At 58.7% G+C, this 50,594-nt stretch carries 47 protein-coding genes, 1 tRNA gene and 3 pseudogenes (1 of these 51 only partly in view); 7 read left to right on the top strand and 44 right to left on the bottom strand.

Annotation, left to right across the window (positions count from 1 at the left end):
* Positions 1 to 2,840, top strand: a 2,840-nt coding sequence (locus tag HMPREF9081_RS03560) for an efflux RND transporter permease subunit (protein WP_006305621.1), incomplete at its 5' end; no start/stop codon positions are given.
* 70 nt (positions 2,841 to 2,910) lie between these two features.
* On the opposite strand, the gene HMPREF9081_RS03555 is transcribed toward HMPREF9081_RS03560, so the two are convergent.
* The 3 genes from HMPREF9081_RS03555 to HMPREF9081_RS03545 form a co-directional block, all read right to left on the bottom strand.
* Positions 2,911 to 3,798: an Rpn family recombination-promoting nuclease/putative transposase gene (locus HMPREF9081_RS03555; RefSeq protein ID WP_154647285.1), complete on the bottom strand. Its 888-nt coding sequence runs from the start codon at positions 3,796 to 3,798 to the stop codon at positions 2,911 to 2,913.
* 371 nt (positions 3,799 to 4,169) lie between these two features.
* Positions 4,170 to 4,805 (bottom strand): DUF421 domain-containing protein, encoded by a 636-nt coding sequence (locus HMPREF9081_RS03550; protein WP_006305618.1) that lies wholly within the window; start codon positions 4,803 to 4,805, stop codon positions 4,170 to 4,172.
* A gap of 1 nt (position 4,806) precedes the next feature.
* The gene (locus HMPREF9081_RS03545) at positions 4,807 to 5,259 is read right to left on the bottom strand and encodes a DUF3290 domain-containing protein (RefSeq protein ID WP_006305617.1); all 453 of its coding nucleotides are present in this window, start codon (positions 5,257 to 5,259) and stop codon (positions 4,807 to 4,809) included.
* 228 nt (positions 5,260 to 5,487) lie between these two features.
* Here HMPREF9081_RS03545 and HMPREF9081_RS03540 point away from each other — a divergent pair, with 228 nt between their 5' ends.
* The 5 genes and pseudogenes from HMPREF9081_RS03540 to HMPREF9081_RS14740 all read left to right on the top strand — a co-directional run.
* Positions 5,488 to 5,688, top strand: a complete 201-nt coding sequence (locus HMPREF9081_RS03540; protein ID WP_006305616.1) for a 4Fe-4S binding protein — start codon at positions 5,488 to 5,490, stop codon at positions 5,686 to 5,688.
* Positions 5,685 to 6,836 (top strand): 2-oxoacid:acceptor oxidoreductase subunit alpha, encoded by a 1,152-nt coding sequence (locus HMPREF9081_RS03535; RefSeq protein ID WP_006305615.1) that lies wholly within the window; start codon positions 5,685 to 5,687, stop codon positions 6,834 to 6,836. The genes HMPREF9081_RS03540 and HMPREF9081_RS03535 overlap by 4 nt, the downstream gene beginning before the upstream one ends.
* The gene (locus HMPREF9081_RS03530; RefSeq protein WP_006305614.1) at positions 6,833 to 7,681 is read left to right on the top strand and encodes a thiamine pyrophosphate-dependent enzyme; all 849 of its coding nucleotides are present in this window, start codon (positions 6,833 to 6,835) and stop codon (positions 7,679 to 7,681) included. The genes HMPREF9081_RS03535 and HMPREF9081_RS03530 overlap by 4 nt, the downstream gene beginning before the upstream one ends.
* Position 7,682: 1 nt before the next feature.
* Entirely contained in the window at positions 7,683 to 8,213 is a 531-nt protein-coding gene (locus HMPREF9081_RS03525; RefSeq protein ID WP_006305613.1) for a 2-oxoacid:acceptor oxidoreductase family protein, read from the top strand.
* Positions 8,194 to 8,604, top strand: a pseudogene (locus tag HMPREF9081_RS14740) (NAD(P)H-dependent oxidoreductase); the annotation flags it as partial. The gene HMPREF9081_RS03525 and the pseudogene HMPREF9081_RS14740, both read left to right, overlap by 20 nt.
* 127 nt (positions 8,605 to 8,731) lie before the next feature.
* On the opposite strand, the gene HMPREF9081_RS03520 reads toward HMPREF9081_RS14740, so the two are convergent.
* Together HMPREF9081_RS03520 and HMPREF9081_RS03515 are read right to left on the bottom strand one after the other, a co-directional pair.
* Entirely contained in the window at positions 8,732 to 8,899 is a 168-nt protein-coding gene (locus tag HMPREF9081_RS03520) for a hypothetical protein (protein WP_245529956.1), read from the bottom strand.
* A gap of 136 nt (positions 8,900 to 9,035) precedes the next feature.
* Positions 9,036 to 9,995: an L-lactate dehydrogenase gene (locus tag HMPREF9081_RS03515; RefSeq protein WP_006305611.1), complete on the bottom strand. Its 960-nt coding sequence runs from the start codon at positions 9,993 to 9,995 to the stop codon at positions 9,036 to 9,038.
* A gap of 296 nt (positions 9,996 to 10,291) precedes the next feature.
* Between HMPREF9081_RS03515 and HMPREF9081_RS14400 the strand changes: the two are divergent.
* A pseudogene (locus tag HMPREF9081_RS14400) lies at positions 10,292 to 10,438 on the top strand (ABC transporter substrate-binding protein); the annotation flags it as partial.
* A gap of 425 nt (positions 10,439 to 10,863) precedes the next feature.
* Here HMPREF9081_RS14400 and HMPREF9081_RS03510 read toward each other — a convergent pair.
* The 39 genes and pseudogenes from HMPREF9081_RS03510 to narH form a co-directional block, all read right to left on the bottom strand.
* Entirely contained in the window at positions 10,864 to 11,712 is an 849-nt protein-coding gene (locus tag HMPREF9081_RS03510) for an MTAP family purine nucleoside phosphorylase (RefSeq protein WP_006305609.1), read from the bottom strand.
* 1 nt (position 11,713) lies between these two features.
* Complete coding sequence (gene mqnC, locus HMPREF9081_RS03505) at positions 11,714 to 12,739, bottom strand: cyclic dehypoxanthinyl futalosine synthase (RefSeq protein WP_006305608.1); 1,026 nt, start codon at positions 12,737 to 12,739, stop codon at positions 11,714 to 11,716.
* Complete coding sequence (locus HMPREF9081_RS03500) at positions 12,736 to 13,833, bottom strand: radical SAM protein (RefSeq protein ID WP_006305607.1); 1,098 nt, start codon at positions 13,831 to 13,833, stop codon at positions 12,736 to 12,738. Before HMPREF9081_RS03500 ends, mqnC begins: the two co-directional genes overlap by 4 nt.
* A 321-nt stretch (positions 13,834 to 14,154) precedes the next feature.
* A complete protein-coding gene (locus tag HMPREF9081_RS03495; protein ID WP_154647284.1) occupies positions 14,155 to 14,877 on the bottom strand; it encodes a Fic family protein in 723 nt (240 codons plus the stop codon).
* A gap of 140 nt (positions 14,878 to 15,017) precedes the next feature.
* The gene (locus tag HMPREF9081_RS03490) at positions 15,018 to 16,256 is read right to left on the bottom strand and encodes an S-layer homology domain-containing protein (protein WP_040394406.1); all 1,239 of its coding nucleotides are present in this window, start codon (positions 16,254 to 16,256) and stop codon (positions 15,018 to 15,020) included.
* 219 nt (positions 16,257 to 16,475) lie between these two features.
* The gene (locus tag HMPREF9081_RS03485; protein ID WP_006305602.1) at positions 16,476 to 16,685 is read right to left on the bottom strand and encodes a Txe/YoeB family addiction module toxin; all 210 of its coding nucleotides are present in this window, start codon (positions 16,683 to 16,685) and stop codon (positions 16,476 to 16,478) included.
* Positions 16,686 to 16,735: 50 nt separating this feature from the next.
* Positions 16,736 to 17,008, bottom strand: a complete 273-nt coding sequence (locus tag HMPREF9081_RS03480) for a type II toxin-antitoxin system RelB/DinJ family antitoxin (protein ID WP_006305601.1) — start codon at positions 17,006 to 17,008, stop codon at positions 16,736 to 16,738.
* 67 nt (positions 17,009 to 17,075) lie between these two features.
* Positions 17,076 to 17,867 carry an ABC transporter ATP-binding protein gene (locus HMPREF9081_RS03475; RefSeq protein WP_006305600.1) on the bottom strand — a complete coding sequence of 264 codons (792 nt, stop codon included), beginning with the start codon at positions 17,865 to 17,867 and terminating at the stop codon, positions 17,076 to 17,078.
* Complete coding sequence (locus HMPREF9081_RS03470; protein WP_006305599.1) at positions 17,864 to 18,835, bottom strand: FecCD family ABC transporter permease; 972 nt, start codon at positions 18,833 to 18,835, stop codon at positions 17,864 to 17,866. Before HMPREF9081_RS03470 ends, HMPREF9081_RS03475 begins: the two co-directional genes overlap by 4 nt.
* Positions 18,832 to 19,761 carry an ABC transporter substrate-binding protein gene (locus tag HMPREF9081_RS03465; protein ID WP_006305598.1) on the bottom strand — a complete coding sequence of 310 codons (930 nt, stop codon included), beginning with the start codon at positions 19,759 to 19,761 and terminating at the stop codon, positions 18,832 to 18,834. Before HMPREF9081_RS03465 ends, HMPREF9081_RS03470 begins: the two co-directional genes overlap by 4 nt.
* A 1-nt stretch (position 19,762) precedes the next feature.
* Complete coding sequence (gene cobI / locus HMPREF9081_RS03460; protein ID WP_006305597.1) at positions 19,763 to 20,461, bottom strand: precorrin-2 C(20)-methyltransferase; 699 nt, start codon at positions 20,459 to 20,461, stop codon at positions 19,763 to 19,765.
* Between the two features lie 149 nt (positions 20,462 to 20,610).
* Positions 20,611 to 21,738, bottom strand: coding sequence for a sodium ion-translocating decarboxylase subunit beta (locus HMPREF9081_RS03455; RefSeq protein ID WP_006305596.1), 1,128 nt, complete (start codon positions 21,736 to 21,738; stop codon positions 20,611 to 20,613).
* A 17-nt stretch (positions 21,739 to 21,755) separates the two neighbouring features.
* Positions 21,756 to 22,112 (bottom strand): OadG family protein, encoded by a 357-nt coding sequence (locus HMPREF9081_RS03450; RefSeq protein WP_006305595.1) that lies wholly within the window; start codon positions 22,110 to 22,112, stop codon positions 21,756 to 21,758.
* Positions 22,113 to 22,298: 186 nt separating this feature from the next.
* The gene (locus HMPREF9081_RS03445; RefSeq protein ID WP_006305594.1) at positions 22,299 to 22,580 is read right to left on the bottom strand and encodes a hypothetical protein; all 282 of its coding nucleotides are present in this window, start codon (positions 22,578 to 22,580) and stop codon (positions 22,299 to 22,301) included.
* Between the two features lie 65 nt (positions 22,581 to 22,645).
* On the bottom strand, positions 22,646 to 23,812 hold the full coding sequence (hemW, locus tag HMPREF9081_RS03440) for a radical SAM family heme chaperone HemW (protein WP_006305593.1): 1,167 nt from the start codon (positions 23,810 to 23,812) through the stop codon (positions 22,646 to 22,648).
* Positions 23,805 to 25,604 carry a translation elongation factor 4 gene (gene lepA / locus HMPREF9081_RS03435; protein ID WP_006305592.1) on the bottom strand — a complete coding sequence of 600 codons (1,800 nt, stop codon included), beginning with the start codon at positions 25,602 to 25,604 and terminating at the stop codon, positions 23,805 to 23,807. Before lepA ends, hemW begins: the two co-directional genes overlap by 8 nt.
* 23 nt (positions 25,605 to 25,627) lie before the next feature.
* Positions 25,628 to 26,437 (bottom strand): Nif3-like dinuclear metal center hexameric protein, encoded by an 810-nt coding sequence (locus tag HMPREF9081_RS03430; RefSeq protein ID WP_006305591.1) that lies wholly within the window; start codon positions 26,435 to 26,437, stop codon positions 25,628 to 25,630.
* 17 nt (positions 26,438 to 26,454) lie between these two features.
* The gene (locus HMPREF9081_RS03425) at positions 26,455 to 27,144 is read right to left on the bottom strand and encodes a tRNA (adenine(22)-N(1))-methyltransferase (protein WP_006305590.1); all 690 of its coding nucleotides are present in this window, start codon (positions 27,142 to 27,144) and stop codon (positions 26,455 to 26,457) included.
* A gap of 123 nt (positions 27,145 to 27,267) precedes the next feature.
* A tRNA-Asn gene (locus tag HMPREF9081_RS03420) sits at positions 27,268 to 27,343 on the bottom strand.
* A 342-nt stretch (positions 27,344 to 27,685) separates the two neighbouring features.
* Positions 27,686 to 28,804 carry an RNA polymerase sigma factor RpoD gene (gene rpoD / locus HMPREF9081_RS03415; protein WP_006305589.1) on the bottom strand — a complete coding sequence of 373 codons (1,119 nt, stop codon included), beginning with the start codon at positions 28,802 to 28,804 and terminating at the stop codon, positions 27,686 to 27,688.
* Between the two features lie 41 nt (positions 28,805 to 28,845).
* Positions 28,846 to 29,988, bottom strand: a complete 1,143-nt coding sequence (rpoD, locus tag HMPREF9081_RS03410; protein ID WP_006305588.1) for an RNA polymerase sigma factor RpoD — start codon at positions 29,986 to 29,988, stop codon at positions 28,846 to 28,848.
* 94 nt (positions 29,989 to 30,082) lie between these two features.
* Positions 30,083 to 31,864, bottom strand: coding sequence for a DNA primase (dnaG, locus tag HMPREF9081_RS03405; protein ID WP_006305587.1), 1,782 nt, complete (start codon positions 31,862 to 31,864; stop codon positions 30,083 to 30,085).
* 12 nt (positions 31,865 to 31,876) lie between these two features.
* Positions 31,877 to 32,884, bottom strand: coding sequence for a deoxyguanosinetriphosphate triphosphohydrolase (locus HMPREF9081_RS03400; RefSeq protein ID WP_040394404.1), 1,008 nt, complete (start codon positions 32,882 to 32,884; stop codon positions 31,877 to 31,879).
* Between the two features lie 16 nt (positions 32,885 to 32,900).
* A complete protein-coding gene (locus HMPREF9081_RS03395; protein ID WP_006305585.1) occupies positions 32,901 to 33,281 on the bottom strand; it encodes a universal stress protein in 381 nt (126 codons plus the stop codon).
* Between the two features lie 106 nt (positions 33,282 to 33,387).
* Positions 33,388 to 34,065, bottom strand: coding sequence for a RadC family protein (radC, locus tag HMPREF9081_RS03390; protein WP_006305584.1), 678 nt, complete (start codon positions 34,063 to 34,065; stop codon positions 33,388 to 33,390).
* Positions 34,052 to 34,630, bottom strand: a complete 579-nt coding sequence (locus HMPREF9081_RS03385; protein WP_006305583.1) for a Maf family protein — start codon at positions 34,628 to 34,630, stop codon at positions 34,052 to 34,054. The genes radC and HMPREF9081_RS03385 overlap by 14 nt, the downstream gene beginning before the upstream one ends.
* A gap of 114 nt (positions 34,631 to 34,744) precedes the next feature.
* Complete coding sequence (locus HMPREF9081_RS03380; RefSeq protein ID WP_006305582.1) at positions 34,745 to 36,022, bottom strand: ArsB/NhaD family transporter; 1,278 nt, start codon at positions 36,020 to 36,022, stop codon at positions 34,745 to 34,747.
* A 493-nt stretch (positions 36,023 to 36,515) separates the two neighbouring features.
* Positions 36,516 to 41,246 (bottom strand): beta strand repeat-containing protein, encoded by a 4,731-nt coding sequence (locus tag HMPREF9081_RS03370; protein WP_040394400.1) that lies wholly within the window; start codon positions 41,244 to 41,246, stop codon positions 36,516 to 36,518.
* Between the two features lie 235 nt (positions 41,247 to 41,481).
* Positions 41,482 to 41,649 carry a hypothetical protein gene (locus tag HMPREF9081_RS03365; RefSeq protein WP_167535605.1) on the bottom strand — a complete coding sequence of 56 codons (168 nt, stop codon included), beginning with the start codon at positions 41,647 to 41,649 and terminating at the stop codon, positions 41,482 to 41,484.
* Between the two features lie 28 nt (positions 41,650 to 41,677).
* Positions 41,678 to 41,803, bottom strand: coding sequence for a secretion protein HlyD (locus HMPREF9081_RS14390; protein ID WP_071778216.1), 126 nt, complete (start codon positions 41,801 to 41,803; stop codon positions 41,678 to 41,680).
* Positions 41,804 to 41,840: 37 nt separating this feature from the next.
* Positions 41,841 to 43,220, bottom strand: coding sequence for a DUF389 domain-containing protein (locus tag HMPREF9081_RS03360; RefSeq protein ID WP_006305578.1), 1,380 nt, complete (start codon positions 43,218 to 43,220; stop codon positions 41,841 to 41,843).
* 18 nt (positions 43,221 to 43,238) lie between these two features.
* Positions 43,239 to 45,728 (bottom strand): excinuclease ABC subunit UvrA, encoded by a 2,490-nt coding sequence (locus tag HMPREF9081_RS03355; protein ID WP_040395442.1) that lies wholly within the window; start codon positions 45,726 to 45,728, stop codon positions 43,239 to 43,241.
* Positions 45,729 to 45,912: 184 nt separating this feature from the next.
* Positions 45,913 to 46,618, bottom strand: a pseudogene (locus tag HMPREF9081_RS14785) (family 1 glycosylhydrolase).
* Between the two features lie 26 nt (positions 46,619 to 46,644).
* Positions 46,645 to 46,938, bottom strand: coding sequence for a hypothetical protein (locus HMPREF9081_RS03345; protein ID WP_040395440.1), 294 nt, complete (start codon positions 46,936 to 46,938; stop codon positions 46,645 to 46,647).
* The gene (locus HMPREF9081_RS14375) at positions 46,931 to 47,080 is read right to left on the bottom strand and encodes a secretion protein HlyD (protein WP_245529918.1); all 150 of its coding nucleotides are present in this window, start codon (positions 47,078 to 47,080) and stop codon (positions 46,931 to 46,933) included. The genes HMPREF9081_RS03345 and HMPREF9081_RS14375 overlap by 8 nt, the downstream gene beginning before the upstream one ends.
* 75 nt (positions 47,081 to 47,155) lie before the next feature.
* Positions 47,156 to 48,076 carry an Rpn family recombination-promoting nuclease/putative transposase gene (locus tag HMPREF9081_RS03340; RefSeq protein WP_006305573.1) on the bottom strand — a complete coding sequence of 307 codons (921 nt, stop codon included), beginning with the start codon at positions 48,074 to 48,076 and terminating at the stop codon, positions 47,156 to 47,158.
* A gap of 101 nt (positions 48,077 to 48,177) precedes the next feature.
* On the bottom strand, positions 48,178 to 48,843 hold the full coding sequence (narI, locus tag HMPREF9081_RS03335) for a respiratory nitrate reductase subunit gamma (protein WP_040394398.1): 666 nt from the start codon (positions 48,841 to 48,843) through the stop codon (positions 48,178 to 48,180).
* The gene (narJ, locus tag HMPREF9081_RS03330) at positions 48,843 to 49,373 is read right to left on the bottom strand and encodes a nitrate reductase molybdenum cofactor assembly chaperone (protein WP_040394396.1); all 531 of its coding nucleotides are present in this window, start codon (positions 49,371 to 49,373) and stop codon (positions 48,843 to 48,845) included. Before narJ ends, narI begins: the two co-directional genes overlap by 1 nt.
* Positions 49,373 to 50,594 carry the 3' portion of a nitrate reductase subunit beta gene (gene narH, locus HMPREF9081_RS03325; RefSeq protein WP_006305569.1) on the bottom strand. The gene runs 200 nt beyond the window's last position, so only the last 1,222 of its 1,422 coding nucleotides appear in the window; its start codon lies off the right edge, out of view; its stop codon occupies positions 49,373 to 49,375. The genes narJ and narH overlap by 1 nt, the downstream gene beginning before the upstream one ends.

Raw genomic sequence — 50,594 nt, 5'->3', positions numbered from 1 at the left:
CGGACAAACTTGAGCGACGCTTTCAGGACACGCCGGGGCTGAAACAGATCCACAGTGAGACACGCGCAGGACAGACCACGATCTATGTCCAGCTGCGCGATGATGTGGATGCGGGAGAGATTCGCCCGACGTGGCGCGACGTACGGAACTTCGGCGAGGACGTAAAGCGCGACCTGCCCGACGGTGTCTACGGGCCGTTTTACAACGACCGCTTTGACGACGTGTACGGCTCCGTCTACGCCATCACGGGCGCGGACTACAGCGACGAGGAGCTGCGCAGCATGGCGGAGGATGCACGCCGCCGCATCCTCGCCGTCCCGAGCGTGCAAAAGGTCGAGCTGATCGGCGTACAGAGCGAGCGCATCTACGTCGAGATCGCCCTCGCACGGCTCGCGCAGCTCGGCATCCCGCCGACCGCCATCACCGACGCGCTCCACACACAGGACGCGATGATGACGAGCGGCACCATTGAGACGGCGAGCGACACCGTCTATCTGCGCGCCTCGGGCGTGTTTGAGAGCATCGAGGACATCCGCGCCCTGCCGATCGCGGCAAATGGAAATGTATTCCGCCTCGGCGACATCGCGACAATTGAGCGTCGTCCCGTCGACCCATCCGAGCCGAAAATGTTCTATAACGGCGCCCCCGCCGTCGGCATCGCGGTCTCAATGGAGGATGGCGGCAACATCCTCGAACTCGGCGCAAACCTCAAAGACCTCACCGAGAAAATCCAACAGGATCTCCCGCTCGGTGCCCAGCTGCACGAGGTATCGAATCAGCCTGCCGTCGTGCAACACTCCATCCACGATTTTGTCGAGACGCTGGCACTCGCCATCATCATCGTGCTCGCCGTCAGCTTCCTCTCACTCGGACTGCGTACCGGGCTTGTTGTCGCGGGCTGCATCCCGCTCGTCCTCGCGGGCACATTCGTTTTCATGTATATGCTCGGCATCGACCTCCACAAGGTTTCCCTCGGCTCGCTCATCATTGCTCTGGGGCTGCTCGTGGACGATGCCATTATCGCCGTCGAGATGATGAGCGTCCAGCTCGAGCGCGGCATGGGACGCTTCGATGCCGCGTGCTACGCCTTCACCCAGACCGCGAAGCCCATGCTCACGGGCACACTCATCACCTGCGCGGGCTTCATCCCCGTCGCGTTTTCCAAGGGCATGGCGAGCGAGTTCTGCGCCGCACTCTTCCCCGTTATCGGCATTGCGCTTATCCTCAGTTGGATTGTATCGGTCATGGTCGCGCCGCTCTTCGGCTACTATCTCATTCGCGTGAAAAAAGCGGACGAGGGCGCACACGATCCGTACAACAGCCCCTTCTATCGGTTCTTTCGCCGCGTACTCACGCTCTTTCTCAGCCACCGCGCCGCCGTCCTTGTCGGCACGGTATTCCTCTTCGCCGCGAGCATCGCCGCATTCCCGCACATCAAGCAGACCTTCTTCCCGCCCTCGCTGCGCCCCGAGCTGCTCGTCGATCTGACGCTCCCGCAGGGCGCAAGCATCGCCGCGACCGAGCGCGAGGCGGCAAAGTTCGCCGCGCTCCTCGATACGCACGCGGATGCGATTGAAAACTACGCCTACTATGTCGGGCGTGCCACGCCGCGCTTCGTCCTCACCGTCGACCCGAAGGCGGACGCAAACAACCGCGCCCAGTTCGTCATCACGGCGAAGGGCACCGAGGAGCGTGAACAGCTCGCGGAACTGATTGCAGACGCGCGTCAAAACGAACTCACGGGCGTGCGTGTCGCGACGCACTACATCCAGACAGGTCCGCCCGCCGACTTCCCCGTCATGCTGCGCGTCTCCGCGCCGACCACCGACGAGGTGCGCCGCGTCGCCGAGCAGGTCGCCGCCATCGTCGCCGACGATCCTGCCACGACGAACGTGCATCTCGATTGGACAGAGAAATCCAAGACCATTCACATCGACTTCGACAGGGAAAAGCTCAAACTCTATGGCATCAGCGCGCGCGACGTGAAGCAGATGCTCTATACCGAGCTCACGGGCGCAGAGGCAGCACAGTTTTACACGGGCGACCGCACCATTGGCATCGTCCTGCGCCTTGCGGACGCGGACCGCACGAACCTCGAACGCCTCGGTGAGCTGCCGATCGCGACGAGCGGCGGCTATGTCCCGCTCGCACAGATCGCTCACCTCTCCTATGCGGCGGAGGACGGGCTCATCAAGCGGCACAATTTGCGCCCCTCCATCCTCGTACAGGCGGAGATCACGCAGGGCGAGGGCAACGACGCTGCACTGCGCGCGTATCGGGCGACCGAGGAGCTCCGCCGCAGCCTCCCCGCCGGCACGACCATCGAGACGGCGGGCGCACTCGCGGACGCCTCAGACTCCATGAGCTACCTCATGAAGCCCATCCCCGTCATGATCTTCATCATCATGACCCTCCTCATGTTCCAAGTCGGCACAATGGGCAAGATGATGCTCACTCTCCTCACCGCGCCCTTGGGACTCATCGGCGTCGCACTCGCGATGCTCGTCACCGATTCCGCGCTCGGCTTCGTCGCCTATCTCGGCATCCTCGCCCTCTTTGGCATGATTATCCGCAACTCCGTCATCCTCATCGACCAGATCAAAAAACACGAAGAGGCGGGTGAAAAGCCCATGGACGCCATCATCGACTCTGCCGTCCTGCGCTTTCGCCCCATCATGCTCACCGCCGCCGCCGCCATCCTCGGCATGCTTCCCCTCATGCGCAGCGTCTTCTGGGGGCCGATGGCGGTCGCCATTGCGGGCGGACTGATTGTGGCAACGGTGCTGACGCTGCTCGTTCTGCCCGTCATGTATGCCGTCGCATATCGAGTGAAGGAGTAGTCTACATCATACCTACATAAGAAAACGCTCCCGACGAGGAAATTGTCGGGAGCGTTTTCTTTATGTATCCTCACTCAATATGATATTTCGCAAAGAGCTTTTTCCGCACTTCGGCACTATTTGCCGCCCCTCGTGCTTCATCGATCAAACCGCGTTCAAGGAGCAGGGACATAAGCCGTGTGACACGGCTTTCACCGCGTGCCTCCCCCTCCTCGGCGGCAGTCTGCAAACCGGACTGGTAGTCCATGATCGCCATTTGGCGATTGACATAGCGCAGGTATTCATCCGGATTACACATAAAAACTCGCTCTGCTTCCATCGCATCTCTGATCGCAGGTTCACTCATCGCCAACTCCTCCCTCTCCTGATCAGTAAGTCTGTTTGCAAAGTATGCCAGCCATCGCTCCATCTTCGATGATTCACCAATCTTTTTGGGCGGCAACTTCACATACTTCGGCAGCTCAATAAAATGCAGTTCCATGTCGCGATTCAGACGATCACCCGTCTTGATGTTGTAGATGCTGTACATTGCAACGGGCTCCGGCTGTGGCAGCAGCTCAAACGCAAGCAGATTGATCGTAATGGCAGGGCGCAAAACACGATAGTCTGCCCCGCGCGAGAGCGAGAGCAGATACAGCCGCGCCCAGTAAAACAGCGTACGGCGCTGCATATCGTTGTAGTTGACCACCTGCACCTCGACATCAACTAGCTCGCCTGTATCCAGTTCACACGCAATATCGAGCCGCGACAGCTTGCCGTTATCGCCGTCCGGCGGCATCTCCGTCTGGCGAAACGCAACATCGCTGATCTCATGCCCCAGAGACTCTTGTAGTACAGCATTCAGAAAATCTATCGTGATCTGCTTGTGCTCCTCCTTGCCAAAGATAAACTTGAATGCAACATCATTCATCGGATTACAGCGCCGCAGATCGGCATCGCTCAAAGGCAATTCTTTCATCACAGCCCCCTTTCTGCACATAAATCACGTATTCCTCATCACATTATACCATATATCCACATCTTTCGCGGTGTATTTTATCGGCATATCCTGCTATAATGATCTCACATCCCGCGCCAAAAAGGATAAAGGAGCATACATGATTACCGACGAACTCAAAAGCAAAATCGACAAAATCTGGAAGGTTCGTTGTAAAATGAAGTCCATCAGATTGGCGTAGATTTTTTCGTCCGGTTGAGGAGGCAAACCGGACGCAGAATGGTGCTCTGTAGAGGATTTGCAGGCGTTGTGCGGGCAAAAAAGATGCGCCAAGATGATGGTGCTGAATTTATCAGTGTTTCCTTAGGTTCGGAGAGTCTTTTGTCCCTCACTCACTTCTTCTCATACGGATGGATGATCAGCGCACCGTCCTTATACTCGCCGATGTAGATGTCCTTCACCGCGCAGTCCGCCGCACGCAGCTCGGCGTTGAGCCAGACGCGGTCCTTTTCGATGAGTTCGAGGATATCCTCGTCCACCTGTCCGTCGAGGATGAGCGGATAGCGGGCGTTCTGCTCGCCATACTGGATCACAGTGAGCTGTCCGTTCGGCTCAAGCACGGCGCGTTTCACGTCTTTGACGTAGTAGACCCCCGCCATACGGAGTTTCAGCATGATGTCATGTGCGAGCATTCCGTGCCGCATACACTCATCCATGAGGATCTTGCCACGCTCGATCACCACGGCGGGACTGCCGTCGACGAAGTCCTTAATCATGCCGCTGTTCATCTTGAGATATTTCAGGATCAGCACGAGCAGTGTCCATGCGATCAGCACGAGCACGAAGTCCAGAATCGAGATGGCGTTGTTGTAGATCACGCCGCCGATGATGCCGCCGAGGACGTAGTTCTGCACCTGATCGGTCGCGGAGTTCGGCGCGAGGTTGCCCTTGCCGAGCAGGTTGATCTGAACGATGAGACACAAAAGACCGAGCGCGAGCTTGCCCAACATCAGAAAGTAGATCAGCATGTCAGTTCTCCTTGTCCACAATCTTCACATCGCGGTTCAGTAGATGCGTCCGCTCGTACTGAAACGAGGTAAAATCCGCATTGAACGTCACCGCATAAAACGTCCCCTGCACATCGACGAGCATTCCCTGTTTCAAATACGTCGAGTTGGTGCGGATCTTTTGCACGGGCACGTCCAGATCCACGCTGAGACTGTGGAGGAACTGCGCCATGCGCGAGGTCGCCTCCACATCGCTCTTCGTACGGTTGTAGTCGTTCCACTGCATACCGCCGAGGAATGCGACCGTGAGAAACAGAATGACGATGAGATCGCGGTAGCGCGTCGCAAGGCGGTTGCGCAGATATTTGATGCTCACGAACAGCAGCGCAGCGAGCGCGAGAAATGAGAGCACATACCAGACATTATCGCCGAACTGGCTGTGCGCCGTGATGTAGTCGTAGGTGTAAAAGTTCAAGTAATCCCCTCCTTTTCCGCCTGTAGATTACTACGAGTGGTACGGCGCGTCAAGTGTTTTACCGTGCAAAAATGTATTCAGTATGCGATTTTATTTTCTCCGTATCTTCTGTTATAATATTGAAATTATCCGCAGATAAAACGGAGGGACAAACCTCCGGAACGGATAATGAACCTATTTTCTGTGTATGAAGGGATGTTCTTCCACATCCCGGCGGGAGTTGACGCCATGAAGGGTGAGCTGTATATCAAGGAAAAGCGGTGCAAGGGCTGCGGGATCTGCGCGGCGTTCTGCCCGAAGAAGGTGCTCGAGGTGAGCCTACTCGGCAAGATCGTACCCGTCCGACCCGAGGACTGTATCGCGTGCGGGCAGTGCGAGATGCGCTGTCCCGATTTTGCGATATTCGTGGAGCGGAGGGAGAGCAAATGAGCGAGACGAAAGCAAGGCTCATGCAGGGCAATGAGGCGGTCGCCGAAGGAGCGATTGCGGCGGGAGTGACGTTCTTCGCGGGCTATCCGATCACGCCGTCCACGGAGATTGCCGAACAAATGGCAAAGCTGCTGCCGAAGATCGGCGGCACATTCCTCCAGATGGAGGACGAGATCGGCGCAATGGGTGCGATTCTCGGCGCATCGCTCGCGGGTGCGAAGGTGATGGACGCGACGAGCGGCCCCGGCTTCTCGCTGAAGCAGGAGCTGATCGGCTATGCTGCGTGTGCGGAGATCCCGTGCGTCGTGGTGAATGTGCAGCGCGTCGGTCCATCGACAGGGCAGCCGACCGCGCCCGCGCAGGGCGATGTGATGCAGGCGCGTTGGGGCACGCACGGCGACCACCCGATCATCGCACTCTCACCGTGGAGCGTGCGCGAGTCGTTCGATCTGGCGGTGCTGTCGGTGAACTATGCGGAGCGTTTTCGCACGCCCGTCATCCTGCTGACGGATGAGATCGTCGGGCATCTGCGCGAAAATGTCACGCTCCCGACGGCGGCCGAGTTGGACATCTATCCGCGCCGCCTGCCGCAAAAGACCCGCGCCGAAGGCTATCAGCCCTATGCCGTGGGCGAGGATCTTGTGCCCGATGTGGCACGTTTCGGCGACGGCTACCGCATCCACGTCACGGGGCTCCTCCACGATGAGACGGGCTTCCCGTCGGGCAGCCCCGTCGTCACGGAGCAGCTGATCCACCGTCTCCACGAGAAAATCAATCGTGTGGGTGAGGAGATCATCCACACGGAGGAAGCCTTTATGGAGGATGCAGAGTACGCCGTCGTCAGCTACGGCGGTACCGCGCGCACGGCGTACGAGGCGGTACGCGCGGCACGCGCCAATGGAATCAAGGTCGGCTTCCTGCGGCTCAAGACGATCTGGCCCTTTGCCGATGCCGCCGTTGGACGGCTCGCGAATCGCGTGCGGAGCATCCTCGTCGCGGAGCTGAACTACGGGCAGCTCGTGGGCGAGGTCACGCGCGCGGCGCACGGTACGCCTGTCCGCCCCTGCCTCAAGTACAATATGCTGGACTTCACGCCGCAGGAAATCACGGCGGCGATTCGTCAGATGAGTGAGGAGGTGCGGGCATGAGCATGGATACGACACAGGCGGAGATGCGCCGCAGCTTCGAGCAGTATTTTCGTCAGAACCGCCTCCCCCACCTCTGGTGTCCCGGCTGCGGCAACGGCACGGCACTCAAGTGCATTGCCGAGGCGATTGAGGGGATGGAGGGCTTTTCGCAGGACAACACCGTCATCGTTTCCGGCATCGGCTGCTCCTCGCGCGGCTCAGGTTATATGGATTTTGACACGGTGCATACAGCGCACGGGCGTGCGATCCCATTTGCGACAGGCATCAAGCTCGCGCGTCCCGAGCTGAACGTCATTGTCATCACGGGGGATGGCGATTGTACCGCCATCGGTGGTAATCACTTCCTCCATGGCTGTCGCCGTAACGTCGATCTGACGGTCATTCTCTTCAACAACAACATCTACGGCATGACGGGCGGGCAGTCCTCACCGACGACACCGCCGGGCAAGATGACGGCGACTGCGCCCTATGGTACGATCGACCGCCCGCTCGACGCGTGCCGCATCGCCGAGGCAGCAGGTGCGACCTACGTCGCACGCTCGACAGCGTTCCACGTCAAACATCTCACACAGATGATTGCGGGCGGACTCAAAAATCACGGCTTTGCCCTCATCGAGGCGATGGTACAATGCCCGACGGCATACGGACGCAAGAACAAGATGGGATCACCCGCCGCGATGCTCACATGGATGAAGGACTCCTCCGTCATGAAGGCGGCATGGGACAAGCTCCCGCCCGAGAAGCGCACGCCGGAGAAATTCCCCATCGGACTCCTCTACGAGTGCGCGGGCGAGGAGTACGGCATGGCGAACGCCGAGATTCAGCGGCGCGCGGGAGGGCTGTGATATGCAGAAGGAACTTCGTCTCTCAGGCTCGGGCGGGCAGGGCGTCATCACCGCCGCCATCATCTTTGCCGAGGCGGCAACCGCGTGCGGCATGAACGTCGCACAGTCGCAGTCCTACGGCCCCGAGGCACGCGGCGGCGCGTCCCGATCCGAGGTCATCGTCTGTGACGGCACGATCTATCATCCGCACGTCGAGCATCCAGATATTGTACTCGCCATGACACAGGCGGCGGCAGACAAGTACGCAGGCGACCTCGACCCCGCGACGGGCATCCTGATCGTTGACAGCGAGCTTGTGCCAAATGTGCCGCAGGCGGCGCATGTGGTCTCCGTCCCCATCACCACGCTTGCCATCGAGAAGATCGGCAAAGCCCTCTTTGCGAACATCGTCGCACTCGGCGCAATCACGCGCGTATCGGGCATCGTCCCGATCGATGCCGTAAAGAACGCCGTCGCAAACCGCGTCCCGCCCCACACCGTCGACGCGAATATGCAGGCACTGATGGTCGGATATGAGGCGGCGGAAAACTAAATTTCAAACACATAAAATCCTCTCGCATTACCATACGAGAGGATTTTTCTTTGAACACTTCCCCTTGCGTAAGTACCCCACGAAAAAGTGCGTTCTTGTGCCCCATCCCTCCATGCGCTATCATCAAAAGATAGAAATGGAGGTTTTCTTTATGAAGACATTGATTATCGCCGCACATCCGAATCTCAAAGAATCCGTCATCAACAGGCGGTGGCTGACAGAGCTGCGCAAACAGCCTGACCTCTGTACGATCCACACGCTTGCCGCGTGCTATCCCGATGGTCGGATTGATGTGGAGCGCGAGCATCGGCTCATTGAGGAACACGGCGGTCTGGTCTTCCAGTTCCCGATCTACTGGTTCTCCTGCCCGCCGCTGCTCAAAACATGGTTCGACGAGGTGCTGACGCACGGTTGGGCGTACGGAAGAAACGGCGGGGATAAGCTGGAGGGGCCAAGGTCGCGCTCGCGATCACAACGGGCGTACGTGCGGAGGATTACAGCATCGACGGACGATACCACTATACGCTCGCGCAGCTGCTCACCCCGTTTGTATGGCGAAGCACGCCATGCTCGGCGAGCAGATAGAGAATCGCCATCTTGTACTTGCCGCCGATCAGGGACAGCGTGTAGTGAAATCCTGTCTGTACGACCTCCGTCCCCTGCGGCACACAGTTGCCATGCTCCATAAAAATCCTCCCCAAGCCTTTCATAACCATAAGAAGAGCCGCCCTCTCTGCAAATTCGGGCGGCTCTTTTCATTTCGGATGCAGAACGTTGTTCATTATAGGGCAGGAAGACCGTATCCGTCAAGCTTGACGGAGCTTACTTCACACCCGCTCCATCAAGCGCTGCGCGGACACTCTTCTGTGCACGGCGGAGTTTTTCCATCTCCTCATCCGCAAGGCGCACTTCAAATGACCGCACGATGCCATCCTGCGCGATCATGCGCGGGATGGAGAGCGCGACATCCTTCATGCCGTACTCACCGTTCATAACGGCGGCACAGGGCAGAATCGTGTGCTCGTTGTAGAGGATCGCCTTGATGAAGCGGCAGGCGACCATGGCGATGCCCGTATTTGTAAAGCCCTTGAGATTGATGACATCGTACGCGGCTTGGATCAGTCCCTGCTCGACATCATGACGGTTGAGTTTTTTCTCAAAATGGAAATACTCGTCGAGGTGGTCGATGCCAAGTCCCGCGCAGTTGACGGTCGACCACGCGACAAAGGCATCGTTGCCGTGCTCTCCGAGCACGTAGCCGTGGATGTTCTTCGGATCCATCGCATAGTGCTCGGCGAGAATATAGCGGAAGCGGTACGTCTCAAGCATTGTGCCCGTACCGAGGATCTTGGCGCGCGGATAGTCGAACTCGGTCGAAACGACGTAGGTCGCGACATCGAGCGGGTTCGTAATCATGATGACCATGGCGTCCTTCGTGTATTTCACGATCTCAGAGAAGATGGAGCGCATGATCTTCGAATTCGTGCTCGCGAGCTTCAGACGGTCGGGCGTCTCGCCAGGCAGGATGGAGGGACCCGCCGTGATGACGATGAACGCGGCGTCGCGGCAGTCCTCATATGTCCCCGGATGAATCTTGATGTTCGTGCAGTATGGTGAGGACATAGCATGACTGGTATCCAGTGCCTCGCCGCGTGCGCGATCCATATCGAGATCGATCAGCGCGATCTCCGAGGCGAGTTGGAAGTCCGCGATCTTGTTGAGCACGGCAGAGCCGACGTTGCTCGTTCCGATGATAACAACTTTTCCCCTATTGACTGACATGACGATTACCCCCTAAAAATGCAAAAAAGTCCAAACGCAATGGTATGCGCTCGGACACTATGAACTCATGACGAACTGTGTGGAAGACAGCCATTTCATGGTGGATTGCACTTCTTTTCAATAGAACAGTTCCCGCAGGATCTCCTGCGCCATCATAGTAACACCACAGGGAATCATTGTCAATGGATTTTTCACGGAGTTTTTCGTGTATACAGGATGGTTTTTATTGTCGATGCGCCAATATAAAACAGCAGTTCATAGGAAAATGTTTTCATGCTATAGGAATCGCTGATAAAATGAAGTCTGTCAGATTGGTACAGATTTTCCGTCCGATCAAGGAGACAAACCGGACGCATAGCAAAGGCTATGTGGAGGATTTGTCGACACAGAGCGGGCGGAAAAGATGTGCCAAGATGGCAGTGCTGAATTTATCAGTGCTTCCTATAATGCACGCAGGTGTTGTCACGAGCGGTAGGCGGTCAATTCTAAGCCCCCGAAAGGGGGCATGCTTATGGGACCATATGAGTTTCTCTCACTGGTGTTCCTCGTTACAATTTGTATTGTAGCAATCAAGGCATAAGAAAAGCCGCCCTGAGTGACCAAACCTAGGCGGCTTATCTTAGGGAACCACTGATAAATTCAGCCACGTCATCTTAGCGCATCTTTTTTGTCCGCTTTTCGTTAGCAAATCCTCCACATAGCTTTGGCTATGCGTCCGGTTTGCTGCCTCAATCGGACGAAAAAATCTGCGCCAATCTGACGGACTTCATTTTATCAGTGATTCCTTAGCTATTTCCTAGTGTGGGGGCTGACCGTTTACCGGCAGCACCTTTTTCTATGCCCATTATACGATGTTCGGCGTTTTCCGTCAACCCTTATCCGACTCTGCATTGTAGACATCCTTGAGCAGTGTCTCCTTGCGCAGGCTGCGGCATGCGCACGCGCTCTCCTCGGCGGGAACGCTGCGGATTGTCGCGAGAAGTATGTCGCCGATCATGGGGGCATCGTCATAGAAAATCTGCGTGAGGGTGTCGTGCGACCACGGACGGATGCCCTCGCCGTAGTTGACGACGAAGTACAGCCCCGCGTAACACGCGCCGATCTCGCGTGCGAGATAGACCTCGGGCGCGAGGCTCTGCCCTACGATGTCCGCATGTCCGCGCATCATCGCAATCTCGGCAGGGCTCTCAAAATGCCGCCCGTCCGTCACGGCGTAGATCCCACGATCGAAGATACGCCCCGTATAGCGCTTCTTTGTTTCCGCAATGAGTGCTGTACGCAGCTCGGCGCAGAGTGCATCGCGCATGACAAGCAGATAACGCCCGTCGAGCATGACATCCTTGCGTACGGACATATCAAGGTAGTCGTCGGGGATGAGGAAGTCGCGCGGGTCGAGCAGAGGGTTCACCGTACCGACGCCGCCCTCGGAGAGAATGCGCCGCACCCCCGCCGCCCGCAGCACCCAGAACACCTGCCGCGACGCATCCGCACGCGTCACGCCGCTGCGCCATCCGTGCATCCGGCAGGTCAGCACGCGCCGTCCTGCGACGGAAAACAGACGGAACGCGGGACTCTCGCCGTAGGGCGTCACAAAGTGCAGACCGTCCGCCAATATTTCAACATCCTCTGCCATCGACGCGCGCGGAAAATCGCTCGACAGCGTCCCCGAGCCGCCGATCACGGCATAGCCCGCCGCAGGAATTTTTTGCTCTGCCATATCAGAACCTCCGTATCACGCGATAGCGCGTATCGCGCTGCGCCGGCTCTCTGCCCGCACCGCGAATCAGATCAATCATCTTCTTGATCGACATATTGTACCGCGTCCCCGCCGCACGCACGACATTCTCCTCAAGCATGATGCTCCCGAGATCGTCCGCGCCAAAGCCGAGGGTCAGCTGTCCGATGCGCTCGCCCTGCGTCACCCACGACCCCTGTATGTGCGCGACATTGTCCATGTAAAGGCGCGTGACGGCAAGCGTCCGCATGTAGTCCCAGCTCGAAGTCTTTTCACCGCCGAGCGCGGTGTTCCCCGGCTGAAACGTCCATGTGATGAACGCACGAAAGCCGCCCGTCTCCTCCTGCAAACGGCGAATGTGCTCCATGTGCGCCACGCGCTCCGCCATCGTCTCGCCGAAGCCGATCACCATCGTTGCCGTCGACTCCATGCCGATCTTGTGCGCCGTACGCATGACGCGCAGCCAATCCTCCGTCATGATCTTCTTCGGCGCGATGAGCTTTCGCACACGATCCACGAGGATCTCCGCACCGCCGCCGGGGAGCGAGGCAAGCCCCGCATCTTGAAGTCGCCGCAGCGTGTCCTCGATGGTGATGCCTTCCTTTTCCGCAAAGTACAGAATCTCCGTCGCGGTGAACGAATGAATAACGATGGAGGGATAGCGGTCACGGATCGCACGCAGCATATCCTCATAGTAGGAGAGTGGCAGATCGGGGTGAATGCCGCCCTGTATCATGACCTGCGTCCCACCTGCCGCCGCCGTCTCGCCGACCTTTGCGAGAATCTCCTCCATTGGCAGGAGGTAGCCGTCCTCCGCACCCACCTTTGTATAGAACGCGCAGAAGCGGCACTCGTTCACGCAGATATTCGTGTAGTTGATGTTGCGGTCGACGATGAACGTCACCGTATCGCCAAAGCGCCGCCGCCGCTCCGCATCCGCCGCGCGTCCGAGGTCGATGGGGTCGCCGCTCGTGAGGAGGTCTGTTGCCTCCCGCTCTGAGATTCTCATGCGCCCTCCCCCGCCGCAATCGGCTGATAAAATGTGTCGCGCTCCACAGGCACATAACCCGCCTCGCGAATCATCGCATCCAGTTCGCGCCGCGTGATGCCCGTCTGCGTCTGTGCACCCGCCGCGTGGATGATCTTCTCCTCACCGATGGTGCCGTCGAGATCATCCGCACCGAAGCCAAGGGCAAGCTGCGCAATGGGCTGTGTCAGCATGACCCAGAACGCCTTGAAATGCGTGACGTTATCGAGCACAAGGCGCGAGAGCGCGAGCATCTTCATATCCTCCCACGAGCCGACGCGCGTGATTTTACGCTCCGCGCCGAGCGCCGTGTTCTCGGGATGAAACGGGAAGAGCATGAACGCCTGAAAGCCGCTCGTCTTATCCTGTAGCTCGCGCAGGGCAAGCAGATGGTCGATGCGCTCCTCCACCGTCTCGATGTGTCCGTACATCATGGAGGCGTTCGTGCGGATGCCGAGTTCGTGCGCCGTACGCATACAGTCGAGCCACTCGGCACGCGTCGCCTTGTTCGGGCAGATGATTTCGCGCACACGGTCGGAGAGGATCTCCGCGCCGCCGCCGGGGAGGGACGAGAGTCCGACCGACTGCAACCTGCTCAGGATATCACGGACGGAGGCCCCCTCCGTCTTTGCGAAGTTCACAACCTCCACGGGCGTAAACGCCTTGATATCCGCATGGGGCAGTGCCGCGCGCACCTGCCGCACCACGCCCTCGTAGTAGGAAAACGGGCGGTCGGGGTGGAGGGCGCTCACGATGTGGATCTCCGTGAGGCGCGGTGTTTTCCTTGCGAGTTCGAGGACGCGTGCCACATCGTCCGTTTCCATGATATAGCCGCGCGCATCGCCGCGTTCCACCTGAAACGCGCAGAGCGGGCAGTTTGCGCTGCATATATTCGTGAGGTTGATGTGGCGGTTCACCGTATAGTAGACATTCTTTCCGCTCGCGCGTTCCTTCGCCGCACGTGCCCACTGTGCGAGCGCGAGGAGATCGTTGTCCTCATAGAGGAGGAGCGCATCCTCCCTCGTCAGTCGCGCCCCACACTCGGCGGCGGCTCGGGCAGTCCTTAGATCACTCATGTACGATATTCTCTCCTTACAACACTCCCGCAAGTGTACCAAATGCGGCGGGATTTTGCAAATTCCCCACTTGCACACCCGTGTTGCTTTGTGCTAGAGAACCACTGATAAAATGAAGTCCGTCCGATTGGCGTAGATATTTTCGTCCGATTGAGGAGGTAAATCCTCCATAGAGCACCACTCTGCGTCCGGTTTGCCTCCTCAATTGGACAAATAGCGACCCCCGCCGCTGATCTCCTCGGCGCATCGCTCACTTTCCTGCTCCTTTGGCAGAAACGGAAACAATACGGTTATTGGTAACACAAAATCCTTGAGAACATCTCAAGGATTTTTTATTTGAAAGTATGTGAGCAGTGCTTGAAACGTATCCTGTCCGTCATAGCAGGTATCCATCAGATAGCCCGGTTCGCGCTCGTACTCCTTCAGCCCACGATAGTAATAGTGCTTTTTCACATCCTCGATAATAAACGGAACAATATTGTGCTTCAAACACTCCTTGAATGCAATAAGGCGGCCGACGCGCCCGTTACCGTCCTGAAACGGATGGATACGCTCAAAACGATAGTGAAAGTCTACAACGTCCTCGAACGCTATGCGCCCCTTCGCGTGATCGTCTCTCAGCAGACGTTCCATCTCTGCCGCGACATTCTGTGGCTCCGTCGTCTCCACGCCGCCCACCATGTTGGGACGTTCCTTGTAGGCGCCCACGCGAAAGTACGGGAGCAGTTCGTCCGAAGTTCTGCTTTTTAGCAAATAATGGAGCTGTTTGATGATCGTCTCACTCAGCAGTTCTTCGGCACAGTCGATGCAGAAATCAATCGCGCGGAAATGGTTGACCGTCTCGATGATGTCATCCACATGCGCGGCGGAGCCCACCGTATTCGTTTCAAAGATACGGCGTGTCTCATCCTCACTGAGCCGGCTGCCCTCGATGTGATTGGAGTTGTACGTCATGCGAACCTGCAGTTCGTGATAGATTCCGCCGGAAATGCGGCGCTCCTTTTCCGCCCGCAGCCGCTCAAGCAGGGCATCCCCGTTCATCATGGCGTCACCTCCAAAACCTTTCTTCATTATATTGGTTTTTGGGGAAAAGTAAAGGAATCGCTGATAAACAACAAAATCCCCCTCCGGACGGAGGGGGATTTTCTTATGCGGCGAACGCCGCAGTGTGTGACGAGAGTCTCTTAGAACAGGAACTCAACGCGACCGAAGAGCTTCTGAACCTTGTCATCAGCTGTCTTCTCAAGCGTCTTGCCCTTGAAGTACTTCGCGGAGAGAACAACGTTGTTCCACAGCGTGTAGTTCGTGCCGAGCTCGAAGCCCTTCGTGTAGTTCTGAGCGCCATCCGTCGTTGCTTCAACGGAGCCACCGCCGAGGTGACGGTAGGAGAGATATGCGCCCCACGAACCCTTATCCGCAGGATCTGCGCCCTTGTATTCGAACGAAACCTGTCCGGATCTCTTGGAGCCGGCCGCATCGTTGTTGTGTGCATAAGCACCCGTCAGAGCGACGTTCTTATCGAAGCGATAAGCACCGTTCAGACCCCAAATATTCATCTTATCCTTGTCAGCCTTGAGACCATACATGCTATTGAGGCTGTCAGAACCGAAGCGATAGTAGCCTGCGCCCGCCGTCAGGCTGCCCTTCTCATACTGGAGCTCGACGCCCTGGTAGTTCGCCTTATCGCCGAAGTCTCCACCGTGGCTGTAGCGACCTGCCTGGACCTTCGCACGCAGATCCTTGCCGAAGCTAGCCTCTGCACCCGAGAACTCGCCGTCCAAGATGATGGAACCCGGAGCCTGATAGCCCTCAGCAGAAGCAAGCTCCATCTTGCCGAGCTTCACCGTGAAGTCGTCGTAGTCACCCTGCGCCCATGCGCGCTTCAGTGCAACATTGGAGCTGTCGTCCTTGTCCATGTTGTAGCCGGCATCGAGACGTGCATTGACATGCCAGTGGTTGTTGACCTCTGCGCTCGGCTCAAGGCGGAAGACAACCTTATCCTCGTTGACACGGGGCTGGCCCTCATAGCGTGTGCTCGTGTAGGTGTACTCGAGCTTGCCATTCCACTTCACCATGTCAGCGTTGCGTTCGAGTTTCGTGACGCGGACGCCGAGGTTGTTGAGCTCATCCGCGAACTCAGCAGCGAGGCGGTCAACGAGAGCACGATCCGAAGAGGACATGTTGTCCTTCGCCATCGCCTTCGCAACCATCTGCGCCATCTCATAACGCGTGATGTTGCGGTCACCGCGATAGGTGCCGTCGCCGTAGCCCTCAACAACGCCGTCCGCAGCGAGCTGGGTCACAGCATCGTATGCCCAGTGATCACGGGGCACATCGGAGAACGGGTTCGCCGCAGCGAACGTGGTGCTTGCTGCACCGACAACGAGAGCCGTTGCAAGTGCGGATACGAGAGTCTTCTTCATGAGAAACTCCTCCTTCTGTAAAACAGAAAACATCTGATTTCCAAAAGAATGAGATTCGCAAAAGTATCCATGTTTCCTTTTCGCGATTCATTCTCTTCCCTTGGAACGGTTTTATCATAGCACGCTCGAAAACAAAATGCAAGCCCTGTTGTCAAAAAACTTTATAGCTGGTTATAATTTTAAGTTTATGTTTGCTCATCTGGACATAAATAAGGGCCGTCAGCTCTCGTAATGTCCACGGCAGGAAGCAATATGAATCGTTCCATCCTGCTCGTAATAGACAATACGATTCGTCTCATCAATGCGTCTGCTCCACCATCCGCTGAGGTTCCCCTTAAGCCGTTCCGACTTTCCGATACCTTCCAGAGGATTTCTCTGTATATCGCGGATGATGGCATTGAGCCGTTTCAGTGTCTTTCTATCCTGCATCTGCTAATACAGATATTCTTCCCATGCACGATCCTCCCAAAGCAGCCCCATTAATCCACCTCAATCAAATCATGTTCGGCAAAATTCGCGTTCCCTGCCTCAATATCACGCTTGAGTTCTTCCAGATAGTGAATATTGCTTGGCGAATAGAACGGATCGCTGCGCTCTGCCGAGATCTCGAACGGGATCTTGCGTTCGCGCACTGCCGTCTTTGCAAAGACGCAGAACGCTGTCGTCATCGTCATCCCGATCTCGGAGCAGAATTCATCGAACTGCCGCTTGAGGTCTGCATCCATGCGGATGCTCACGCTTGTCTGTGCCATGACATCACCTCCTTTTTCCTCTACATTGTATGAAATTTTCCATGCGCTGTCAATTTTTTAGTACATCTTATTCTCCCACCAATGCCACAGGCGATGGCACACGAATCCCGCGACTATTGGTGAAGATCTCGACGCGCACGCCGAACACATCCGCGATGCGCTCCTCGGTCAGCACCTCGGTCGGTGTGCCCGTCGCGCGGACGCGTCCGCTCTGCATCAGGACGATATCATCGGCGTACTGCATCGCGTGCGCCATGTCGTGCAGCACCATCAGGATCGTCATGCCGTGCACGCGGTTGAGCCGTGTGATGATCTCCATGACGCGCAGCTGATGTGCGACGTCGAGATACGTGGTCGGCTCATCGAGCAGCAGCAGGCGCGGGCGCTGGCTGAGTGCCATCGCGAGAAAGACGCGCTGCCGCTCGCCGCCCGAGAGGGTATGCACCTCGCGCTCGGCGAAGGCGGAGACGTGCGCCGTCTCCATCGCCCACGCGACCGCCTCCCTGTCCTCTGCGTCCGAACGCGTCTGAAAGAGTCCCGCATGCGCAAAGCGTCCGTATGTAACGAGCTGCTCCACCGTGAGCCCCTGCGCCGCCGCGCGCTCCTGCGGCAGGATGGCACGCACGCGTGCAAGCGCTTTCTCGGAGTAGCTGCCGAGTTCCCGTCCATCGAGCACGATCTCTCCCGTATAACGATGGTTCAGCCCCGCGAGCGCGCGCAGGAGTGTTGTCTTGCCCGCGCCGTTCGGTCCTACGATGGCGGTGCGCCGCCCTGCGGCGATATCCACGTTCAGCCCGTGCAGGATCTCCTTGCCCGCGATCTTCACACGCAGATTGCGCGCGGTCATTCCGGCACTCATAGCTGCCTCCTCAACAGATAGAGAAAGAACGGTGCCCCGACGACCGCCATGATAATGCCCACAGGCAGTTCAAGCGGTGCAAACAGGAGGCGCGCCGCCGTATCGCTGAGTGTGACGACGGCGATGCCGAGGAGCGCCGCCGCAGGCAGCAGGAAGCGATAGTCCGAACCGATCATGAGGCGCGCGGCGTGCGGCACGATGAGTCCGACAAAGCCGAGAAGCCCGACGACGGACACGGCGCTCGCGGCGAGGAGTGCGGCGACCGCCGTGAGCAGAATGCGCGTGCGCTCGACGGCGAGTCCGATGCCGCGCGCCATGTCGTCGCCGAGCTGCAGGATGTTGAGCCGCTGCGCGGCGGCGAGCGCACAAAGCCCCGCCGCAATGGTATAGGGGAACAGCATCTCGACGTGCGGCCAGCTGCGCGCCGACAGACCGCCGACCATCCACATGAGCGCACTGTGCACACGGTCGCTGTAGAGGATCATCATGGCAGAGATCCCCGCACCGAGGAACGCGGATACCGCCACGCCCGCGAGGATGATGCGCGTCGGGCGGATGCCGTCACGCCACGCGAGGATGTAGATGAGGAGCGCGGCGAGCATCGCGCCGCCGAATGCGGCGGGTGTGATGGCCCACGCCGCGCCCGGCAGCATGAGCATGATAAAAATGCCCGCAAGCCCCGCACCGGACGAGATGCCGATGATGTGCGGGTCGGCGAGCGGGTTGCGCAGGATCGCCTGCAGGATCGCGCCCGAAAGTGCAAGGTTGATGCCGACGAGTGCCGCGACGATCGTGCGCGGCAGGCGAATGTTCCATAGGATCTGGGCATGCGCTGTATCGCGTGCGCCGCCGAGGATGTTCAGGATTTCCCCGAGGGGGATGTCCACAGACCCCTTTGCGGTGGAGAGCAGCATTGCAAATGCAGCAAGCGCGGCAAAGAGAACAAGCAGCGCGATTCGCTTTTTCATGGATAGATCAGCCTCGCCATGTACCCCACTGCCTTCGGGTAGTCGATGCCGGGGCTGAAGAGGAACATCTCCTGCGGCAGGTAATAGACGCGTCCGTCACGGATCGCGCTGACGCTCTGCCATGCAGGGCTCTCTGCGAACATTGCCTCCATCGAGGCGCGGATCTCCGCCTCCTCGCCCATGCTCGTGACGAAGATGATGTCGGGGTTCTGCGCGACGAGAGTCTCCATGCTGTAGGGTGCGGCATCAGGGTTCTTGTCGAGTGCCGGCATCCCGCTCGCCGTGTTCTCCCAGCCGAGCATCTTTGCGATCGAGCCGGCGATGCTCCCGTCGAGCTGGACGGAGAGCCCCTGTCCCGTGCTGTGGATGATGGAGATGCGTTTCTTCTCCTGCGGGATGGAGGAACGCACCGCCTCAATGTCCGCGTCCATCTTTTGGATCAGCTCATCGCCCTTTGCCTTTTCGCCGGTGAGCGCAGCAAAGGTCGCGACCTCACGCTTCACATCCTCATAGCTCTTCATATCGATGACAAGTGTCTGGATGTTGTTCGCGGCGAGTGTCTCGATCAGCTTCTCGTTCATGCCCTTGTTGAGGATGACGAGGTCAGGCGTGAGCGCGATGATCTTCTCCGCATCGATCTGATAGACGGGGCCGATGGTCGCCGCGCTCTCCGCCTCCGGAAGAACCTTCGACTTGGTCACAGGGCGTCCGACAACCTCACCGCCGACTGCGTACAGCGGCGCGATAAAGGAGGCAGATGTGACGACAATGCGCTCCGGCTTCTTGTCGAATGTGACGGTGCGGCCGTTGTCGTCCGTAATCGTTGCGTAGCTGCCCTGCGTCGTGTTCTCCGCTGCGGGTGCGCCGCAGGCGGTCAGTACGAGGGTAAGAGCCGCGAGAAGGGCAAGTGTCCACTGTTTCATCATGTCAATTCCTCCGTGCGAGAATGGTCGAGAGATAGTTCAGCTTCTCATTCTCGTGTGTCTCAAGGTCGTGGATGATGCGCTCACCGTCGAGTCCCACGCGGCTCACGAGCACGGCATCCTTCGCCATATTGTTGCGCTTCAGGAGATCGATGATCTCAGCAGAGTTGTGATACACCTTCATGATGACGGCGCTACTCGCGACTGCCATGACCTCCTCGAGACGCTCTTGATTCGCCGTCCCCGGGATGATGGCGAGCACGTCGTTGCCCTCGACGATGGGTCTGCCGACCTTGCTGCCGATCGCGGCAAATGCAGGCACACCGGGGATGGTGACGATATCCACGTCCTCGTGTTCGAGGAGGCGGAAGACGTAGATGTAAGTGCTGTAAAACATGGGATCGCCGAGGGTCAGGAACGCGACGTTCCTGCCCGCATTGAGGAGTGCAAGGATCTCCGCCTTATTCTTTTCCCACGCGCCTGTGTCATCCGCAAAGTCCTTGACCATCGGAAACACCTGATAGACGATTTCGATGTCCTTCTTGAGGTAGGGGCGTGCGATCTCGAGGGCGACGCTGCCGTCCTTCTTCTCGGTCTTCGGGGCGATGAGGACATCTGCCGCCTCGATCGCCTTGATCGCCTTGACGGTGAGCAGCTCGGGATCGCCGGGCCCGACGCCGATGCCATAGAATGTTCCGCGCATAAAATCTTCCTTCCGTTACCAAAATAAATATTCTTTTCGCACCGGTGGAAGAACAGTGCGAGCAAAAAAATCCTCCCTCATAGTACCCATGAAGGAGGATTTTGTCAAATGATGTATTGCACCACAAAAAAAACTTTTGACGATGTACATCACATCAGCATCGCGAGCATGGTACCTGCCGCGACCGCCGTGCCGATCACGCCGGCGACGTTCGGCCCCATGGCGTGCATGAGGAGGTAGTTGCCCGGCTTTGCCTTGATGCCGACGATCTGGCTGACACGCGCTGCCATCGGAACAGCGGAGACGCCCGCAGAACCGATGAGCGGGTTGACTTTCCAGCCCGTCGCGCGGCACATGATCTTGCCGAGGACGACACCCGCCGCCGTGCCGAAGATGAAGGCGACGAGACCGAGTGCGATGATGAGCAGTGTCTCCTTGACGAGGAAGCTCTCCGCGCTCATCGTGAGCCCCGTGCCGAGTGCGAGGAAGATCGTGACCGTGTTGATGAGCGCGTTCTGCGCCGTATCCGAGAGACGATCCGTCACGCCGCTCTCACGGAAGAGATTGCCCAGCATGAGCATGCCGAGCAGCGCCGTGATGGAGGGCAGCAGCAGACTGATGAAGATGGTCGAGACAATCGGGAACGCGATGCGCTCGAACTTCGTGACCTCACGCGCCTGTTCCATGACGACCTCACGCTCCTTCTTCGTGGTGAGGAGCTTCATGACGGGCGGCTGGATGAGCGGAACAAGAGCCATGTAGGTGTACGCCGCAACGGCGATTGCACCGAGGAGATGCGGCGCCATCTTCGTGGCGAGGTAGATCGAGGTCGGGCCGTCCGCGCCGCCGATGATGCCGATGGAGCCTGCCTCCTGTGCCGTAAAGCCGAGGAGCATCGCGCCGAGGAGGGCGACGAAGACACCGAACTGCGCCGCTGCGCCCATGAGCAGACTCGACGGACGCGCAATCAGCGGACCAAAGTCCGTCATCGCGCCAACACCGAGGAAGATGAGCGGTGGGAAGATCTCGTATTTGATACCCATGCCGATCGCGGACATGACGCCCGGCTCTTCAAAGCCGTTGAACGGGATGTTCGCGAGGATACAGCCGAATGCGATCGGGCTGAGCAGCAGCGGCTCGAAGTCGCGTGCAAACGCGAGGTAGAGCAGAACAAGACCGACGAGGATCATGATCACGTTGCCGCCGGTCATCCCCACGAATCCACTGCCGTCGACGACTGCCTGCAGGGAGACGGTAAATGCATTGATAAAATCCATAATCTGTCACTCCCTCCTCAGCGCGGCGTGCGCATGCCCTTTGCACGACCAAAGTCGCGCCATGCGGGCTGCTCTGCCGGACGAATGGCGTGAATCTGCTCGGCACTGTAACCGCAGGCGGTGACGGCTGCCGCGATGACGGCAACGGTCTCTGTGTTGAGTCCTGCGGGGACTACCGGCGCAGCCGGCGCTGCGGGCACGGGTGCAGGCATAGCAGCAACGGGGGCCGCTGCGGGCGGTTCCGCCTTCTTCTTCGTCGGGTCAAGCCTGTGTGTCAGCTCAATGAGCCCCCAGATCGCCGTCAGAACGCCGAAGACGATGACCATGTTGATAAACATGATGACAAATGGATTATCGGTTACGGGTTGATGCATAAACTCACCTCATCTTGTTATTCCCTTATGAGTGCCGCTGCGTTACCCGTATACGTTGACCTTCATAAGGGTTATGTATATTATGAAAATATCGCTTTATTTATTATGCTGGATTCCGGACGATTTTACAAGTTTTATTTTTGTTTTTCTCATGCAATCTGTGCATAATTTTCATGCGTGACGCGTTCAGTCGGTACGCACCGCATCAAAGGCGTGCTTCACCTCGGCAAAAATTTTGTCATAGCTCTGCCCCGGCTGTGCCTCGTAGAGTTTTTTCCCGTCCATAAAGATGCTCGGCACATAGTAGTACATGCCGGCGAACGGCTGCGTCTTTGCAGGCTCTTTGTTTTCGTCGATAAAGTCGACCTGCACACCCTCGTAGCCCTCGGCGCGTAGCGCGTCCATCGCGCGATGTGCGTTCGCACAGTAGGGGCAGCCCTCCATCTCGATCATGGTCAGCGTTTTCATGGCAATTCTCCTTTGTAAGAGCGGTAAACAATCCCTATCATAGCACAAATTTATTGTTAATGGAATCACTCGTCCAACAAAAATGCCGCGAACACCTCATTGCCGAACTTCATGCCCGCATCGGTGAGCGCAACAAACCCATCTGCGCGGCGGAGCAGTCCGAGGGCGATGTATCTCTGAATCACAGCACGATAAACGTCATCAATTCCTACGCCAAATGTGCGTGCAAAGTCTTCCTCATCAACCCCCTCTGCCGTGCGCAAGGCGAGGAATGCGTACTCCTCCATCGCATTATCTCGTGTGTGCTGTGTGTCCTCGGGAATACGGACGCTTCCGCCCGCACGCATGGTACGGATATAGGCGCGCGTATTGCTCTCATTCCCCCAGCGCACGCCGCCCACATAGCCGTGCGCTGCGGCACCGACACCGAGATAGGGAACATTGCGCCAATAGCCGAGATTGTGTCTGCTCTCATAGCCTGCGCGTGCGAAGTTCGAGATCTCGTAGCGTGCGTAACCGCGTGCGGGCAGTTCCGCCATCAGCCAGTCATACATCTCCTCTGCCGCATCCTCGCTCGGCAGAGCAAGTCTCCCCGCCGCCTCTGCCGCCGCAAACGGCGTGCCCTCCTCAACGATCAGCCCGTATACCGAAATATGTTCGGGCGCGAGCGCAAGCGTCTCATTGACACTCTGCCTCAGATCGTCGAGCGTCTGTGTCGGCAGCCCATACATCAGATCGAGGCTGATGTTCGTGAAGCCCGCCGCGCGTGCCGCGCAAAATGCCCGCTCCGCTTCCTCTGCTGTGTGAATGCGTCCGATGGCGCGCAGCAGACGATCGTCAAAACTCTGCACGCCGAGACTGAGACGGTTCGCGCCCGCCGCCCTGATGCATGCGAGGTACGCCTCGTCCACCGTGCCTGGGTTCGCCTCAACGGTGCACTCCACGGGCGTTCCCGCCGTTTCGATCAGTGTGTGCAGGATGCCCTCAAGCAGCGCAGCGGGCAGCGCGGTCGGCGTGCCGCCGCCAATGTAGACGGTCGCCGCATCGCCCCGGCACGCACGAAGCGGCGGCACCTCGCGCAGAATCTCCGCCCGAAGCGCCGCCGCATAGTCCTCCATCTCCGCCGTATTTTTCCCTGAGGCGGCAGAGATGAAGTCGCAGTATGCACATTTTTTCACGCAGTAGGGAATGTGGGCGTAGATGCCCCACGCTCCCTCACGCACGTTATTCATCAATTTTCAGCACCGCCATAAACGCTTCCTGCGGAAGCTCCACGCTGCCGACCGCCTTCATGCGCTTCTTGCCCTCCTTCTGCTTTTCGAGCAGCTTGCGCTTGCGCGTGATGTCGCCGCCGTAGCATTTCGCGAGCACGTCCTTGCGGCGCGCGCGCACGTTCTCGCGCGCGATGATCTTGCTCCCAATGGCAGCCTGAATGGGGATCTCGAACATCTGCTGCGGAATGATCTCCTTCAGCTTCGTTGCGAGCTGGCGGCCGCGCTGGGCGGCGCGGTCGCGGTGCACGATGGTCGAGAGTGCGTCCACGGCGTCGCCGTTGAGGAGGATGTCGAGCTTGACGAGATTGCTCGTCTGATAGTCGATGAGCTCGTAGTCGAGCGAGGCATAGCCGCGTGTCGCGGATTTCAGCCGGTCGAAGTAGTCGTAGAGGATTTCGTTCAGCGGGATGTGGTAGATGACCATGACGCGCGTTGCGTCGAGGTAGTCCATCGTCTGGAACACGCCGCGCTTTTCCTGCGAGATCTCCATGACCGCGCCGACGTAGTCCTTCGGCACGATGACGGTCGCCTTGACGCACGGCTCCTCGATGTGATCGATCTCGGTCGTCGGCGGGAGATCTGCGGGGTTGCTGACCTCCACCATGTTTCCATCCGTGCGGTAGACGTGGTAGACGACGGACGGCGCCGTCATGATGAGCCCGAGGTTGTACTCGCGCTCGAGGCGTTCCTGAATCACGTCCATGTGGAGGAGTCCGAGGAAGCCGCAGCGGAAGCCGAAGCCGAGTGCAATCGAGGTCTCCGGCTCAAAGACGAGTGCCGCATCGTTGAGCTGCAGCTTTTCCAGAGCCTCGCGGAGGTTGTCGTAGTCCTTGCTGTCCTCGGGATACAGCCCGCAGAAGACCATCGGAGTGACGCCGCGATAGCCCGGCAAGGCTTCTGTCGCAGGACGCTCGGCGCTCGTCACCGTGTCGCCGACACGGACGTCGCGCACATCCTTGAGCGCCCCCGCAATAAAGCCGACCTCGCCCGTGCCGAGCGCGCCCGTATCGACGGGCTGCGGACGGAAGCAACCGACATCCGTCACCTCGAAGACCTTGCCCGTCGCCATGAGCTTCAGCTTCATGCCCTTCTTTATGGTTCCCTCTTTTATGCGCACATTTGCAATGACACCCTTGTACGGGTCGAAGTAGGAGTCGAAGATCAGCGCGCGGAGCGGCGCTTCGGGATCGCCCTCCGGCGGCGGGATGTAGGCGACGACGGCATCGAGGACTTCCTTGATGCCAAGTCCCGTCTTTGCCGAGGCGAGGACGGCGGCACTCGTGTCGAGTCCGATGGTGTCCTCGATCTCTGCCTTTACGCGGTCCGGTTCCGCGCTCGGCAGGTCGATCTTGTTGATGACGGGCACGATCTCAAGATCGTGCTCCAGCGCGAGATAGACGTTCGCAAGCGTCTGCGCCTCCACGCCCTGCGCCGCATCCACGACGAGCAGCGCACCCTCGCACGCGGCAAGGCTGCGCGAGACCTCGTAGTTGAAGTCGACGTGTCCCGGCGTGTCGATCAGATTCAGCTCGTACATCGCACCGTCCTCGCCGCGATAGTCGAGGCGCACGGTCTGCGCCTTGATCGTGATGCCGCGTTCGCGCTCGAGATCCATGCTGTCGAGCACCTGCGCCTCCATCTCGCGCTCGCTGAGCGTGCCCGTGTACTCGATGAGACGGTCGGCGATGGTGGATTTGCCGTGGTCGATGTGGGCGATGATGGAAAAATTGCGGATATGCTTCTGCTCCATTGTGTCTCCCTCGATTTCTTCCTTTATACAATCACATCGAACACGTCGCGCTGCGTGTTTGTGACAAAAATCTCAATCTCTCCGCGCTCGGACGCCAGCTCTGCACGCAGGTGCTCGGCAAGAACGGGCAAAACGGGTGCCTCCGTGCCGAAGTGCCCGGCGTCGATGATGTGCATGCCCTGCTCGACGGCGCGCTGCGCGTCGTGGTACTTCACATCGCCCGTGACGTAGACATCCGCACCGAGGCGGACGGCGTTGTCGATAAAGTCCGCCCCCGCGCCCCCACAGACGGCAACGCGGCGCACAGGGCGCGCGGCAGTAGCGGCGAGACGAACGTGGGAAACACCGAGGCACTCCTTCACCGCGCGGGCAAAATCCTCGATGGAGGTGGGTGCGGGAAGTGTCCCCACGCGCCCGATACTCTCGGTGGAGCCGTCCTCCTGACCGGTGATAACGAAGGAGGACAGCTTTTCCAGTCCGATCTGTGCGGCAAGCACATCGTTTACGCCTCCGTGCGCCACATCGAGATTCGTATGAGCCGCCGCAACTGCAATGTTGTGCGTAAGGAGGGCGGCGAGACGACGTCCGAGCGGGAGATCAGTGCGCAGCTGCTTGATGCCGCGAAAGATCGCGGGATGATGCGCGACGATCATGTCGGCGCGGCGGTCGATTGCTTCTTGCGTAACAGCATCGTCCACATCAAGAGCAACAAGGACGCGACCGACCTGCTGTGCATAGCTGCCGACAAGGAGGCCGGGGTTGTCCCAATCCTCCGCGAGACGGCGCGGCGCGATGCGCTCAAGCGCGTTCATGATGAGCTGACAGCTGAGCATGGGCGTCCTCCTTTTCCTCAATATAATGCAAGCATCGTCCGCAGCGCAGCAAGCAACGATACCGTTTCGCGATACTCTGCACTCTGCCGTGCCGCAGCGCTCGTATTCATGCCCCCTGCGGCACGCGTGAGCTTCGCGATCTTGCCCTCGATATGCGCTTTGAGCAAAGGATCGCGCTTTTCAAAGAGACGTGCACCGATATGGAGCAGCACGTCGTCGGGCAGCTCTGCCGCACCGTGCTCGGCACGGATGATCTCATAGAGATGTCCGCCCGCGCGTGCAAGCGTCTCATCGACAATATCCCAGCCGTTTTCATAGAGCCAGCGGCGCAGCTTTGCCGCACCGTTCATGGGCTGGAGGACGAGGGTCTGCACGCTCGTGAGGACAACAGGCGCACCCGAAAGGATTTCTGCGATCAGTGCGCCGCCCATCCCCGCAATGACGATGGACTCCGCCTCGCCGGGCGTAAGCACGGAGAGCCCGTCCCCCTGCCGCACGTCGATCTCGCGCGTGAGCCGCTGTGTCAGGGCGGTGCGTCGCGCCGCCGCACATGCCCCCGCACTGAGGTCGCCGACGACGGCGCGCCGCGCGATCCCCTTCATGACGAGGGTTGCGGCAAGGTAGGCATGATCGGCACCGATGTCCGCAAGCGCCGTCCCATGCGGCACAAACGCGGCAATCGCCGCAAGCCGTGCATCGAGCTGCATCTCTTCTCCCCTCTCCCATAATGCTCAGACGGTATCTGACTGCGTGGGGCTCACACCACAGATGATTTCACATAGACATAAGAAAGGAGTGTAACTGCTGCGTTACACTCCTGTTGTTGCAAATGGCTCCTCGAACTGGACTCGAACCAGTGACATTCTGATTAACAGTCAGACGCTCTACCGACTGAGCTATCGAGGAATGTGTCAGACATGCGTATTATAAGGGCTATACGCCGCCTTGTCAAGGGAAATATTGCTTGTGCATAAAAAACATGCGTGTTATAATCAAAACAGGCACTGCCATACGGTAGGCGGTTAGTCCCCTTGGAAGGGGGGCGATGCTTATGACTCTTTACGATTTTTTAACAGTCGTGTTTCTCATAACGATCTGTGTCGTAGCCTTAAGGGCATAAGAGAACCCGCCTGCAGGTACCAACTTTAGGCGGGTAATCTTACCTAATACTGAGTTCGGGAACTGACCGTTTTACCGGCAGTGCCCCTTTTGTATGCTTATTATACGATATTTCTCCGCACGCGTCAACTACTCCAAGAAATCCCGCAACACCTTGCTGCGGCTCGGATGCCTGAGCTTTCTAAGTGCCTTTGCCTCGATCTGGCGGATGCGCTCGCGCGTCACGCCGAAGCTCTGTCCGACCTCTTCGAGTGTACGCGAACGTCCGTCCTCGAGTCCGAAACGCAGCCGCAGGACATTCTTCTCGCGGTCGGTCAACGTCTCCAGCACTTCTTCAAGCTGTTCGCGCAGAAGCATAAACGATGCCGCCTCTGCGGGCGCGGGTGCCGCCTCGTCCTCGATGAAGTCGCCGAGGTGGGAGTCCTCCTCCTCGCCGATCGGCGTTTCGAGCGACACGGGCTCCTGCGCAATCTTCATGATCTCGTGGACGCGCACGACGCTGATGCCCATCTCCTTCGCAATCTCCTCGGGGCGCGGGTCGCGTCCGAGCTCCTGCAGGAGTTGACGCGAAATGCGCACGAGTTTGTTGATCGTTTCGACCATATGCACGGGAATGCGGATCGTGCGCGCCTGATCGGCGATCGCACGCGTGATTGCCTGTCGTATCCACCACGTCGCGTAGGTACTGAACTTATAGCCCTTGCTGTAGTCGAACTTCTCAACCGCCTTGAGGAGTCCGAGATTGCCCTCCTGAATGAGATCGAGAAAGAGCATGCCGCGTCCCACATAGCGTTTTGCAATGCTCACGACGAGGCGCAGGTTTGCCTCCTCGAGCCGATGACGAGCCTCCTCATCCCCCGCCTCCATGCGCTGTGCGAGTTCGACCTCCTCCTCCGCAGTCAGAAGGGGCACATGCCCGATCTCCTTGAGATACATACGAACGGGGTCATCGAGGGATATCCCCTCGGGGACGGAGAGATCGATCTCGACCTCCTCCTTCTCAGGAGGGTCATCATCGACGGGTTCTTCTTCCGTCGCCGAAATCTGCACATCGTCGACAATTTCAACACCCTCGTCGCTGAAACGCTGGTACATATCGTCCATTTCGTCGGGGGACATATCCTGTTTTTGCAGTGCGTCAATGAGCTCGCCGTACGTCAGCGTCCCGCCGTTCTTCTTACCTTTGGCGAGCAGGCGTTCTATGATCTCGGCGCCCGGCGCTTTTTTCTGCTCCGCCCCCTCTGTCATAGTGCGCTCCTCCTATCATGTATTCGTGAGACGATCTTGTCTCAAAGATCAAAATTTCCCTGTAATTTGCGCAGACGTACGGGGTGCCGGAGCTTCCGAAGTGCCTTCGCCTCGATCTGGCGAATGCGCTCGCGCGTTACGCCGAAACTCTGCCCGACCTCCTCGAGCGTGCGCGAACGTCCGTCCTCGAGTCCAAAGCGCAGGCGCAGCACCTCCGCCTCACGCGGAGCGAGCGTCTTGAGCACCTCCGAGATCTGTTCCTTGAGCAGCATCATGGACGCTGCGTCGGCGGGATCCAGCGCAGCCTCATCCTCGATAAAGTCGCCGAGGTGGGAGTCCTCCTCCTCACCGATCGGCGTTTCGAGCGACACGGGCTCCTGCGCGATCTTCATGATCTCACGCACGCGCGCGGTACTCAGCCCCATGTGCTTCGCGACCTCTTCCGGTATCGGATCGCGTCCGAGTTCCTGTAGGAGCTGCCGCGAAATGCGGATGTATTTATTGATGGTCTCAACCATGTGAACGGGAATGCGGATCGTGCGTGCCTGATCGGCGATTGCACGCGTAATCGCCTGCCGAATCCACCACGTCGCATAGGTACTGAACTTATAGCCCTTGCTGTAGTCGAACTTCTCAACCGCCTTGAGGAGTCCGAGATTGCCCTCCTGAATGAGATCGAGAAAGAGCATGCCTCGTCCGACGTAGCGTTTTGCAATGCTCACGACGAGGCGCAGGTTTGCCTCCTCGAGCCGATGACGTGCACTCTCGTCGCCCGCCTCCATGCGCCGCGCGAGCTCGACCTCCTCCTCTGCCGTCAGCAGAGGAACACGACCGATCTCTTTGAGGTACATGCGGACGGGATCATCAAGCGCAACTCCCTCGGGCACGCTGAGGTCGATCTCAATCTCCGCCTCGTCCTTATCCAGTTCATCGACGGGTTCGAGAACGTCATCATCGCCGCCCTCGTCAACCACCGTATCGTCAACAATCTCAATGTTGTCATCGCTGAGCCGCTGATAGAGCCCATCCATTGCGTCGGGGGTCATTGTCCACTCGACAAACGCCTCGATGAGTTCTCCACAGGTCAGTGTGCCGCCGTTTGCCTTTCCCTTTGCTACAAGCTCATCCAAATTTCCCATTCTGTGCATATCTTCCCGTTCCATGCGTACTGCTGCCGTCTGCATGATACCCCCTCCTTTCAGTTCGTAGTATTATCTAATAAAAAATATCATTTAATATATCGTTGCGAATGTATAAATACTAAAGTGCTTCTCGAAATTACGTGTGCGGATTTTCACGGGCGATCTCGTCTTGAATTCTCTTTACTTCGTTTAATTCGTCAATGTATCCCGCTTTTCCTTCTTGCAACAGTTCCTCCGCACGGCGTGTGTGTCGAGCCAATTCGGCCGTGAGATATGCCCTCCGCAGCGTACCCAACGCCTCGCGATAGGAGTCCGCCGTATGCCCCTCCTCCACGAGTGCGCGAGAGAGCTCAGCCCCCGCCGCTGTAGGTTGAGCAGCGATAAAATCCGCATCGAATGCACCGCCTGCTGCATGGTGTTTCTCCATCGCGCGCAGGATTTCACCGATGCCTTCATCGGGAAAATGCGCGAGCGGAATCAAAGATAAAATTTCAGTGAGAAGCGCAGAATCGCGCCAAAGAGCCGCAATGACCTCACGGCCGGCACGGCGCAGCACAGGATCCGAACGATGCGTGGGGACACGCTGTGTCGCTGCGGATGACACAGGCTCTGCTCCGCCGTGCCGCAGGAAGGAGCGCAGGGCATCCGTCACCATGCCCTCGTCGAGGAAGAGCTCTGCCGCCGTCTGCCGCACATAGGCGGCGCGCGTGATCTCATCGAGCTCTGCGAGCACGGGCAGCATTTCTCTGAGTGCTGCGCGGCGCCCCTCCACCGTGTCCGTCATATGCGTGCGGACATGGCGCAGACGGAACACAGGCGCAGGAACAGCTGTTTCTACGAGTGCACGAAGCGCCTCCGCACCGTGTGTGCGGACATACTCATCGGGATCCTTGCCGTCGGGCAGAAGGAGAACACGCACCTCTGCCGCACGGCCACGTACGGCAGCGAGTGCGCGCAGTGTCGCCTCCTGCCCTGCGGTATCGCTGTCATAGCAGAATACAATGCGCGGCGCACGGCGCAGGAGGATCCCTGCATGATCGCTCGTGAACGAGGTGCCGAGCGTTGCAACGACATTCGTCACGCCCGCCTCCCACGCGGCGATGGCATCCATATAGCCCTCAACCACGATCGCACAGCCCTCGCTCGCAATACTGCGATGTGCACGGTCAAGACCGAAGAGCAGCCTGCGTTTGTTAAATACGGGCGTTTCCGCCGTATTCAGATACTTCGGCTGCGCGTCACCGAGCGCGCGCCCGCCGAATCCGACAATGCGTCCGCGCTCATCCGCGATGGGGATGATGACACGATTGCGGAACCGATCGTAGACGCCACCGCCGCGCTCCCGACGAACGGCGAGCCCCGCCGTTACAAGAATGTCCTCCGATATGCCGCGCTTTTGGAACGCATCGGCGAGCTTTGACCACGCGTCGGGCGCAAAGCCGATGCCATAGCGCGCGATCGTCTCCTCCGTAATGCCGCGCCCCGCAAGATAGGCTTTTCCAGCCGCACCGTAACGCGTCATCGTCAGGCAGTTGTGAAAGAAGTCGCGTGCGAGTGCGTTGACCTTCCTGAGATCGTCGAGCTCCCTGAGACGTGCCTCCTCGCGCGGGTCGCGCTTGCGCTCGGGCAGCGGGATGCCCAGCTGCTCCGCCTGCCGCTTGATCGCCTCGAACGGCGTGATCTGCTCGATGAGCGAGATGAATTTGAACACATCGCCGCCCGCGTGGCAGCCGAAGCAGTAGAAGAAACCGTCGGCGGGCACGACGGAGAACGACGCTGTCTTTTCGTTGTGGAAGGGGCAGCAGCCCCAGTAGCGGTTGCCCTTGCGCTTCAGCGGAACGTAGCCCTGCACGACGGCAAGGATGTCGGTCTGCGCGCGCACCTGCTGCACAAAGGCCTCCATCCTTGGGTCACGCATAGGTATCTCCTTTTATATCGGCTTGATCGTCATCTGATCCACGGGCGGGATGTAGATCTCGCGGAAGAGCGACACCGCGAAGCTGTCCGTCAGCCCCGCCACATAGTCCACCACGCACTGCTCACGCCCCCACTTCTCCTCTCGATCCCGAAACTCCTGCGGGAGCGTATGGAAATACACGGTGAAGTGATCCATCAGCGCACGCAGAACGAAGCCCGCCTGTGCACGCTCGTGCGCGAGCGTCTTGGAGTGGTAGATGCGCTCAAACATAAATGCACGAAACGCATCCATCACACGCTGTACGGGCGCCGAGAGCGTCGCATCGCCGCGCGCCTCCGAGGTGACGATCATATCCGACACCATGCTTGTAATCATGGCAGAGGTGTCCGTACCAAATGCGTCGCGCACCTCGGCGGGCAGTTCCGTGGGCGTCAGAAGACCTGCGCGGATGCTGTCGTCATAGTCATGACAGAGGTAGGCAATACGATCGGCAATGCGTACGATCCGCCCCTCGAACGTGGTCGGCATCCCCTTGCCTGTGTGGTTCAGGATCCCGTCGCGCACCTCATTCGTGAGATTCAGTCCATGCCCGCCGCGCTCAAGGATCTCGACCATGCGCAGACTCTGCTCGTTATGGGCAAAATGTCCCGTGATCTCCTCCATGACCGCCTCGCCCGCATGCCCGAACGGCGTGTGTCCGACATCGTGCCCGAGCGCGATCGCCTCCGTCAGATCCTCATTCAGCTGCAGCCCGCGCGCAATCGTGCGCGAGATCTGCGCGACCTCAAGGCTGTGCGTCATGCGCGTGCGGTAATGATCGCCCGCGACGATGTAGACCTGCGTCTTGTGCTTGAGCCGACGGAACGACTTGGAGTGGAGGATGCGGTCGCGGTCCCGCTGGAATTTCGTGCGGAAGGGACACTCCTCCATTGGATGGCTGCGTTTTGCTTTTGCACTGCGCGCAGCCAGCGGTGAAAGGAGTGCGTTCTCCTGCGCCTCAAGCCGCTCCCGAACGGTCAAGGCTGCCACCTCCCGCCTATTTGATCACCATGACGGGGATCTTCGACTCCTCGATCACCTTCTGGCTGACGCTGCCGATGAGAACCCCCTTGAGGAGGCCGAGCCCGCGGCTGCCCATGATGATGATATCGCTCCCCTCTTCGTCCGCGACTTCGAGAATACCCCTCGCGATGTGCCCGCTCTTGACGTGCTTGCGCGCCTTGCGCTCGTCCGACAGCTTCTCCCAGATGCGGTCAAAGACGATGTGGCTCGGAATGTCCTTGTTGATGTTGCTCGCAACATAAACGAAGTCGAGCTCCGCATCGCATTTCTCCGCAAAGAAGATCGCCTCATCGACCGCCTTGCAGCCATTGACCGATCCATCGACCGGAACGAGAATCTTTTTGATCTTGCTCATCCTAATCCCTCCTAATCACGTTTTAACAAGAAACATTTCCTAAGGTATCAGTATATTTCGATGATTGAAGGGGGAAATCCTCTCTCTGTGAAAAAAAAGTATATGCCTATAACATCCCCTCTTCGGAAAAGCTGAAAAACTCCGCTCCTCCGAGAATCACATGATCGGTGACGGGGATGCCGAGCAGCGCGCCCGCCTCCTTGAGGATGCGCGTGAGGCGATGGTCCTCGGTGCTCGGTGCAGGGTCGCCGCTCGGATGGTTGTGCACGAGGATGATGTGCGCCGCTCCGCAGCGGATCGCCGGCTCGAACACCTCACGCGGATGCACGAGCGTATTCGTGAGTGTGCCGACGGACACGTCCGCGACCATCAGCACCTCGTTCTTCGAACTCAGCGGCAGGACGAGAAAGTGTTCGCGCTTCTCCGCAGCGAGGCGCGAGCGCAGCAGCTCTGCCACATCCTGCGCCTCGCTGATACGCGGGCGGCTCTTCGCCGTACGCTGTGCACGCCGTCCAAGTTCGAGCGCGGCGAGCACGGTCGCCGCCTTTGCCATGCCGATGCCCGGGATGCGTGCAAACTCCGCACAGGGCATCGCGAGGATCTCGGAAAGCCCCGTTTCACGAAACCGCGCCACAATCCCGTGCGCAAGTTCCAGTACATTCTCGCCCCGCCGCCCCGTCCGCAGGAGAATGGCAAGCAGCTCCGCATCACTGAGCGCCTGTGCACCGCGTTCGATCAATCGCTCACGCGGCAGCTCGCCCGCAGGCAGATCACGCAGATTCATCGCCGCCCTCCATCGTGATGCCCGCCTTCCGTGCCAGCGTCGCAACCGCATGGAGCGGCAGTCCGACCACGTTTGAGAACGAGCCGTGCATCTCCTCGATGTAGATCGCCGCACGCCCCTGAATCGCGTACGCGCCCGCCTTGCCCATCGGCTCGCCCAAAGCGACATAGGCGGCGATCTCCGCCTCCGTCATCGGCGCAAAGCGCACGATCGTCTCTGCCGCGTCCGTGTACTCGCGCCCGTCCACAATCCACGCAATCCCCGTAAGCACGGTATGCTGGCGCCCCTCGAGCTGCGCAAGCATATAGCGTGCCTCGGCGGCGTCCTTCGGCTTTCCGAAGGACTGCCCGTTCAGAACGACAGCAGTATCCGCACCAAGAACGGCGTGTTCCGGGTACTCCTCCGCCACCTTGCGCGCCTTCATCAGCGCATTGCAAATCACAGCGTCGCGCGGCCGCTCCGCATCCTTCACCTCATCGACGGCGGGCGTGATCGAGACGAACCTTGCCCCAATCTGCCGCAGGAGCGCACGCCGCCGCGGCGATGCTGACGCAAGTATAAACATAGGCTCTCTCCCTTTTCTTGTGGGACAAAAAGAGACACCGAAACTGTGTCGGTGTCTCTCACACATTTCTGTAGAATTGATTCGCCCCCGTGTGGGGATTTTCCTGCCAATGATTTACAACAAATACCGCAGATACACATAGACCGTCGAGAGCACGATGGTCAGAATCATCAGCGGGAAGCCGATCTTGAAATAGCGGATGAAGCTGATGTGCACGCCGCGCTCCGCCGCCATGCCCGCCACGATGAGGTTTGCCGATGCGCCGACGAGCGTTCCGTTGCCGCCGAGACACGCGCCGAGTGCGAGCGACCACCAGAGCGGCTCGAGGTTCGTGATGCCCATTGTGCCCATGTTCTGAATGAGCGGGATCATCGTCGCAACGAACGGGATATTGTCGAGCACGGACGAGATGATGGCACTCATCCATAGGATCAGCAGCGCCGTCGCCGTGAGGTTGCCACCCGTCGCCTCCACCGCCGTCTCCGCGAGCTGCGCGATAATGCCGACCTCAATCAACCCGCCAACAGCAATGAAAAGACCAATAAAGAAGAAGATCGTCGGCCACTCGACAGAGTGCATCGCCTTTTCCACCAGATGCTCACTGCCGCCCGCGAGGAGGAGCAGCAGGAAGCCGCCCGTCAGAGCGATCAGCGACGACTCGATGTGTGTAAAGGAGTGTGTGAAAAAACCGAGGATCGTAAGCCCCAGCACGAAGAGCGAACGCTTCAGAAGACTGTGATCCGTGATCGCCGTCTTCTCGTCCATCTGCATCAGCTCCGCCTGCAGTTCCGGCGTCGTGACGAGGCTCTTACGGTAGATCGCAGACATGATGAACAGCACGACCGTCATACAGATGATCGCAATCGGCGCGAGATGCTCGATGAACATGACGAAGGTCAGCTCCTTCACCGCGCTGCCGATCATGATGTTCGGCGGGTCGCCGATGAGCGTCGCCGTGCCGCCGATGTTTGACGCGATGATCTGCGTCAGAAGATACGGCATGGGGTCGAGCTTCAGGATCTTCGTGATACTGAATGTCACGGGCACCATGAGGAGCACGGTCGTCACGTTGTCGAGAAATGCGGAAAAGACCGCCGTGATGATGCAGAGATAGACGAGAATGCGGCGCGGCTCCGCCTTCGCCGATTTTGCCGCCTTGATCGCCACATAGTCGAACAGCCCCGTTTCCTTCGTCACACCGACGAGCACCATCATGCCGACGAGCAGCCCGAGCGTCTCAAAGTCCACATGATGCAGTGCGGCCTCCTGCGAGAGGATGCCGAGCAGCATCATGAGCACCGCGCCGATCATCGCAGCGACCGTGCGGTGAATCTTCTCCGAGACAATCACCATATACATCACGACAAAAATAATCCCGGCCAATGTTTCCATTCAAGCGCCTCCTTTTTGAACCGAATCCTGCACGCGGTACCACAGTCTACCGCAGTGCGCAACTTTGTTCATTTTATCACAAGATTTGAATATGTGACAAGTTTTTTTCAACGTACAATTTTATACGCACACAAAAGGAGCAGCAATATAAGGTCAGATTGCCTCGTATCGTTGCTCCTTGTGTCATTGGATATAAAAGCACTCCCCGTTCAAAGCGCCCCCTCCCCCGTGTCGAGCGGTCAACGTCAACCAATCACACTTCGCTAACGCTTGTGTTCTTGGGACGTTTTCCCATACGACCTGTTGCCCAATCAGCTTCGTCCTACGGACTTGCTTCTTGGACAGGTCAGCAACGGGGGAGGCTTGGGGAAACGGCATATCAGCTTCCCCCGTCGCTACGGGGGAAGTGGCACACCGAAGGTGTGTCGATAGGGGCGCCGGCAGCATAAGTGACTCTGATTCGATAGATGACCTATACCGCTCCGAGAGCCCCTCAGTCAAGCCGCAGTCCCTCGATGAGGAGATCGCGCGTAGGTGCGAAGCGATAGAATCCAAGAATCTCAGCGGGAATGGGACGCGGCATGCCATAGAGGTAGACGAGCCTGCTGTACCCATCGTCGAAAATAGGCTTCGACTCCTGTATGAGCGAGGCGAGGACGCCGCCTGTGACAGGCATGACGTTGACGGTAAAGGCACGCGCATTCCCCGGCGCCTGCGTGATGCGGTAGTTGCCGACGACACCGTCTGCGACGCCGACCGCCCTGCCCGTCACGGCGTAGCTGCCCGGCGTATTCGTATTCGTGACCGCGCTGCCGAACGTGATGCCCTGCGCACCGAACACGGACGCATCCTCGCCCGCAGCAAAACCGTCCGCCCGTCCCGTAAAGGAGGGCAGCGCCTCCCCCTGCGTGGCAGTCTTGGCATCGGCGGTCAGCGTGAGTTCGCGCGGCGTGATCGCGCCCGCCCCCTGCGCGGTACTCACGACACTGTAGTTCCCCGCATCCGAACCTCCGAGAGCTAGCCCTGTGTAGTCAACGGTGGCTGCCGCAGCGACGTTCTTGTCGTTGTAGGTCGCACCTGTGGCGGTCGCTGCTACGCTGTCGCTCGCGACGACATTGCCGAGCGTTGCGCTGAACTGTGCGGCGTCTGCGGCGGTCGTGCCGTCGTAGGTCTTCGTCTGCGCCGCGACTGCGCCAAGGGTCAGCGCACGCTTCGTGATCGTACCCGTGCCCACAAGGCTCGTGCGGTTCAGCACATAGTTCGCCGCGCCCGTGCCCGTGAGCGTCAGCCCGCCAAACGTGACGGCTTTATCTCTGGCGGCATTCTTGTCGGCGTATGTGCCTGTGACGGTATCAAGTTCGATGTCCGCGCCCTCGCCCGTAATGAAGCCCGTGAGGCTGTAGTTCCCATCCTTCGTGAGCGACTGCGTGACGTTCGCCGTACCATCGTACGTCTTATCAAAGCGTGCGCCGCTCGTGAGCGCGAGGTTCAGCTCCTTCGGCGTGATCCTGCCCGCGTTCTCAAAGGTCTTGCTCGCCGCAAGCGTATAGTTCGCCGCGCCCGAACCCGTGAGCGCGAGGTTCCTAAACGTGACGTTCTGCCGCGCGCCCGCCGCCTGTGCATCCTTCGTCGCGTACGCGCCCTGTGCGGCGGATTCGTTCAGCGCGACAATGTCCGTGCCCTCGCCCTCGACCACGCCCGCAAGCCGATAGTTCGTACCGCGCGCGAGGTTCTGCGTCACGGTCGCATTGCCGTCATACGTCTTGGTGAACTGCGTGCCCGCCGTCCCTTCGAGCGTCAGCGCCCTCTTCGCGATGTCGCCCGTTGTCGCGAGGGTGGTCGTAGAGAGGGAATAGTTCCCCGCGCCCGCACCCGTGAGCGTCAGCCCGCCAAAGGTCACAGTTTTGCCCGTGCCCGCGTTCTTGTCCGTGTATGTCCCCGCGCCCGTGATTGTGATTCCTGCGCCCTCACCGTCTGCAAAATTCGTGAGGGTGTAGTTCGTCCCCTTCGTGAGCGACTGCGTGACGTTTGCATTCCCGTCATACGTCTTGTCAAAGCGCGCGCCGCTCGTGAGTGCGAGATTCAGCTGCTTCGGCGAAATCGTGCCTATGCCCGTGAGCGCGGTCTTGTTCAGCACATAGTTCCCCGCGCCCGTGCCCGTGAGCCGCAGCCCGCCAAAGGTCACGGCTTTGTCTGCGGCGGCGTTCTTGTCGGCGTATGTGCCTGTGACGGTATCAAGTTCGATGTCCGCGCCCTCGCCCGTAATGAAGCCCGTGAGGCTATAGTTCCCATCCTTCGTGAGCGACTGCGTGACGTTTGCATTTCCATCGTACGTCTTGTCAAAGCGTGTGCCGCTCGCGAGCGCGAGATTCAGCTCCTTCGGCGTGATCCTGCCCGCGCTCTCAAAGGTCTTGTTCGCTGCAAGCGTATAGTTCGCCGCCCCCGAACCCGTGAGCGCGAGGTTCGTAAAGGTGACGTTCTGCTGCGCGCCCGCCGCCTGTGCGTTCGCGGTCGTGTATGCGCCCTGTGCGACGGATTCGTTCAGCGCGACAACGCTCGTGCCCTCGCCCTCGACCACGCCCGCAAGCCGATAGTTCGTACCGCGCACGAGGTTCTGCGTCACGGTCGCCGTGCCGTCGTATATCTTGGTGAACTGCGTGCCCGCCGTCCCTTCGAGCGTCAGCGTCTTCCTTGCGATGTCGCCCGTTGTCGTGAGGGTGGTCGCAGAGAGGGAATAGTTCCCCGCGCCCGCACCCGTGAGCGTCAGCCCGCCAAAGGTCACGGTTTTGCCCGTGCCCGCGTTCTTGTCCGTGTATGTACCTGTGACAGGTGCGAGTGCGATGTCTGCGCCCTCGCCGCTTACGAAATTCGTGAGCGTATAGTTCCTGTCCTTCGTGAGCGACTGCGTGACGTTCGCCGTGCCGTCATACGTCTTGTCAAAGCGTGCGCCGCCCGTCAGTGCGAGATTCAGCTGCTTCGCCGTGATACTGCCCGCCCCCTGCGCTGTCGTCGCGGCGAGACTGTAGTTCCCCGCGCCTGTACCTCCGAGCGCGACTCCCGTGTAGCTCACTTTATTTGCCCCAGCGACGTTCTTGTCGTTGTACGCCGCGCCCGTGGCGGTCGCCGTTACGCTGCCTTCCTCGCCTGCGACGATATTGCCGAGCGTCGCGTGGAACTGCGCGGCGTCTGCGTCGCGCGTGCCGTCGTAGGTCTTACTCTGTGCCGCAACTGCGCTAATCGTCAATGCGCGCGGCTTAATGATCGCGCCGCCGATGAGGTTATAGCCAAACTGGTCACTGTAGGCATCGTATGTGCCGACATCCTTCCCCGTATGGACGAGGGTGATGTGCGGGTCCGTTGTCGCAAAGACATTGCCGTCGTAGACTTTCGCAAGGCGCTTCGTGCCCTTCATCAGACCCGTGAGGAGGGGCGTGGTCTTGCCCTCATAGATGCGCCACGGCAGCCCCTTGCCGCCCTCGGTCGCAACGACGGCGTTGCCGTTCGCGTCCTTCCAGTCCGTGTATGTCGCCGCCAGCTTCATATCCGCCTCGGGAGCGACCTTGACATCCGTCACGTCAGTCCCATTGCTCGATGCGCCGACCGCCTGCCCTGCACTGCCCGTCTTCGATACGGCATGGCGAATGCTGCCGCCGTCTGCCTCCCCCACAATGCCGCCGACCTTCTGACTCCCTGCGACCGTCCCCGTATTCCATACATACCGAAGGGTGCTGTTCTCCATCGCCCCCACAATGCCGCCGACCTGCTGACTCCCTGTGACCGACCCCGTACTCCATGCATTCTGAAGGGTACTGTCCGCTATCGCCCCCACAATGCCGCCGACTCTCTCATTCCCTGTGATCGCGCCCGTATTGCAGACATTCTGAATCACAGCAGCCTCACGTGCATATCCCACAATACCGCCGGCGCTATGACCTGTCCCGCTGACTGCGCCCGCATTCCATGCATTCTGAATGCTGCCGCCCCACGCACATCCCACAATGCCGCCGACGATCTGATTTCCATTGACCCTGCCGGCGTATGAAACGTTCCGAATCACAGTGTCCTGTGCATATCCCACAATGCCGCCGACCGAGTCGTGCCCCTCCACATTGCCGTCCACAAGGGAGAGATTCTCAATGCGTGCCCCGACGGTGTAGCCAAACAGCCCTTGAGTATTCTCATTCGGACGATTGATATACAGCCCCCGCAGCGTGTGTCCCGCGCCGTCGAATTGTCCCGTAAATTGCGTGCGATAATCTTCTCCAATCGGAAGGAAGCCCTCTATGCCATACACAGTACGATTCCATGTATTTGTGACACCTGCGTCGATGTTGCCCGCGAGGATGTATCTGCCGTCCCGTTTCGCATTGATATTCTGCAGGTCGTAGACATCATGCACGCGCATATAGTCATAGTCCGTATGCGCCGTGCCGCCGAGGTTCGTTACCTCCCATCCGCGCCCACTTGCAGATTTTGCGGTGTTCGGATTCGCATAGTCATAGAAGCTATGCTGCACAGAGCCGCCGCCCTCGTCGAAGTTCGCCGTCGCTCGATTGCCGACATCGTAGCCGATATGCGGCGTCTGTGCGCTGCGAATCGTGACGTTCGCCCCCGTGAGTGCCGTGCCGTTTGCGTCCGTGACCGCATCCGTGTTGAGGACTTTGACGTTCTTGCCCTCGATGTAGAGTTTGCTCGCCTTTACCGTGCCGAGGTTCAGCACGTCGCCCGTCTGCGCGGTGGCGGAGAGGGGGCTTGTGCCGTTTGTCTTGAATGTATTCGTTGCTGCGGCAATATCATCGGGCTTCGCCGTCGAGAGGTAGAGCGCGCCCGTATTGACCTGCGAGCCTGCGGCAAAGAGGATGCCGTGCGGGTTCACGAGGTAGACGTTCCGACCGCCCTCGAGCGTGCCGTAGATGTTCGACGCGCCCTCGCCCGTGACGAGGTTCAGATAGTCCTTTGTCTGGCTGCCGCTGTCGAAGCGTACCTTCTCGCCCGAATCGACGGAGAAGTCCTCCCATCGGAGCACATTGTGCTCGGTCTTGCCCGTGATGTCCATGACCGTGCCGCTCGTGGAGATATTCGCCTCCCCCGCATTTGTCGGGGCATTTGCGCCCTCGATGGGCAGCGCATACGCGTGCGGCACGGCAAACGGCGCGGCGATACTCCCCGCAAAGAGCGCACAGAGGAGTGTGCGGTGCAGATGTGCATTTGATGAGGCTTTCATATTGCGACTTCCTTTCTGATATTGTCCCATAGCTTCCGCATTTTTTCTTTATATTATAGCATTTTTATAGAGGTATCACAAAAATTTGCAGAAAGTGACAACATCTTACACGAAAGTGATGTGTTTCATCGCGTCAGAGCATCGAAAACGCATAGCAAAAGGGGGCTGCCGCACGAGTCAAAATGACTTCGTGCAGCAGCCCCTGTTTGTGTTGGCGCTCCAAGAGTCTGTATTCTTACCGCCGCAGACTCGCCCCGTTCGTCGCAATAACGTCCCTATACCACGCGAACGATTTCTTGCGATACCGCGCCGCCATGAGATCCGCCTCAAAAGCAGCACGCATCGCCTCCACGCGCTGCGCGCTCATCGAGCGAATCAGTTCCTCTGCATTTCCCTCACTCATGATTGTTATCATCCTTTCTCTTCCCTGATTATGGAACCACTGATAAATTCAGCACCGCCATCTTGACGCATCTTTTTCGCCCTCTCTTTGTCGACAAATCCTCCACATAGCTTTGGCTATGTGTCCGGTTTGTCTCCTTGACAGGACGAAAAATCTACGCCAATCTGAGGGTCTATTTTATCAGCGATTCCTTACAATCCCTTTTTTGCCTCTGCTGGCGGAACTTCGGGGAGGAAGTGCACCTCTACACGGTTCTTTGCTTTGTCCGAAATCCATTCGGTCAAGCGAGCACGCGACGCTTCGTCCATATCCGATTGCAGATATATGAACGCAATTTGCGTTTCACTCAGAGCAGCCGATTTATCTGCCGCCGGAGCAGGGGCTTGCACACTCCCGACAGCGATGCGGGAGATTTGCGGAAATACAATACGCGCCTCTCGATTCCAGTCCAATATGTAAGTCCCCTGCTTCTCACTTTCCTCGCGGGCAGACTTGAGTGCGGTCACGGTCTGCTGCTCCTGCATAGAGGGAATGGCACTTTTTTTGACCTCGCCGAGTCTTTGATCGATCATTGCCTCCATCTTTTCTCTCTCTTCCACCGTTTCCGCAGAAAACACCTCCAACTGGAACGGCCTGAGGTATTTCTTTTCATGCAGCTTCTCCGTCAATGCCGCCAAGTCGTCCTCCGATATTCCGGCAATCGTAAACACTGTCAGCATTTTCTTCTCGTTGTCCAACGTATAGGAGATTGCCAGACGAGGTGGTGCTTTGAAATTCTCCTCGATATAAATCTTCGCCTGCTCGTTCTCCAGATTTTCCTGCACGCTCTGATACGCAAAGAAACAGCTGGGCAGCGTGACCAGTATGGCAAAGGTCAGCAAATAGCGTTTCTGTCTTGAAAATTCGACAGAATCCCGCGCAATCTTCGAGGGGATATCGATGATTTTCAGGACGATGAATGCCGTCAGACAGATAAAGAAACTGTTGATAAAGAACAGATAGAGTGCCCCCACGGTGTACGCCGTCACGCCCGTTGCAATGCCATACCCCGCGGTACCGAGAGGAGGCATCAGAGCCGTTGCAATCGCAACACCAGGGATGACATTCCCGCCCTCTTTGCGTGTTACGCCGATGATGCCTGCGAGGCCGCCAAAGACCGCGATCAAAACGTCCCAGATGGTCGGCGATGTTCGTGCAAGCAGTTCCGACGAAGGGGCATCGATCGGTGTGAGGGAAAAATAAAACGTCGATGCAGCAACCGAAATGATCACCTGGGCGAACAGGCTTCCTGCACTGGAACGGATATATGTGCTGTCGTAACGGGCAAGGCCATAGCCAATCCCAAGGATCGACCCCATCAGCGGAGAGATCAGCATCGCGCCGATAATGACCGCCGTGCTGTTCATATTGAGACCGATGGAGGCAATAAAGATCGCCAATATCAGGACACTGAGATTCGTCCCCCGAAATCGCACGCCGGCATTGACCCGTTCTGTAATTTCCTGTACCGAAGCAGTGTCGCCGCGCAAATCAAAAAAATCTTTTAGCTTATCCAAAATCAAACAAATCATCTCCTTCGACAGAACGGCTCAAAGATACCGTCCCGTGACACTTTTGGGTTCCTTCCGGATATCCGCATGCGTACCGCAGGCAACGATCCTGCCGCCCTCTTCGCCGCCGCCGGGTCCCATGTCGAGAATGTAGTCGGCATTGCGTATAACGTCGAGGTCATGCTCGATGACGATGACGGTCGCACCGCTCGCCATGAGCGTTTGGAACACACCGAGCAGCGTCTCTACATCGAGCGGATGCAGACCGATTGTCGGCTCATCGAAGACGAATACAGAGCCCTCCTGCCCCCTGCCCATATCGCTCGCGAGCTTCAGACGCTGCGCCTCGCCGCCCGAGAGCCCGGGCGTCGCCTCACCGAGCGTCAGATATCCGAGTCCGAGATCGTGCAGGATCTGAAGGCGCCGCTGCACCGTTTTCAAATCACAGCAAACCGCCAGTGCTTCGTCAACGCTCAGGGACATCAACGCGGGGAGCGAGCACGGCTGCTTCCCCTTGCGCGGCACACGAAGAATCTCGCCAGCTTCCTTGCGGTATCGAGAGCCGCCGCAGTCGGGGCAGTCGATCGTGACGTCGGGCAGAAATTGGACATCGAGGCTGATCGAGCCGGTTCCGTCGCAGGTCGGACAGCGAAGTTTTCCCGTATTATAGGAAAAATCCCCGGCCTTATACCCCTTCTCCTTTGCTGCCGGCGTGCGCGCATAAAGTTTTCGCAGCTCATCGTGCACGTTCGCGTAGGTAGCAACGGTCGAGCGCACGTTGGCGCCAATCGGTACAGCGTCGATCAACCGCACCTGCCGCACACCGTCGGCGGCAATCGACTGGACATGCGCGGGCAGCGATGTCCTGCCGATCTGTGCTTCCAGTGCCGGAATCAGGCTTTCCAGAATGAGCGTCGTCTTGCCCGAGCCAGAAACACCGGTCACAACACTCAGCCGTCCCTGCGGAAACACGGCGGAGAGCGGCTTCACCGTATGAATCTGCTCTGTCTTGAGCACAATCCGCCCATGCTTGAACATGTCCTCGGCCGCCGCAGGTGTATGAACCTGCACCTTTTTCCTGCCGTCAAGAAAACCACCGATGCGTGAGTTCGCACTTTTTTTCATCTCTGCAAGTGTTCCCTGCGCGATGATCGTACCGCCGCCTGCGCCCGCCTCCGGCCCGAGCTCGATGAAATGATCTGCGCTGCGCAGAATCTGCACATCGTGATCGACGAGGACGATGGAGTTCCCGTCGGACATAAGCTCCCGCATGACGTTCAGCAGTCCGTCAATGTTCGAGGGATGGAGTCCGATGGACGGCTCGTCAAGAACGTAGAGCACGCCCGTTGTCCGATTGCGCACGGCACGCGCGAGCTGCATACGCTGCCGCTCCCCCGTCGAGAGCGTCGAGGCCGCGCGGTCGAGCGTGAGGTAGCCGAGTCCAAGCTCCATGAGGCGCGCCGCCGTATGCCGGAAACTCTCACAGATGCTTTCCGCCATCGGAATCATATCCCGCGGCATAGCCTTTGGAACATCTGCGATCCATGCCGCAAGTTCCGTCAGCGTCATCCTGCAGACATCCGGCAGAGAGCGCTCGGCGAGGCGCGGCGCACGTGCGGCATCCGAGAGGCGTGTGCCGTGACAGGCCGGACAGATTTCTTGGCGCAGGAATTTTTCCACACGCTTCATTCCCTTTTCATCCTTGACCTTCGCGAGCGCATTTTCTACGGTATAAATTGCATTGAAGTAGGTGAAGTCCATCTCCCCCGCCGCACCGGTCTTTTGGATCTGATAGACCAGATGCACCTTGTCGGGAGGTCCGTGAAAGACGATCTCCTTTTCCTGCGCAGTCAGTTCGCGAAACGGCACATCCGTCCGCACGCCGAGTTTCTGCGCGATCTCCTTCATCAGAGACCACATGAGCGTCTGCCACGGCAGTACTGCCCCATCGTCGATCGAGAGGGAGTCGTCGGGCACGAGCGTCGATTCGTCAACGACGCGGACAACGCCGGTACCTCCGCACGCCTCACAGGCACCGCCGCTGTTGAACGCGAGTTCCTCCGCACCCGGTGCATAGAAATGTACGCCGCACGTCGGGCAGACGATCTCCTGTTCCGCCGCCACCTTGCGCGTCGGCGCTGCATAGTGACCGTTCGGGCAGCGATGGCTCGCCAGACGCGAAAACATCAGACGTACGACGTTCAGCAGCTCCGTAGACGTGCCGAACGTACTGCGCATCCCGGGCACGCCGGGGCGCTGATGCAGTGCAAGCGCCGCAGGGATGTAGCGCACCTCATCGACGCATGCCTTCTCTGCCTGTGTCATGCGCCGCCTCGTATACGTCGACAACGCCTCGAGATAGCGGCGCGAACCCTCAGCGTAGAGCACGCCCAGTGCGAGCGAGGACTTTCCCGAGCCGGAGACACCCGCAATACCCACAATCTTATGAAGCGGAATATCGACAGATATATTTTTCAAATTGTGAACACGCGCCCCGCGGACTTCGATCGCCATCGGCTGCTTTTCCATTGCCGCACATCCCCTCTCCTTCTTTGTGCCGTCGAGATCATCATGCAGTCCCACCGCGCATACGCAAGCAGCGCCTTCCTCGGCATTTCAAACAGAAGAAAATTGTTTCAGGTCTCCTGATAATATAAGCCTCGTTTTCGTACAAAAAGCAGAACATGAACCTCCTCATGCTCTGCTGTTCGATTCACCGCTTCAAACATTCCCCATTCGTCGCGATCACGTCCTTATACCAGTGAAACGACTTCTTGCGGTATCGCGCGAGTGTCCCCGTCCCGTCATCGTTGCGGTCAACGTAGATAAAGCCGTAGCGTTTTGACATCTGCGCCGTCGACGCGCTCACGAGGTCGATGCAGCCCCACGTCGTATAGCCCATGACGGGCACGCCGTCGGCAATCGCCTCCTCCACCTGCACAAGATGGTCGCTGAGATAGGCGATGCGGTAGTCGTCCTCGACCGTCATGCCGCCCGCGCCGTCCGAGACGAGCACATCCTTCGCTCCGAGACCGTTCTCGACAATAAACAGCGGTTTCTGCCAGCGGTCGTAGTAGCGGTTCAGGACGAGGCGCAGCCCCTGCGGGTCGATCTGCCAGCCCCACTCGCTCGCCTTGAGATACGGATTCTTTTTCCCGCCGAGGAGACACGCCTGATAGAGGTCTTGGAGACTCAGTTCATCCTTCGGCGTCAGTATCCCGCCCGAGAGCAGCGGCTCGTGCAGCGTCAATCGCCGTGAGCTTCAGATTGTCCGCCGTCGGCTCCTCCGTCGGTGCGCCCATGATGCCATACGGCATGATGTCCTGAATGTCGATGCCCTTGCCATCCGCATTATACGCGCCCTCGCACTGATTCGCCGCGACCGCACCGCCCCAGAGAAAGTCCTTCGGAAATGCCATATCGTGCTCCTTTGCCGCATACCGAATTATGGAAGCTCGATGCCGTTGTTCTGCGCGATCTTACGGATGATCGGCACGGGAAGCTCCGCCGCCTTCGCGACTGTCTCAAGAGCAACCCCTTCGCGCAGACAGTTCATCGCAACGTGGATCACGCCCTGCTTGCGTCCGCGGAACTCACCCTCGCCGACGCTCTCCGCCTTGCCCGCCTCTTTGCCCTTTTCCCATGCCGCCATAAGATCCGCCTCGTAGCTCGCACGCATCGCCTCCACGCGCTGCGCGCTCATCGAGCGAATCAGTTCCTCTGCATTTCCCTCACTCATGATTGTTATCATCCTTTCTCTTCCCTGATTGTGGAACCACTGATAAATTCAGCACCGCCATCTTAGCACATCTTTTTTGTCCGCTTTTCGTTAGCAAATCCTCCACATAGCTTTGGCTATGCGTCCGGTTTGCTGCCTCAATCGGACGAAAAAATCTGCACCAATCTGACGGACTTCATTTTATCAGTGGTTCCTATAAAAAATTCTTGCGGATTGGTCAAATCACACGATCCGTTTCGCCCTGCTCGGGAGCCGTCTCCTGCAGTGCCAAGATCTCCGCACGTGTCATTCCGCTCGACTGCTCAATCACATCAATGGGGACGTTCAGCGCGAGCAGGGAGCGTGCCATATCGAGCACACCTTCACGGCGTCCCTCACGCAGTCCCTCACGCAGTCCCTCACGCAGTCCTTCACGGCGTCCTTCACGGCGTCCTTCACGGCGTCCTTCTTCCAGCCCATCCCTATGATATTGTTGGTATTGCATATAGAGTGTCATGTACTCCCGCCTCGCTTCCTTCTGTATCTTCACCCGCTCGACTTCTTTTGCCAGAGCTTCCGCAAATTGCCCCTGCACTACCTTGCCATTTACATAGCGCAGGAAGCCCTCAATGTCTGCATCGACAGAACCTTTCAGTCCCTTTGCATTGAGAAAAATCTTCGTTGCTCCATCGCCGAGCTCCAACTCCGGCAGTTCGACGCAGGTATTCCGAAACGTATAGATGCGCTGCTCCAAGCCGAACAGATCAAACGTACAGACAAAGATGATGTACGTCTGCCGCAGCTGATCGTAATAAACCCCCTTCCCGATGAGATCCATGTCGATCATCGCCTGATAGTAGCGCGTACGCTTCGCAAGTGCTCCGTCTGCCCCCTTTGCAGTCTGCATCTCGATGTTGTAGACCGTCCCCGCCTCGTCCTCGACATACACATCGAGGCGGACAGCCTTACTGTCAAGCCGCAGGTCAATCGTCTTTTCCGTGTGCGGGTACGACAGGTCACGAATCTTGATGTGAAGGATGCGCTCGATCAGACGCTTGCACAGGTCTTTATTCTGCATCACGCGCAGGAAAATGAAATTGTCCTGAATCGACAGTTCTTCCCAAGCACGGTTCGCACGTTCCTCAAAACTCAGTGCCATAGTGTTCTCCTTTCTCCCCTATTTTCTTTCTATTGTATCTTTTTTTCTCCCCTGACACAAGAAAAACCGTCCCCCGCAAGGGACGGCTTCCAAATATATCCTTATTTCTTCCGATAGATGATCGGGCTGCGCACGAGGTACTCAAACGGTGCACTGAGGCAGTGGACGAGGCGCGTGAACGGGAAGAGGAACGCGACCGCCATCCACGAGAACATGTGGATACGGAACATGAGCGGCACGTTTTCCATGTAGCCAATCTCGGGGCTGAACATCAAGACGGAGCGGAACCACGGCGAAATCGTCTCGCGGTAGTCAAATCCGCCCTGCACGGCGTTCAGCGTCGTGGACGCACAGCCAGAGAAGATTGCAAGGAACAAAAACAGGTAGAGCCACTTGTCCATTGTGGACGTGTTGACCGCCATCCTGTCCTTGCCAAAACGGCGGATGAGGAGCAGGATGAAGCCCCCGAAGAAGAGCAGACCTGCGGGCGCACCGCCGCCGAGCGCGATCATGTGGTAGAGGTGCTCATTGATCCCTGCCGCCTCGGTGACAAATTTCGGGATGAGCACGCCGATGACGTGACCGCCGAATGCCATGAGAAGACCGAGGTGGAACATCGGCCCCGCGATCTTCAGATCGCTCTTGGAGAGGAACTGACTGGATTTCGTCGTCCAGTTCCGCTCAAAGACGGTGTAGCGCACGATCGTCCCCACGATGAGGAACGTGAACGCGATGTAGGGCAGGACGCCCCAAGCAAATTGTTTCATCATGCAGTCCTCCCTTCGAGCGCGGATGCCTCCGTGAGCACGACATCGAGGAGAAACGCATAGGGCAGCTTCGCCTCGATCAGGCGGTCACGCAGCAGCTCCAGTTTCGGCTGAATCTCATGCAGAATGTGTAGCGACGTGCGCTCGGGCACTGCCGCCGCAAGCTCGAGGAGTGCGGGCAGATAGTCCGGCAGTTCGCGTTCGAGGTCATAGCCCGCATCGAGGAAGAGCTGCTTGTAGCGCAGCATCTCCTCGGACTGCTTGCCGAAATCCGTGCGGTTGTGCGTTGTGAGGTAGAGGTTCGTGTTCTGCGAGAAGTCAAAGGCACGCACATACGCGTCCTCGAACTCCTGCCGCTCCGTCTCGCCGATGTAGCCGAAGAACTCCTCGAACACCTCGCGCGACTGCGGGCGCTCAACATCCACAACGGCGGCAGCGTGCGTGGGCACGCCCTCCCACCAATCCGCCGAGGGGTACTCGAACAGATAGGAGGTGAGGAGGAGCGGCGTCTGAATGCGGTTCGTTTCCATCAGCAGCACCCCCCGGGGCACGCATAGCCGACCGAGCCCTGCAGCTCGCGCAGCTTCTCATGCGTCACATCCTGCATTCCCGCAGGGATATTAAAGCGCTCGCGGCGCTTCGCAAGTCCGAGGAGGCGATACATCGCCTCATACGTTTCAACATCGTGCGTCAAATGCTCCGGCAGCGGCTCGCCCGTCTGCTTCGTGCGCATGACGGCACGCAGTTCGAGCAGCACATGGAGCACTCGCTCGATCGCCGCCTCATCGCCCGCCGTCAGCAGCTGTGCAAGGTAGGCGACAGGAATGCGCATCTCCGCCGCCCCCGGGAAGAACACCTTCTCCTCGACGCGCCGTGCAATCGGGCTGAGGGGTGGTACATACCAGACGTTCGGCAGCGTGCGGTACTCCGGATGAAGCGGGAACGCGAGCTGCCACTCGGCGATCAGCTTGTGCGCGGGCGAGTTCTGCGCCGCGCGCATCCAGCGGTCGGGGATGCCCGCCTCCTTTGCCGCCGCGATCGTCTTCGGATCGTTTGGATCGCAGAGCGCACCGAGATACGCCTTGTAGATGTCCTTCGGATCGGGCGTCGATGCCGCCGCCTTCACTTTATCTGCATCGTAAAGCAATACGCCGATATAGCGCATGCGCCCGACGCAGCCGTCGCTGCACACGGTCGGCAGACCGTTCTCAAGGCGCGGGAAGCAGAACGTGCACTTCTCCGCCTTGTTCGTCTCCCAGTTGTAGTAGATTTTTTTATAGGGACACGACGGAACGCAGTGCCGCCAGCCGCGGCAGCCGTCCTGCGAGATGAGCACCACGCCGTCCTCGTCGCGCTTGTAGATCGCGCCCGAGGGGCACGCCGCGACGCACGCGGGGTTCAGGCAGTGGTTGCAAAGACGCGGCAGATGCTTCATGAAGATGTCGTGGAACTCAAGTGTGATCTCCTGCCCCATCTTCGCGAGATTGTAGTCCTTGCGTGCGGACTGTCCGTCGGCGAGGTCGTCCTCCCAGTTCGGTCCCCACTTGATCTCCATGCGCTTCTGCGTGATGAGCGAGCGCGGGCGCGCCACCGGCTGATGATTGCGCCGCTTCGTGTGAATCAGCGTCTCGTAGTCGTACGTCCACGGCTCGTAGTAGTCGTCCATCTCGGGCTGCTGCGGGTGGTAGAACAGTTTCGCCATGCGCGTCATCATGCCGCCCGTCTTGAGTCCGAGCACACCGTCACGCAGT

It is taken from the genome of Centipeda periodontii DSM 2778, assembly GCF_000213975.1.
Lineage (GTDB): Bacteria > Bacillota > Negativicutes > Selenomonadales > Selenomonadaceae > Centipeda > Centipeda periodontii.
This window is presented reverse-complemented; position numbering and strand designations above follow the sequence as displayed.

Excerpts from the sequence above, each read along its gene's own strand:
- narI (WP_040394398.1), bottom strand. The coding sequence starts at position 48,843 with ATGAAACAATTTGCTTGGGGCGTCCTGCCCTACATCGCGTTCACGTTC.
- HMPREF9081_RS03520 (WP_245529956.1), bottom strand. The coding sequence starts at position 8,899 with ATGGAGCATGGCAACTGTGTGCCGCAGGGGACGGAGGTCGTACAGACA.
- radC (WP_006305584.1), bottom strand. The coding sequence starts at position 34,065 with ATGAATCTGCGTGATCTGCCTGCGGGCGAGCTGCCGCGTGAGCGATTG.
- HMPREF9081_RS03370 (WP_040394400.1), bottom strand. The coding sequence starts at position 41,246 with ATGAAAGCCTCATCAAATGCACATCTGCACCGCACACTCCTCTGTGCG.
- HMPREF9081_RS03425 (WP_006305590.1), bottom strand. The coding sequence starts at position 27,144 with ATGCAGCTCGATGCACGGCTTGCGGCGATTGCCGCGTTTGTGCCGCAT.
- HMPREF9081_RS03455 (WP_006305596.1), bottom strand. The coding sequence starts at position 21,738 with ATGGATTTTATCAATGCATTTACCGTCTCCCTGCAGGCAGTCGTCGAC.
- hemW (WP_006305593.1), bottom strand. The coding sequence starts at position 23,812 with ATGAATAACGTGCGTGAGGGAGCGTGGGGCATCTACGCCCACATTCCC.
- HMPREF9081_RS03450 (WP_006305595.1), bottom strand. The coding sequence starts at position 22,112 with ATGCATCAACCCGTAACCGATAATCCATTTGTCATCATGTTTATCAAC.
- HMPREF9081_RS03345 (WP_040395440.1), bottom strand. The coding sequence starts at position 46,938 with ATGAGTGAGGGAAATGCAGAGGAACTGATTCGCTCGATGAGCGCGCAG.
- HMPREF9081_RS03340 (WP_006305573.1), bottom strand. The coding sequence starts at position 48,076 with ATGGCACTGAGTTTTGAGGAACGTGCGAACCGTGCTTGGGAAGAACTG.
- HMPREF9081_RS03355 (WP_040395442.1), bottom strand. The coding sequence starts at position 45,728 with ATGGAAAAGCAGCCGATGGCGATCGAAGTCCGCGGGGCGCGTGTTCAC.
- HMPREF9081_RS03525 (WP_006305613.1), top strand. The coding sequence starts at position 7,683 with ATGCAGAAGGAACTTCGTCTCTCAGGCTCGGGCGGGCAGGGCGTCATC.
- HMPREF9081_RS03470 (WP_006305599.1), bottom strand. The coding sequence starts at position 18,835 with ATGAAAAAGCGAATCGCGCTGCTTGTTCTCTTTGCCGCGCTTGCTGCA.
- HMPREF9081_RS03490 (WP_040394406.1), bottom strand. The coding sequence starts at position 16,256 with ATGAAGAAGACTCTCGTATCCGCACTTGCAACGGCTCTCGTTGTCGGT.
- HMPREF9081_RS03430 (WP_006305591.1), bottom strand. The coding sequence starts at position 26,437 with ATGCTCAGCTGTCAGCTCATCATGAACGCGCTTGAGCGCATCGCGCCG.
- mqnC (WP_006305608.1), bottom strand. The coding sequence starts at position 12,739 with ATGAGAATCTCAGAGCGGGAGGCAACAGACCTCCTCACGAGCGGCGAC.
- HMPREF9081_RS03380 (WP_006305582.1), bottom strand. The coding sequence starts at position 36,022 with ATGGAAACATTGGCCGGGATTATTTTTGTCGTGATGTATATGGTGATT.
- cobI (WP_006305597.1), bottom strand. The coding sequence starts at position 20,461 with ATGCGCGGAACATTCTATGGCATCGGCGTCGGGCCCGGCGATCCCGAG.
- HMPREF9081_RS03555 (WP_154647285.1), bottom strand. The coding sequence starts at position 3,798 with ATGAAAGAATTGCCTTTGAGCGATGCCGATCTGCGGCGCTGTAATCCG.
- HMPREF9081_RS03510 (WP_006305609.1), bottom strand. The coding sequence starts at position 11,712 with ATGGCAGAGCAAAAAATTCCTGCGGCGGGCTATGCCGTGATCGGCGGC.
- HMPREF9081_RS03480 (WP_006305601.1), bottom strand. The coding sequence starts at position 17,008 with ATGGCACAGACAAGCGTGAGCATCCGCATGGATGCAGACCTCAAGCGG.
- HMPREF9081_RS03385 (WP_006305583.1), bottom strand. The coding sequence starts at position 34,630 with ATGTTTATACTTGCGTCAGCATCGCCGCGGCGGCGTGCGCTCCTGCGG.
- rpoD (WP_006305589.1), bottom strand. The coding sequence starts at position 28,804 with ATGACAGAGGGGGCGGAGCAGAAAAAAGCGCCGGGCGCCGAGATCATA.
- HMPREF9081_RS03540 (WP_006305616.1), top strand. The coding sequence starts at position 5,488 with ATGAAGGGTGAGCTGTATATCAAGGAAAAGCGGTGCAAGGGCTGCGGG.
- HMPREF9081_RS03535 (WP_006305615.1), top strand. The coding sequence starts at position 5,685 with ATGAGCGAGACGAAAGCAAGGCTCATGCAGGGCAATGAGGCGGTCGCC.
- HMPREF9081_RS03445 (WP_006305594.1), bottom strand. The coding sequence starts at position 22,580 with ATGAAAACGCTGACCATGATCGAGATGGAGGGCTGCCCCTACTGTGCG.
- lepA (WP_006305592.1), bottom strand. The coding sequence starts at position 25,604 with ATGGAGCAGAAGCATATCCGCAATTTTTCCATCATCGCCCACATCGAC.
- HMPREF9081_RS03485 (WP_006305602.1), bottom strand. The coding sequence starts at position 16,685 with ATGCAGGATAGAAAGACACTGAAACGGCTCAATGCCATCATCCGCGAT.
- HMPREF9081_RS03495 (WP_154647284.1), bottom strand. The coding sequence starts at position 14,877 with ATGATGAACGGGGATGCCCTGCTTGAGCGGCTGCGGGCGGAAAAGGAG.
- HMPREF9081_RS03360 (WP_006305578.1), bottom strand. The coding sequence starts at position 43,220 with ATGATTTGTTTGATTTTGGATAAGCTAAAAGATTTTTTTGATTTGCGC.
- HMPREF9081_RS03530 (WP_006305614.1), top strand. The coding sequence starts at position 6,833 with ATGAGCATGGATACGACACAGGCGGAGATGCGCCGCAGCTTCGAGCAG.
- HMPREF9081_RS03475 (WP_006305600.1), bottom strand. The coding sequence starts at position 17,867 with ATGAGTGCCGGAATGACCGCGCGCAATCTGCGTGTGAAGATCGCGGGC.
- HMPREF9081_RS03550 (WP_006305618.1), bottom strand. The coding sequence starts at position 4,805 with ATGCTGATCTACTTTCTGATGTTGGGCAAGCTCGCGCTCGGTCTTTTG.
- rpoD (WP_006305588.1), bottom strand. The coding sequence starts at position 29,988 with ATGCAGACGGCAGCAGTACGCATGGAACGGGAAGATATGCACAGAATG.
- HMPREF9081_RS03365 (WP_167535605.1), bottom strand. The coding sequence starts at position 41,649 with ATGAGTGAGGGAAATGCAGAGGAACTGATTCGCTCGATGAGCGCGCAG.
- HMPREF9081_RS03465 (WP_006305598.1), bottom strand. The coding sequence starts at position 19,761 with ATGATGAAACAGTGGACACTTGCCCTTCTCGCGGCTCTTACCCTCGTA.
- HMPREF9081_RS03515 (WP_006305611.1), bottom strand. The coding sequence starts at position 9,995 with ATGTCAGTCAATAGGGGAAAAGTTGTTATCATCGGAACGAGCAACGTC.
- dnaG (WP_006305587.1), bottom strand. The coding sequence starts at position 31,864 with ATGCGTGACCCAAGGATGGAGGCCTTTGTGCAGCAGGTGCGCGCGCAG.
- HMPREF9081_RS03395 (WP_006305585.1), bottom strand. The coding sequence starts at position 33,281 with ATGAGCAAGATCAAAAAGATTCTCGTTCCGGTCGATGGATCGGTCAAT.
- HMPREF9081_RS03500 (WP_006305607.1), bottom strand. The coding sequence starts at position 13,833 with ATGAGTGATCTAAGGACTGCCCGAGCCGCCGCCGAGTGTGGGGCGCGA.
- narJ (WP_040394396.1), bottom strand. The coding sequence starts at position 49,373 with ATGGAAACGAACCGCATTCAGACGCCGCTCCTCCTCACCTCCTATCTG.